The sequence below is a fragment of the Bacillus massilinigeriensis genome, assembly GCF_900111815.1.
Lineage (GTDB): Bacteria > Bacillota > Bacilli > Bacillales > Cytobacillaceae > Mesobacillus_C > Mesobacillus_C mediterraneensis.
On the sequence record NZ_LT630004.1, the window covers coordinates 494,068 to 551,738 of the forward strand.

Annotated in this window: 50 protein-coding genes, 10 tRNA genes, 1 rRNA gene, 1 riboswitch and 1 other annotated feature (1 of these 63 running past the window's edge); of the genes, 50 read left to right on the top strand and 11 right to left on the bottom strand. The window is 43.8% G+C overall.

Translation table 11 applies throughout. The features are described from left to right. Positions 1-855: a sequence feature (23S ribosomal RNA rRNA prediction is too short), on the top strand. A 168-nt stretch (positions 856-1,023) separates the two neighbouring features. From rrf to rocF, 12 genes are all read left to right on the top strand, one after another. Then, positions 1,024-1,139, top strand: a 5S ribosomal RNA gene (gene rrf, locus BQ5796_RS02575). A 14-nt stretch (positions 1,140-1,153) separates the two neighbouring features. Continuing rightward, positions 1,154-1,228: transfer RNA gene (locus BQ5796_RS02580), tRNA-Asn, on the top strand. Between the two features lie 28 nt (positions 1,229-1,256). Continuing rightward, positions 1,257-1,329: transfer RNA gene (locus BQ5796_RS02585), tRNA-Thr, on the top strand. A gap of 16 nt (positions 1,330-1,345) precedes the next feature. After that, positions 1,346-1,420: transfer RNA gene (locus BQ5796_RS02590), tRNA-Glu, on the top strand. 5 nt (positions 1,421-1,425) lie between these two features. Beyond that, positions 1,426-1,501, top strand: a tRNA-Val gene (locus BQ5796_RS02595). A gap of 31 nt (positions 1,502-1,532) precedes the next feature. Then, positions 1,533-1,605: transfer RNA gene (locus tag BQ5796_RS02600), tRNA-Thr, on the top strand. A gap of 6 nt (positions 1,606-1,611) precedes the next feature. Further along, positions 1,612-1,696, top strand: a tRNA-Tyr gene (locus tag BQ5796_RS02605). Between the two features lie 42 nt (positions 1,697-1,738). Then, positions 1,739-1,813: transfer RNA gene (locus BQ5796_RS02610), tRNA-Gln, on the top strand. A gap of 7 nt (positions 1,814-1,820) precedes the next feature. Then, positions 1,821-1,893: transfer RNA gene (locus tag BQ5796_RS02615), tRNA-Lys, on the top strand. Positions 1,894-1,901: 8 nt separating this feature from the next. After that, a tRNA-Gly gene (locus BQ5796_RS02620) sits at positions 1,902-1,973 on the top strand. Between the two features lie 7 nt (positions 1,974-1,980). Further along, positions 1,981-2,056 (top strand) — tRNA-Ala (locus BQ5796_RS02625). Between the two features lie 713 nt (positions 2,057-2,769). Further along, the gene (rocF, locus tag BQ5796_RS02630) at positions 2,770-3,666 is read left to right on the top strand and encodes an arginase (RefSeq protein WP_071458840.1); all 897 of its coding nucleotides are present in this window, start codon (positions 2,770-2,772) and stop codon (positions 3,664-3,666) included. 59 nt (positions 3,667-3,725) lie between these two features. Here rocF and BQ5796_RS17270 read toward each other — a convergent pair whose 3' ends face one another. Further along, positions 3,726-3,896 carry an aspartyl-phosphate phosphatase Spo0E family protein gene (locus tag BQ5796_RS17270; protein WP_099421381.1) on the bottom strand — a complete coding sequence of 57 codons (171 nt, stop codon included), beginning with the start codon at positions 3,894-3,896 and terminating at the stop codon, positions 3,726-3,728. Positions 3,897-4,049: 153 nt separating this feature from the next. Here BQ5796_RS17270 and sigW point away from each other — a divergent pair, with 153 nt between their 5' ends. From sigW to BQ5796_RS02700, 13 genes are all read left to right on the top strand, one after another. Next, the gene (gene sigW / locus BQ5796_RS02635; protein ID WP_071458841.1) at positions 4,050-4,613 is read left to right on the top strand and encodes an RNA polymerase sigma factor SigW; all 564 of its coding nucleotides are present in this window, start codon (positions 4,050-4,052) and stop codon (positions 4,611-4,613) included. A gap of 13 nt (positions 4,614-4,626) precedes the next feature. Next, positions 4,627-5,265: an anti-sigma factor family protein gene (locus tag BQ5796_RS02640; protein ID WP_071461115.1), complete on the top strand. Its 639-nt coding sequence runs from the start codon at positions 4,627-4,629 to the stop codon at positions 5,263-5,265. A gap of 147 nt (positions 5,266-5,412) precedes the next feature. Further along, on the top strand, positions 5,413-6,246 hold the full coding sequence (cdaA, locus tag BQ5796_RS02645; RefSeq protein WP_071458842.1) for a diadenylate cyclase CdaA: 834 nt from the start codon (positions 5,413-5,415) through the stop codon (positions 6,244-6,246). Then, complete coding sequence (locus BQ5796_RS02650) at positions 6,239-7,522, top strand: CdaR family protein (RefSeq protein WP_071458843.1); 1,284 nt, start codon at positions 6,239-6,241, stop codon at positions 7,520-7,522. Before cdaA ends, BQ5796_RS02650 begins: the two co-directional genes overlap by 8 nt. A 36-nt stretch (positions 7,523-7,558) precedes the next feature. Then, a complete protein-coding gene (gene glmM, locus BQ5796_RS02655) occupies positions 7,559-8,908 on the top strand; it encodes a phosphoglucosamine mutase (protein WP_071458844.1) in 1,350 nt (449 codons plus the stop codon). A 486-nt stretch (positions 8,909-9,394) separates the two neighbouring features. After that, positions 9,395-11,197: a glutamine--fructose-6-phosphate transaminase (isomerizing) gene (glmS, locus tag BQ5796_RS02660; protein ID WP_071458845.1), complete on the top strand. Its 1,803-nt coding sequence runs from the start codon at positions 9,395-9,397 to the stop codon at positions 11,195-11,197. Positions 11,198-11,709: 512 nt separating this feature from the next. Then, positions 11,710-11,925, top strand: coding sequence for a helix-turn-helix transcriptional regulator (locus BQ5796_RS02670; protein ID WP_071461116.1), 216 nt, complete (start codon positions 11,710-11,712; stop codon positions 11,923-11,925). Further along, positions 11,918-12,310: a DUF2178 domain-containing protein gene (locus BQ5796_RS02675; RefSeq protein WP_071458847.1), complete on the top strand. Its 393-nt coding sequence runs from the start codon at positions 11,918-11,920 to the stop codon at positions 12,308-12,310. The genes BQ5796_RS02670 and BQ5796_RS02675 overlap by 8 nt, the downstream gene beginning before the upstream one ends. 299 nt (positions 12,311-12,609) lie before the next feature. Continuing rightward, on the top strand, positions 12,610-16,293 hold the full coding sequence (locus BQ5796_RS02680) for a nitrate reductase subunit alpha (protein ID WP_074033880.1): 3,684 nt from the start codon (positions 12,610-12,612) through the stop codon (positions 16,291-16,293). After that, positions 16,283-17,830: a nitrate reductase subunit beta gene (gene narH, locus BQ5796_RS02685; RefSeq protein WP_071458848.1), complete on the top strand. Its 1,548-nt coding sequence runs from the start codon at positions 16,283-16,285 to the stop codon at positions 17,828-17,830. The genes BQ5796_RS02680 and narH overlap by 11 nt, the downstream gene beginning before the upstream one ends. After that, positions 17,805-18,362: a nitrate reductase molybdenum cofactor assembly chaperone gene (narJ, locus tag BQ5796_RS02690; RefSeq protein ID WP_071458849.1), complete on the top strand. Its 558-nt coding sequence runs from the start codon at positions 17,805-17,807 to the stop codon at positions 18,360-18,362. Before narH ends, narJ begins: the two co-directional genes overlap by 26 nt. Further along, positions 18,359-19,072 (top strand): respiratory nitrate reductase subunit gamma, encoded by a 714-nt coding sequence (narI, locus tag BQ5796_RS02695; protein WP_071458850.1) that lies wholly within the window; start codon positions 18,359-18,361, stop codon positions 19,070-19,072. The genes narJ and narI overlap by 4 nt, the downstream gene beginning before the upstream one ends. A gap of 53 nt (positions 19,073-19,125) precedes the next feature. Next, on the top strand, positions 19,126-19,611 hold the full coding sequence (locus BQ5796_RS02700) for a hemerythrin domain-containing protein (protein ID WP_071458851.1): 486 nt from the start codon (positions 19,126-19,128) through the stop codon (positions 19,609-19,611). Positions 19,612-19,666: 55 nt separating this feature from the next. On the opposite strand, the gene BQ5796_RS02705 is transcribed toward BQ5796_RS02700, so the two are convergent. Then, entirely contained in the window at positions 19,667-21,160 is a 1,494-nt protein-coding gene (locus BQ5796_RS02705; RefSeq protein WP_071458852.1) for a nitrate/nitrite transporter, read from the bottom strand. Between the two features lie 206 nt (positions 21,161-21,366). On the opposite strand from BQ5796_RS02705, the gene BQ5796_RS02710 reads away from it, so the two are divergent. The 8 genes from BQ5796_RS02710 (at position 21,367) to BQ5796_RS02740 (ending at position 27,022) form a co-directional block, all read left to right on the top strand. Then, positions 21,367-21,954 (top strand): DUF3986 family protein, encoded by a 588-nt coding sequence (locus BQ5796_RS02710; protein WP_071458853.1) that lies wholly within the window; start codon positions 21,367-21,369, stop codon positions 21,952-21,954. 182 nt (positions 21,955-22,136) lie between these two features. Continuing rightward, positions 22,137-22,457, top strand: coding sequence for a PadR family transcriptional regulator (locus BQ5796_RS02715; protein WP_071461118.1), 321 nt, complete (start codon positions 22,137-22,139; stop codon positions 22,455-22,457). Next, entirely contained in the window at positions 22,454-23,008 is a 555-nt protein-coding gene (locus tag BQ5796_RS02720; RefSeq protein WP_071458854.1) for an HAAS signaling domain-containing protein, read from the top strand. The genes BQ5796_RS02715 and BQ5796_RS02720 overlap by 4 nt, the downstream gene beginning before the upstream one ends. Further along, the gene (locus BQ5796_RS02725; protein WP_071458855.1) at positions 23,001-23,795 is read left to right on the top strand and encodes a DUF4097 family beta strand repeat-containing protein; all 795 of its coding nucleotides are present in this window, start codon (positions 23,001-23,003) and stop codon (positions 23,793-23,795) included. Before BQ5796_RS02720 ends, BQ5796_RS02725 begins: the two co-directional genes overlap by 8 nt. 325 nt (positions 23,796-24,120) lie before the next feature. Beyond that, entirely contained in the window at positions 24,121-24,846 is a 726-nt protein-coding gene (locus tag BQ5796_RS02730; protein ID WP_141769921.1) for a phosphatase PAP2 family protein, read from the top strand. 308 nt (positions 24,847-25,154) lie between these two features. Beyond that, the gene (locus tag BQ5796_RS18245; RefSeq protein WP_200792858.1) at positions 25,155-25,310 is read left to right on the top strand and encodes a hypothetical protein; all 156 of its coding nucleotides are present in this window, start codon (positions 25,155-25,157) and stop codon (positions 25,308-25,310) included. A 435-nt stretch (positions 25,311-25,745) separates the two neighbouring features. After that, positions 25,746-26,405: a hypothetical protein gene (locus tag BQ5796_RS02735; protein ID WP_071458856.1), complete on the top strand. Its 660-nt coding sequence runs from the start codon at positions 25,746-25,748 to the stop codon at positions 26,403-26,405. A gap of 59 nt (positions 26,406-26,464) precedes the next feature. Then, positions 26,465-27,022, top strand: coding sequence for a hypothetical protein (locus BQ5796_RS02740; RefSeq protein ID WP_141769922.1), 558 nt, complete (start codon positions 26,465-26,467; stop codon positions 27,020-27,022). Positions 27,023-27,080: 58 nt separating this feature from the next. On the opposite strand, the gene BQ5796_RS02745 is transcribed toward BQ5796_RS02740, so the two are convergent. After that, on the bottom strand, positions 27,081-28,295 hold the full coding sequence (locus BQ5796_RS02745) for an MFS transporter (RefSeq protein WP_071458857.1): 1,215 nt from the start codon (positions 28,293-28,295) through the stop codon (positions 27,081-27,083). A 517-nt stretch (positions 28,296-28,812) separates the two neighbouring features. Here BQ5796_RS02745 and BQ5796_RS02750 point away from each other — a divergent pair. From BQ5796_RS02750 to BQ5796_RS02760, 4 genes are all read left to right on the top strand, one after another. After that, entirely contained in the window at positions 28,813-29,049 is a 237-nt protein-coding gene (locus BQ5796_RS02750) for an aspartyl-phosphate phosphatase Spo0E family protein (RefSeq protein ID WP_071458858.1), read from the top strand. 72 nt (positions 29,050-29,121) lie between these two features. Next, positions 29,122-29,265 (top strand): hypothetical protein, encoded by a 144-nt coding sequence (locus tag BQ5796_RS18020; protein ID WP_159430970.1) that lies wholly within the window; start codon positions 29,122-29,124, stop codon positions 29,263-29,265. Positions 29,266-29,354: 89 nt separating this feature from the next. Continuing rightward, entirely contained in the window at positions 29,355-29,903 is a 549-nt protein-coding gene (locus BQ5796_RS02755; RefSeq protein WP_071458859.1) for a short-chain dehydrogenase, read from the top strand. Positions 29,904-29,995: 92 nt separating this feature from the next. After that, on the top strand, positions 29,996-30,466 hold the full coding sequence (locus BQ5796_RS02760) for a DinB family protein (RefSeq protein ID WP_071458860.1): 471 nt from the start codon (positions 29,996-29,998) through the stop codon (positions 30,464-30,466). A gap of 173 nt (positions 30,467-30,639) precedes the next feature. On the opposite strand, the gene BQ5796_RS02765 is transcribed toward BQ5796_RS02760, so the two are convergent. From BQ5796_RS02765 to scfA, 4 genes are all read right to left on the bottom strand, one after another. Next, positions 30,640-31,992 (bottom strand): PepSY-associated TM helix domain-containing protein, encoded by a 1,353-nt coding sequence (locus BQ5796_RS02765; protein ID WP_071458861.1) that lies wholly within the window; start codon positions 31,990-31,992, stop codon positions 30,640-30,642. Positions 31,993-32,272: 280 nt separating this feature from the next. Next, positions 32,273-33,619, bottom strand: coding sequence for a sodium-dependent transporter (locus BQ5796_RS02770; protein WP_071461121.1), 1,347 nt, complete (start codon positions 33,617-33,619; stop codon positions 32,273-32,275). 129 nt (positions 33,620-33,748) lie between these two features. Then, positions 33,749-35,140, bottom strand: coding sequence for a thioether cross-link-forming SCIFF peptide maturase (scfB, locus tag BQ5796_RS02775; RefSeq protein ID WP_071461122.1), 1,392 nt, complete (start codon positions 35,138-35,140; stop codon positions 33,749-33,751). 65 nt (positions 35,141-35,205) lie between these two features. Then, positions 35,206-35,355 carry a six-cysteine ranthipeptide SCIFF gene (gene scfA, locus BQ5796_RS17275; protein ID WP_074033884.1) on the bottom strand — a complete coding sequence of 50 codons (150 nt, stop codon included), beginning with the start codon at positions 35,353-35,355 and terminating at the stop codon, positions 35,206-35,208. A gap of 246 nt (positions 35,356-35,601) precedes the next feature. Here scfA and BQ5796_RS02780 point away from each other — a divergent pair, with 246 nt between their 5' ends. From BQ5796_RS02780 to BQ5796_RS02810, 8 genes are all read left to right on the top strand, one after another. Continuing rightward, a complete protein-coding gene (locus BQ5796_RS02780) occupies positions 35,602-38,241 on the top strand; it encodes a cation-translocating P-type ATPase (RefSeq protein ID WP_071458862.1) in 2,640 nt (879 codons plus the stop codon). 723 nt (positions 38,242-38,964) lie between these two features. Then, the gene (locus BQ5796_RS02785) at positions 38,965-39,576 is read left to right on the top strand and encodes a DedA family protein (RefSeq protein ID WP_071458863.1); all 612 of its coding nucleotides are present in this window, start codon (positions 38,965-38,967) and stop codon (positions 39,574-39,576) included. Between the two features lie 132 nt (positions 39,577-39,708). Then, positions 39,709-39,819: riboswitch (SAM riboswitch) on the top strand. Positions 39,820-39,900: 81 nt separating this feature from the next. After that, positions 39,901-41,013, top strand: a complete 1,113-nt coding sequence (locus BQ5796_RS02790; RefSeq protein WP_071458864.1) for a methionine biosynthesis PLP-dependent protein — start codon at positions 39,901-39,903, stop codon at positions 41,011-41,013. Continuing rightward, entirely contained in the window at positions 41,010-42,200 is a 1,191-nt protein-coding gene (gene metC, locus BQ5796_RS02795) for a cystathionine beta-lyase (RefSeq protein WP_071458865.1), read from the top strand. The genes BQ5796_RS02790 and metC overlap by 4 nt, the downstream gene beginning before the upstream one ends. Then, on the top strand, positions 42,185-44,041 hold the full coding sequence (locus tag BQ5796_RS02800) for a bifunctional homocysteine S-methyltransferase/methylenetetrahydrofolate reductase (protein WP_071458866.1): 1,857 nt from the start codon (positions 42,185-42,187) through the stop codon (positions 44,039-44,041). Before metC ends, BQ5796_RS02800 begins: the two co-directional genes overlap by 16 nt. After that, positions 44,031-47,477 carry a methionine synthase gene (gene metH / locus BQ5796_RS02805; protein WP_071458867.1) on the top strand — a complete coding sequence of 1,149 codons (3,447 nt, stop codon included), beginning with the start codon at positions 44,031-44,033 and terminating at the stop codon, positions 47,475-47,477. Before BQ5796_RS02800 ends, metH begins: the two co-directional genes overlap by 11 nt. 50 nt (positions 47,478-47,527) lie before the next feature. Next, positions 47,528-47,683 carry a hypothetical protein gene (locus BQ5796_RS18025; RefSeq protein WP_159430971.1) on the top strand — a complete coding sequence of 52 codons (156 nt, stop codon included), beginning with the start codon at positions 47,528-47,530 and terminating at the stop codon, positions 47,681-47,683. 237 nt (positions 47,684-47,920) lie between these two features. Beyond that, positions 47,921-48,322, top strand: a complete 402-nt coding sequence (locus BQ5796_RS02810; RefSeq protein WP_071458868.1) for a cytidine deaminase — start codon at positions 47,921-47,923, stop codon at positions 48,320-48,322. A gap of 177 nt (positions 48,323-48,499) precedes the next feature. Here the strand turns inward: BQ5796_RS02810 and BQ5796_RS02815 are convergent, their stop codons facing one another. The 4 genes from BQ5796_RS02815 to BQ5796_RS02830 form a co-directional block, all read right to left on the bottom strand. Next, on the bottom strand, positions 48,500-48,784 hold the full coding sequence (locus tag BQ5796_RS02815; protein WP_071458869.1) for a hypothetical protein: 285 nt from the start codon (positions 48,782-48,784) through the stop codon (positions 48,500-48,502). Between the two features lie 996 nt (positions 48,785-49,780). Then, positions 49,781-50,269, bottom strand: a complete 489-nt coding sequence (locus tag BQ5796_RS02820; RefSeq protein ID WP_071458870.1) for a DUF1648 domain-containing protein — start codon at positions 50,267-50,269, stop codon at positions 49,781-49,783. A gap of 16 nt (positions 50,270-50,285) precedes the next feature. Next, positions 50,286-52,022 carry a sensor histidine kinase gene (locus BQ5796_RS02825; RefSeq protein ID WP_071458871.1) on the bottom strand — a complete coding sequence of 579 codons (1,737 nt, stop codon included), beginning with the start codon at positions 52,020-52,022 and terminating at the stop codon, positions 50,286-50,288. Beyond that, complete coding sequence (locus BQ5796_RS02830; protein ID WP_071458872.1) at positions 52,009-52,725, bottom strand: response regulator transcription factor; 717 nt, start codon at positions 52,723-52,725, stop codon at positions 52,009-52,011. Before BQ5796_RS02830 ends, BQ5796_RS02825 begins: the two co-directional genes overlap by 14 nt. Positions 52,726-52,882: 157 nt before the next feature. On the opposite strand from BQ5796_RS02830, the gene BQ5796_RS02835 reads away from it, so the two are divergent. The 5 genes in view from BQ5796_RS02835 to BQ5796_RS02855 are tightly spaced (at most 43 nt apart) and all read left to right on the top strand, a layout consistent with a single transcriptional unit that may run on beyond the window. Then, the gene (locus BQ5796_RS02835) at positions 52,883-53,566 is read left to right on the top strand and encodes an ABC transporter permease (protein WP_071458873.1); all 684 of its coding nucleotides are present in this window, start codon (positions 52,883-52,885) and stop codon (positions 53,564-53,566) included. Further along, positions 53,566-54,471 (top strand): ABC transporter ATP-binding protein, encoded by a 906-nt coding sequence (locus tag BQ5796_RS02840; protein WP_071458874.1) that lies wholly within the window; start codon positions 53,566-53,568, stop codon positions 54,469-54,471. Before BQ5796_RS02835 ends, BQ5796_RS02840 begins: the two co-directional genes overlap by 1 nt. Before the next feature lie 43 nt (positions 54,472-54,514). Next, complete coding sequence (locus tag BQ5796_RS02845) at positions 54,515-55,009, top strand: PH domain-containing protein (protein ID WP_071458875.1); 495 nt, start codon at positions 54,515-54,517, stop codon at positions 55,007-55,009. Further along, positions 55,006-56,508, top strand: a complete 1,503-nt coding sequence (locus BQ5796_RS02850) for a PH domain-containing protein (protein ID WP_071458876.1) — start codon at positions 55,006-55,008, stop codon at positions 56,506-56,508. The genes BQ5796_RS02845 and BQ5796_RS02850 overlap by 4 nt, the downstream gene beginning before the upstream one ends. A gap of 15 nt (positions 56,509-56,523) precedes the next feature. Beyond that, positions 56,524-57,671, top strand: the 5' portion of a protein-coding gene (locus BQ5796_RS02855; protein ID WP_071458877.1) for a hypothetical protein. Its footprint extends 112 nt past the window's final position; only the first 1,148 of its 1,260 coding nucleotides appear in the window; it begins with the start codon at positions 56,524-56,526; the stop codon falls past the right edge of the window.

The window sequence follows — 57,671 nt, forward strand, 5'->3', positions numbered from 1 at the left end:
ATGCAGGTTACCCGCGACAGGACGGAAAGACCCCGTGGAGCTTTACTGCAGCCTGATATTGAATTTTGGTACAGCTTGTACAGGATAGGTAGGAGCCTTGGAAACCGGAGCGCCAGCTTCGGTGGAGGCGTCGGTGGGATACTACCCTGGCTGTATTGAAATTCTAACCCGCGCCCCTTATCGGGGCGGGAGACAGTGTCAGGCGGGCAGTTTGACTGGGGCGGTCGCCTCCTAAAATGTAACGGAGGCGCCCAAAGGTTCCCTCAGAATGGTTGGAAATCATTCGCAGAGTGTAAAGGCACAAGGGAGCTTGACTGCGAGACCTACAAGTCGAGCAGGGACGAAAGTCGGGCTTAGTGATCCGGTGGTTCCGCATGGAAGGGCCATCGCTCAACGGATAAAAGCTACCCCGGGGATAACAGGCTTATCTCCCCCAAGAGTCCACATCGACGGGGAGGTTTGGCACCTCGATGTCGGCTCATCGCATCCTGGGGCTGTAGTCGGTCCCAAGGGTTGGGCTGTTCGCCCATTAAAGCGGTACGCGAGCTGGGTTCAGAACGTCGTGAGACAGTTCGGTCCCTATCCGTCGTGGGCGCAGGAAATTTGAGAGGAGCTGTCCTTAGTACGAGAGGACCGGGATGGACGCACCGCTGGTGTACCAGTTGTTCTGCCAAGAGCATCGCTGGGTAGCTATGTGCGGACGGGATAAGTGCTGAAAGCATCTAAGCATGAAGCCCCCCTCAAGATGAGATTTCCCATAGCGTAAGCTAGTAAGATCCCTGAAAGATGATCAGGTTGATAGGTCAGAGGTGGAAGCGCGGTGACGTGTGGAGCTGACTGATACTAATCGATCGAGGACTTAACCAAAAAAGAAAAGCGGAGGCGAAGAGCTGAAGCTGGACAATTAGGCATACTCATTCTTCTTTACCTTCTGAAACATACATTATCCAGTTTTGAGGGAATGAAAAATTTCTCTTGAAAAATTCATAAAAGACATTATAATAATAAATGTCTTTAAAAATGTCTGGCGGCGATAGCGAGAAGGTCACACCCGTTCCCATACCGAACACGGAAGTTAAGCTTCTCAGCGCCGATGGTAGTTGGGGGTTTCCCCCTGTGAGAGTAGGACGCTGCCAGGCTAATCACATATTATTCCGCAGTAGCTCAGTGGTAGAGCATTCGGCTGTTAACCGAACGGTCGTAGGTTCGAATCCTACCTGCGGAGCCATTTAATTTACACCTCGCAGGTTTGACATGCTTCCATAGCTCAGTAGGTAGAGCACTTCCATGGTAAGGAAGAGGTCAGCGGTTCGAGCCCGCTTGGAAGCTCTGTAAATTAATTATTGGCCCCTTGGTCAAGCGGTTAAGACACCGCCCTTTCACGGCGGTAACACGGGTTCGAATCCCGTAGGGGTCACCATTAACGGAGGATTAGCTCAGCTGGGAGAGCATCTGCCTTACAAGCAGAGGGTCGGCGGTTCGATCCCGTCATCCTCCACCATTTTTGGACAAACCAATATTATTCACACCATGCCGGTGTAGCTCAATTGGTAGAGCAACTGACTTGTAATCAGTAGGTTGAGGGTTCAAGTCCTTTCGCCGGCACTTTGTGGAGGGGTAGCGAAGTGGCTAAACGCGGCGGACTGTAAATCCGCTCCCTCCGGGTTCGGCGGTTCGAATCCGTCCCCCTCCACCACTAAAAAAACGGACATATTTGTCCTTTTTTGTATTTTATCAATGGGCTATAGCCAAGCGGTAAGGCAACGGACTTTGACTCCGTCATGCGTTGGTTCGAATCCAGCTAGCCCAGCCATTTTTGTGAGCCATTAGCTCAGTCGGTAGAGCATCTGACTTTTAATCAGAGGGTCGAAGGTTCGAGTCCTTCATGGCTCATTTTCTTTGCGGAAGTAGTTCAGTGGTAGAATACAACCTTGCCAAGGTTGGGGTCGCGGGTTCGAATCCCGTCTTCCGCTCTGTTACGGGGCCTTAGCTCAGCTGGGAGAGCGCCTGCTTTGCACGCAGGAGGTCAGCGGTTCGATCCCGCTAGGCTCCACCATCACACTACATATACTTATTCAGCCTTAAATCTAGCCGATTTAAGGCTTTTCTTTGTTTATTGGGCGTTTTTTGATATGCAGATGGACTCAGAAATGATGATAGGTGAGTAGAATAGCCATTGGTAGGCAGCAAGCTCATTAACAATCTTTAAAATCAACCAACTTTGAGTCAAAATCAACCACCTCACGAGATAAATCAACCATGATGAGCGGGAAATCAACCAACTATAATGAGAAATCAACCAACATGGCCTAGGAATCAACCAGAGGTAAAAAGCCAAACCCTAAATGACAATTTTAATGAAACCCGGTTTAGCAAATGAACCTAATCTGCGGCCATTCATCCAACCCCCTGAGCAATCAACCAGGCTTCGGCGGAAATCAACCAACTTTGAGTCAAAATCAACCACCTCACGAGTTAAATCAACCATGATGAGCGGGAAATCAACCAACTTTAATGAGAAATCAACCAACATGGCCTAGGAATCAACCAAAGGTAATGAGTTGAGACCAGAGAATAACAATTTTTAAACATCCTCGGACTGGATAAAGATCCTTCAATGGTCGATATAAAATAAGAACGCAGACAAACTTATAACGGCTTATACGAGCAACCTTGCTAGCCTCATGTATAGATATGCATGACTTTGTCGAGTTGAGTCATTGTCATGAAAGAAGTTACAATACATGATATAGGGGAGGTTGGTAAATAATGAGAAAGATTTCTGTTATTGGTATGCCTATGGATTTGGGGCAGATGCGCCGTGGTGTTGACATGGGTCCTAGTGCAATTCGGTACGCGGGAGTTGTGGAACGTTTGCAGGTGCTGTTTGACGAAATAGAAGACAAAGGGGATATTGCAGTAGGAAGGCCGGCAGTGAAAATTGACCCGGAATCTAAACTGCGTAATTTGGAACTAATTGCAGAAAAAAATGCCCTGCTCGCTTCCGAGGTAGAACACATTGTGAACGAAGGTTCTTTTCCGCTTGTACTTGGAGGAGATCATAGCATTGCAATCGGGACGCTCGCAGGGCTGGCTAAGAACTATCATAAGCTAGGAGTTATTTGGTATGATGCTCATGGCGACTTGAATACAGCAGAAACATCGCCTACAGGAAATATTCACGGTATGCCGCTTGCGGTCAGTCTAGGCAAGGGTCATCCAATGCTCACGGGCCTTGGAGGGGATGCTCCTAAGGTATTGCCGGAGAATATTGTGCTAATTGGTGCAAGAGACCTTGATGAAGGGGAGAAAGCATTGATTAAGGAACTTGGCATCAAGGTGTATACGATGCATGAAATTGACAGATTAGGAATGGCAAGAGTAATGGAAGAGACAATTGGATATCTGAAGGAACGTACGGACGGCGTTCACCTGTCCCTTGACCTTGATGGCCTTGATCCGGCAGATGCACCTGGAGTGGGTACGCCTGTAGCTGGCGGCATCAGCTACAGGGAAAGCCATTTGGCGATGGAGATGCTTGCAGAATCAGGCATCATTACGTCCGCAGAGTTTGTTGAAGTGAACCCAATCCTGGATGAGAAAAATAAAACAGCAATCGCTGCAGTTGCCCTGATGGCATCATTATTCGGTGATAAACTTCTATAATTAAATGCAAAAAAAGGCAGCAGTTTTTTACTAGCTGCTGCCCTTTATATAAAAGCATGTTAACATGCTTTTCCACCATTAAGTAATTGGTATTTATTTAAGAGTTGGTCAAGCTTTGTACTAACCGCGATGACCCTTTGATTGGAGAGGGAAGTGTTCGATGCAAGTCTTACCATTTCATTGCGGCAGTGTTCAATATCCTCAAGCAGCCTTTCCAGGCACATGGACATCCCATCCTCTACTTTCAATTTACTACAATAATTTTACCCAATAGCTAGCTTTTTAAACGAAAAGATAAGTTTTTTGTTAAAATAATGAGTGGAATGAAACTTTTTAAGTTACCAGACGTATTTAAAATAGCCGCAGCAGAGCGGAGGGGAAGAATGGAGACCATCGTAAAGAGAAGAATCAAGCAAATGATCAAAGGCGACCAGAACGCCTATGAGGAAATAGTTGAACTGTATAGAGACAAAGTCTTTCAGCTCTGCTACCGCATGCTTGGCGACCGATATGAGGCGGAAGATATCGCGCAGGAAGCTTTCATCCGCGCGTATATCAATATCAAGAGCTTCAACCAGAATTTGAAGTTCTCCTCATGGATATACAGGATTGCGACGAATCTTTGCATCGACCGGATCAGGAAGAAGAAGCCTGATTATTATCTTGATGCAGAAGTTCCCGGGACGGAAGGGCTCAACATGTATTCGCAGGTTTCAGCCGATACAGCACGTCCCGAGGTAGAGCTTGAAAGCCTAGAACTACGCGACGAAGTGCAAAAACAAATTGCAATGTTACCCGAAAAATACCGATCAGCTATCGTATTAAAGTATATTGAAGAGCTATCCTTGAACGAAATAAGTGAAATTCTCGATCTTCCGCTAGGGACGGTGAAAACAAGGATACACCGGGGAAGGGAAGCCCTCAGACAGCAATTGAAAAATGTATAGTGAGGTGAATGGAGTGAGTTGTCCAGATCGCATCGTTGATTACATGCATGATTATTTGGATGAAGAAATAACGGAAAGCAATAAGCAGGAACTCAAACAGCATCTTCAAGCCTGTCCTGATTGCGAACAGCATTTCAGGGAGCTGGAAAAAGCCATCGCTTTTGTGCAGAGCACCTCTCACATCAAGGCACCTGACGGGTTTACAGCAGGTGTCATGGCAAAGCTTCCGCAGGAGAAGAAAAGGCTCAAAATGGGCAGATGGTTTAAGAGGCACCCGCTGCTTTCCGCCGCTTCGTTATTCCTAATGTTGATGACGGGCAGCATTTTCTCCACATGGAACGAAGACCAGGAGTTTTCCGTTTCGAAGCAGCCGAACCTTGTAGTGGAAAATGGTACGGTAACAGTCCCAGAGGGAGAGGTTGTGAAAGGGGATGTGGTTGTTCGTAACGGCAAGCTTAATATCGAAGGTCAAGTTCAGGGTGATGTCACAGTCATTAATGGCGAGAAATACCTTGCGTCTGCCGGCCAGGTAACAGGAGAAATCGAGGAAGTAAACGAAGTATTCGAATGGATCTGGTACCATATCAAAGAGGCAGCCAGTAATGCTGCCAGCCTGTTTGAGGGAGAGGAAAAAGACCAGTCACTCCAGTAATGAAGGAGTGGCTGTTTCTTATTTCAGTGCTATAATTCGGTTATCATTCATATTTTAAACAAGTGATATGTTATAATAAGAAAAGTCTGGCTTGGAAGATTTTCATCTAGGACATACTTATAAGAAAAAAGTTTTGGAGGAAGGGCAATGTCGATCGCTGATTTTGATATTTTAAAATATCTTGCCAATATTGTTGACATTCTCCTAGTCTGGTTCGTCATATATAAGCTGATCACTGTCATCAGGGGTACAAAGGCTGTTCAGCTCCTGAAAGGGATCTTCATGATCCTGTTTGTCAAATTTATCAGTGATTACTTTGGGCTGAAGACGCTCAGTTGGATGATGGAGCAGGCGTTGACATGGGGATTCCTCGCGATTATCATCATCTTCCAGCCTGAGTTGAGAAGGGCACTCGAACAATTGGGACGCGGTCATTTGTTCTCAAGGACTGGCCTTCAGGAAGAAGAGGAAGAAGAAAGGATGCTTGAGTCGATCCTTAAAGCAACAGATTATATGGCAAAGCGCCGGATTGGTGCGCTGATGTCCGTTGAGAAAGAGACCGGCATGAGCGACTACATCGAGACAGGAATCCAGTTGAACTCAAGAATTTCTGCCGAGCTTCTGATCAACATCTTTATTCCGAATACGCCGCTTCACGACGGTGCGGTCATCATCCAGAAGAGTACCGTTGCTGCGGCAGCCTGTTATCTGCCTTTATCCGAAAGTCCTTTTATCTCTAAGGAACTGGGAACAAGACACAGGGCTGCACTAGGTGTCAGTGAAGTGACAGACAGTATCACAATCGTTGTTTCGGAAGAGACAGGGAGCGTTTCCCTAACGAAGAACGGGGAATTGTACCGGGATTTAAATAAAGATAAGCTGCGAGAGCTCTTGCAGAGCGATCTGGTAACCCCGTCAAAAACCAAGCAGGCTGGTTTTGGCCTTTGGAGTTGGAGGGGAAGGGGTAAGGAAAATGGATAAGTGGATTGATAACCCATGGTTCATGAAAGGTGTCGCTCTCGTTCTTGCCATGCTGCTGTTTGCCTCCGTTCCTAATGATAATAAACCGTTAGTTGTCAATGTGCCTTCAAGCACAGTATCGGAAACGCTGCAGGATGTCCAAGTGAAAAGCTATTACGATACGGAAAACCTTGTTGTAAGCGGTGTTCCTGAAACGGTCGATGTGACGATAAAAGGACCGAAGAATATTGTTCAGCAGACAAAAGGGCTGAGGGACTTTGAAATCTACACAGACCTTACCAAGCTTGAAATGGGTGAGCATCGGGTGACCATTATGGCGCGCAATATATCAGACCGCCTGAAGGTGACCATCAAACCTAAATATGCTGACGTTTCCATACAGGAAAAAATTTCCAAAGAGTTCAAAGTGGATGCCGAATTCAACCGCGACATGGTTGATGAAGGTTACTCTGCCGATGCGCCTGCCGTAACACCAGGAAAAGTAAAGATTACCGGTGCGAAAGATATCATTGAAAAAGTCAGCTACGTGAAAGCAACGGTGAATCTAAATGAACCGATTAAGGAAACGATAGAAAAAAATGCGGTTATTCAAGCATTTGACCGAAATATGAATAAGCTGGACGTTACCGTCGAGCCGAGGGTTGTCAAGGTGACAATTCCAGTAAAAAGTTCAAGCAAAAAAGTTCCAATAGAAATCCAGCAAAGCGGAGATCCCGCACCTGGCATTTCTATTCAGTCAATGGAATTAGATAAAAAAGAAGCAACGATTATTGCTCCTCCCGATGTCTTGAAAAGTGTTGAAAAGGTTCGGGTGGAAGTCGATATAAGCAAAATCACCGACGATACAGAACTTACACTTCCAGTCATCATTTCCAACGGTGTGGTCTCTGTAACGCCTGAAACTGCGGTGTTGAAAATCAATGTCACCAAAGCAGGCGACGCTCCTGAAGAAGAGGAAGATAACCAGGGAGTGAGTCAGGCAGCGAACGACCAAGAAAAAACCTTTTCCAATGTCCCGATAGGGGTGGAAGGAAAAGCCGATGATTATAATGTTTCTTTTATAAATCCTGAAAGCGGTCGCCTGAACCTGTCAGTATGGGGGCCAGGTGATGCTGTCGCCTCTGTGGGGCCGGGAGATTTCGGGCTTCGAATTAATGTTTCGGGCCTTCGGGAAGGCGAGCATAGTGTCGCTATTAAAGTATCAGGTCCTAACAATATCAATTGGAAGGTATCGGATACGACAGCAAACATAAAGGTTTCGAAAAAAGAAGTGTAAATCACAGCAATTTCCACACAAGGAGAGATTGAAAGAATGGGTAAATATTTCGGTACTGATGGAGTACGCGGAGTCGCAAACAGTGAATTGACTCCAGAGCTTGCGTTTAAGCTTGGTAGGTTTGGCGGGTATGTCCTGACAAAGGACAAAGACCGTCCGAAAGTCTTGATTGGACGCGACACCAGAATCTCCGGCCATATGCTTGAAGGAGCATTGGTTGCCGGCCTGCTTTCGATAGGTGCAGAAGTGATGAGACTTGGTGTGATTTCCACTCCTGGAGTAGCATATTTAACGAAAGCAATGGATGCAGAAGCAGGAGTTATGATTTCCGCTTCGCATAATCCCGTAGCGGATAACGGCATTAAGTTTTTTGGCCCTGACGGCTTCAAGCTTTCCGATGACCAAGAGGCAGAAATTGAGCAACTAATGGATTTAGATAAGGATGAGTTACCGCGCCCTGTGGGAGCCGATCTCGGGCTAGTAAATGATTATTTTGAAGGCGGACAGAAATATCTTCAATTCTTGAAGCAATCGGTTGATGAAGACTTCTCGGGTATACATATTGCCCTTGACTGCGCACACGGCGCTACATCTTCCTTGGCGATGCACTTATTCGCTGACTTAGATGCGGATATTTCAACGATGGGCGCCTCACCGAATGGCCTCAACATCAATGATGGAGTTGGCTCGACTCATCCGGAATCCCTTTCTGCCTTCCTGAAGGAAAAGGGAGCAGACATTGGGCTAGCATTTGATGGTGACGGAGACCGCCTTATCGCGATTGACGAGAATGGGGACATTGTGGACGGCGATCAGATTATGTTTATCTGCGGAAAGTATATGAAGGAAATGAAGCGACTCAAGCACAATACAGTTGTTTCCACTGTCATGAGTAATCTTGGTTTCTATAAAGCATTGGAAGCGAACGAAATCAACACAGCGCAGACAGCTGTAGGTGACCGCTATGTCGTGGAGGAAATGAAGAAAAGCGGATTCAATCTTGGCGGTGAGCAGTCAGGGCATATCATTTTCCTTGATTACAACACAACCGGCGACGGCCTCCTAACAGGACTTCAGCTTGTGAACATCATGAAGGTGACAAACAAGCGTCTTTCCGAGCTTGCAGCAGAAATGAAGAAATTCCCGCAGGTGCTTGTGAACGTCCGCGTGAAGGACAAATACCATGTAACCGATAATGAAAAAGTGAAGGAAGTTATCGAGGCGGTTGAAGGCGAAATGGGCGGGAATGGCCGCATCCTTGTTCGCCCTTCCGGTACAGAGCCGCTTGTCAGGGTGATGGCAGAAGCGCCTTCCGAAGAGCTATGCCGCTCCTACGTTAACAGAATTGTCTCTGTAGTGGAATCGGAAATGGGCCTTAAAGAATAGTGAAATGGATATATGCACGGGAGAACCCTTCGGTAATCCCGTGCATATTTTATATGGTGCGGGAGGTTTAACCATTTTTCACAGGGGAAAGGTAAGAAACGCTTTTCCAATTTCTTTTTTCAGTTGACGGAAGATAAAGATTCAGGTATGATTATCCTGTTTTTGTACCATCAAAAACGGAATATATTGTATGGAGGGAGGGCTAGGAAAGGAAGTAAAAACGAAAGCGCCAGGACTGGCTCTGAACGGAACGAGACCAGTTGACGAGGTGGAGGTTTATCGAAATTTCGGCGGATGCCTCCCGGCTGTAAGGCACAGCCGCGAATCCTTTCTTTAAAACACTAGGGCAACCTTGTGGACAAAGGGAAGGGAATGCCAAAGGCAGCCCCAAATTGGGCGGCCATAAATAAAAAAGCAACAGAGATAAGGGGGCAAGTCCCCCAAAAGGTTTCTTGCCCCCTGATCCGATTAGGAGGAAAAGAAAATATGTGTGGTATTGTTGGATATATTGGAAATAATGATTCAAAAGAAATATTGTTGAAGGGCCTTGAAAAGCTGGAGTACAGAGGCTACGACTCTGCTGGTATCGCAGTAGCAAATGGCGAGGGCGTGCATGTATTCAAAGAAAAGGGCCGTATTGCGGAATTACGAAAAGCTGTTGATGCTGATGTTTTCGCAGCAACTGGTATCGGACATACACGCTGGGCAACTCACGGTGTGCCAAGCAGGGAGAACTCCCATCCGCATCAAAGCCAATCAGGCCGCTTAACGCTTGTACACAATGGCGTTATCGAGAACTATGACATTCTAAAGCGCGAGTATTTGCAAAATGTTCCTTTCAAAAGTGAAACAGACACAGAGGTTATCGTACAGCTTGTAGAGCTGTTCGTGAACGAAGGAAACACTGTGGAAGAAGCTTTCCGCAGAACCCTGTCCCTTTTGCACGGATCATATGCGCTCGCCCTTATTGATGACAAGGACCCTGACACCATTTATGTAGCGAAAAACAAGAGTCCGCTACTTGTCGGCTTAGGCAAGGAATTCAACGTTGTTGCAAGTGATGCGATGGCAATGCTTCAAGTAACGAATGAATATGTTGAGCTGATGGATAAGGAAATGGTCATCGTAACAAAAGAGAAAGTGACCATCAAAAACCTTGACGGCGAAATAGTGGATAGAGGCTCTTATATTGCAGAGCTTGATGCGAGCGATATCGAAAAAGGCACTTACCCGCACTACATGCTGAAAGAAATCGACGAGCAGCCGCTTGTAATGAGAAAGATCATCCAGAACTACCAGGGTGGAGAAGGCGCGCTTGAAATCGATTCTGATATTGTAGCAGCAATGAAACAAGCGGATCGCATCTATATCATCGCAGCAGGTACTTCCTATCACGCTGGCCTTGTCGGCAAGCAGTTCATTGAAAGAATGGCGAAGCTTCCAGTTGAAGTTCATATCTCAAGTGAGTTTGGCTACAATATGCCTCTCCTTTCCGAGAAGCCGCTATTCATTTTCATTTCCCAGAGCGGAGAGACTGCAGACAGCCGCCAAGTACTAGTCCAAGTGAAGGAAATGGGTCACCCAGCGCTCACGATTACAAACGTTCCTGGTTCTACACTTTCCCGTGAAGCAGATTTCACGCTTCTATTGCACGCAGGCCCTGAGATTGCCGTTGCTTCAACAAAGGCATACACGGCGCAGTTGGCTGTACTGGCTATCCTTGCAGAAGTAACAGCAAAGAGCCGCGGATTCGATGTAGAATTCGACCTTGTGAAGGAGCTGGGAATCGTTGCAAGTGCAATGGAATCCTTGACTGACTCCAAGGAAGCTTTCGAAGACATCGCTCGCGAGTACTTGACTGTTACAAGGAACTGCTTCTTCATCGGCCGTGGAATCGACTTCTATGTTGGCCTAGAAGGTGCTTTGAAGCTGAAAGAAATCTCCTACATCCAGGCAGAAGGCTTCGCCGGCGGAGAACTCAAGCACGGCACTATCGCACTGATCGAAGAGGGAACACCAGTTATCGCCCTTGCGACTCAAGACTACGTCAACCTAAGCATCCGCGGAAATGTGAAAGAAGTAGCAGCGCGCGGAGCGTATCCTTGCATCATTTCGATGAAAGGCCTGGAAACAGACGGAGACCGCTTCGTCCTTCCAGAAGTGCATCACCTATTAACACCTCTTATCTCTGTAATCCCACTGCAGCTCATCTCCTACTACGCAGCGCTTCACCGCGACTGCGACGTCGACAAGCCAAGGAACTTGGCAAAGTCTGTTACAGTGGAGTAGGGTTAGGGAGTTTGTAGTTTAAAAAATGTGGATTTGAAATAAAGTTGCACCGTTTTTCGGGGCTGTCCAAAAAGTCAGTGAAAGTTGAACTTTTGGCGCCCCTTTTTTGCATTTTTCTCTCTAAAAAAATACAAAAAAATCATCCTTTTTAGTATTATGAAGTTGTATTCTTGCAGGTACCCAAAGTCTCCAGTCAATATCCCAATGAGAAGGCTGCCAGTTCCGAAGAACCATCCATATTTTTGGATTTTTTTAATTCGGTTTAGGAGCAGTACAACTAGAAGAGAACCCATGCCAATAGATCCGATCTTTCATTTTGTCAATTGCATCTCTTATATCTCCAGAAAGATTCAAGTAGAATTTCTTTCTAATAGATTCAAACTCTGAATCAAAAGATTTCAGCAAAAATGGAGGCCAAGGGGGTGTCAAATATGTTTGACACCCCCTTGGCCTTGTTTTATTATATAGGTGTAAAATTTCTTTTACAGCTTGTAAATGTGGAGGCATATGAATTGGACAATCGAATCAAGGAGTATAGAGAGAAAAACAGTCTTTCACAAGGAAAATTAGCAGAATTGTGTAATGTAAGCAGGCAAACGATTAATGCTATCGAGAATAACAAATATGATCCAAGTTTACAATTAGCATTTGATATTGCAAGAAATTTAAATGTTGTAATGGAGGATTTATTTATACAATCAGAAAATGGAGGAAAAGGGAATGGATAAATCTAGAAAAAATATTGTTGTTTTAGCCTTTATTATATTTGGTATATTATTGGGATTTGCATTATACAAATATTTACGGTTTGGAACTATTGATGGAGGAACAGTATTCTTTAGTTTTATTGCCCTATCATATTGTTTTAATTGGCTCAATTGGGGTAACCACGAAGGAGGTGGCAAGAAAGACGAATTAGACAAACATATTGAAACTCAAAGTGCTAAGATAGGATATTTTGTGTTAATGATTTTAGCTAGCTTAATTCTATTTATATCTGAAGGAGTAGCTAATTTAAATGATATCGATAATTATCCTTTACTCATTGTGGTTGGTCTTACTTTTGTTACACTTCCAATTACAGAATTCATATATTCAAAGAAGTTTAAATAATTTTATCCATCTTATGTCCACCGCTACCTGTGCTGGAATTTTAGTCCACTGCTGTCTAAATCTTCGTGAAGAATATGAACAAATTTGCTGCTGAAGTCTTCAGCAGTTTTTTTTTATTAGTTTCTCATACTTGGAGCACGTATAGTCTCATTCATTATAACTCTCATTTATAGGTTTAGTTACAGTGAACTGGGGTATTGGGCAAAGTAGGCCCTTTCCAAAATTTCCTTATGAGGGTTATTTTCAACGAATTTCGTGAAAGATGAGAGTAATAGTTAATGAAGGAAGGGATGAGATAGTTGGCTAAAAAATTGCCTCCATTCTTAAAAAAGCTCAGTTATTTCGGAAAATCGGAAAACATGACAGATCATGCGACAATCGCACCTGACGACCGAGATGCTGAAAAAGTATATCGACGGCGCTGGCAGCACGATAAGGTAGTCAGGACGACTCATGGTGTAAACTGTACGGGTTCCTGCAGCTGGAAGGTCCATGTAAAGGATGGAATCATCACTTGGGAAACGCAGCAGACAGATTACCCGACGACAGGGCCTGATATGCCAGAGTATGAACCGCGAGGCTGTCCAAGGGGTGCCACTTTTTCATGGTATACATACAGCCCAGTCAGGATCCGGTATCCGTATGTTAGAAGTGCACTAATCGAATTATGGAGAGAAGCATTCAAGGAACATAAGGATCCAGTTAATGCTTGGAAAAGCATTGTCAGCAATCCTGAAAAAGCAGAAAGGTACAAGGCTGCCCGCGGTAAAGGCGGATTTGTCCGCTCCAGTTGGGATGAACTGAACACATTGATCTCTGCTTCATTGATTCATACGATTCAAGAGTATGGTCCAGATCGGATTTTTGGATTCTCCCCAATTCCGGCCATGTCAATGGTTAGCTATGCGGGAGGTGCCAGGTTCTTGAATTTAATAGGTGCCCCTTTATTAAGCTTCTATGATTGGTATGCAGATTTGCCGCCGGCATCACCGCAAATCTGGGGAGAGCAGACAGATGTCCCTGAAAGCTCTGATTGGTACAACTCCTCCTATTTGATCGTATGGGGTTCAAATCTCCCGCAGACTAGGACACCGGACTCCCATTTTTATGTAGAGGCAAGGTACAGAGGGGCAAAGGTGGTCGCAGTAAGTCCGGATTATGCCGAATTCGTCAAGTTTGCTGATAAATGGCTGCCTGTTCAGGCTGGTATGGACGGAGCTATTGCAATGGCGATGACTCATGTCATTCTAAAGGAATTTTATGTTGATCAGCAAGTTGATTATTTTAATGATTATGTAAAAAAATACACGGATTTACCGTACCTGCTGCTTCTGAAAAAGAATGGAGATTTTTACCAAGGGGATAAGTTCCTGCGGGCTTCCGATATAGGCCGACAGACTGAAAACAGTGAATGGAAGACCGTTGTCCTTGATCAGTCATCAAATGATTTTGCTGTCCCTAATGGAAGCATTGGTCATCGCTGGGAAAATAACCAAAGCTGGAATCTCCATATGAAAGATACGGATAATCAGCTGGATGGGATTGAACCTGTTCTGACTCTCAAAGGGATGGAAGATGAAGTGGTGATGGCAGGCTTCCCATTTTTCGGTCCAGATAAGAAGGAAATCCTTAAAAGAGGCGTGCCGGTTAAGAAAATAACAAAAGACGGTGAAGAAATGTATGTGACGACCGTCTTCGATATGCTTCTTGCGAATTGCGGTGTGAATCGTGGGTTGGCAGGAGATTATCCGGAAGACTATGACGATTTACAGCCTTACACTCCGGCCTGGCAGGAATCCATTTCAGGAGTCAGCAGGCAGGACTGTGCTCAAATAGCGAGAGAGTTCGCACAAAATGCCATCGATTCGAAAGGAAGATCGATGATTATCATGGGATCAGGTATCAACCACTGGTATCATTCTGACATGATTTACCGGGCCATCCTGAATCTTGTATTGTTGACAGGCTGCCAGGGAGTAAACGGCGGTGGCTGGGCTCACTATGTCGGGCAGGAAAAAGTCCGCCCTCTCGAAGGCTGGCAGACAGTCGCCATGGCAAGAGACTGGGGAGGACCTCCAAGGCTGCAAAATGGAACATCATTCTTCTATTTTGCTTCCGAGCAATGGAGGTACGATAATCAAACATCGGATGAACTCATTTCACCATTGGTTGATAAGCCTACTTACCAACATCCAGGTGATTATAATGTGCTGTCAGCGAGACTAGGATGGCTGCCTTCTTACCCTCAGTTTAATGACAATTCAATCAAAATTGCCGAGAAGACTGGCAAAAGTGATAAAGATGCAATTATTAAGGATGTCGTTCAGCAGCTGAAAGAGGGGAAGCTGAAATTTGCCATAGAAAATCCAGAAGATCCAAAGAACTTCCCAAAGGTTCTGTTTGTATGGCGCGCAAATCTGATTGGCAGCTCAGCTAAAGGGCATGAATATTTTCTTAAACACCTGCTTGGCACACATCATGGCAATTTAAGTGAACAAAATGAAGAGGAACTAACAAAAGAGATCAGCTGGGTGCAGGATGTTCCGGAAGGTAAGCTTGATTTAATGATAGATTATGATTTCAGGATGTGTGGAACCGGGTTATACTCTGATATCATTCTTCCATCAGCGACGTGGTATGAAAAGTACGATGTATCGAGCACAGATATGCACCCTTTCATCCATCCGTTCAATCCCGCCATCACGCCGCCATGGGAGGCAAAGTCCGATTGGGATGCATTCAAGAATCTCGCCAAGACATTCTCTGAAATGGCAGAAAGATATTTTACTGAACCTGTGACTGACCTGGTTGCTACCCCTCTCTTGCATGATTCTAGAGATGAGATTTCTCAATCTTATGGAAAGATCCCAGACTGGAAAAATGGAGATATAAAACCACAACCGGGAGTGAATTTGCCTCGTCTCCACTTGGTCGAGCGTGATTTGACAAAGGTATACGACAAGTTCATCGCACTCGGTTCGAATGTGAAGGAATCAATCGGATCAAAAGGGATTGGGTGGGAAGCTGCCAAGGAATACGAAAAGCTGAAAGCTATAAATGGTACTGCATCACAAACAAAGGACTATAAGGATTTGCCAAGCCTGTATACAGACAGAAATGCCGCGGAGACGATTCTTACGTTATCCAGTACCACTAATGGTTCCCTGGCAATGAAAGCATGGGATGCATTGGAAAAGAAAACGGGCCTTGAGTTGAAGGATCTTGCTGAAGAACGGGCTGAGGAGCACATGTCATTTGCAGAAATTACAGCGCAGCCGCGGAAGGTTATTTCATCGCCAGTCTTCAGCGGGTCAGAAACTGGGAACCGCCGCTATAACCCTTTTACCACGAATGTGGAACGGCTAGTGCCATGGCGAACTTTGACAGGGCGGCAGCATTTCTATATGGATCATGACCTGATGATTGAATTCGGTGAGGAGCTTCCTAACTTCAAGGCTCCGCTTCATAAGCTGGCTTTTTACCGAGGTGATCATGAGCCCGCTGCAAAAGGGAATGAGATAACCCTTAGCTACCTGACGCCTCATTATAAATGGTCCTATCATAGTACGTATGGAGATACCCTGCCGATGTTGACTTTATTCCGCGGAGGTCCTCATGTATGGCTGAATAATGAGGATGCTGCTTCTGTTGGCATAGAGGATAATGATTGGATTGAAATGTATAACCGGAACGGTGTGGTTGTTGCGAGAGCAGTAGTCAGCCATAGAATGCCAAAAGGAATTGTCTTCATGTATCACGTGCAGGAGCGCTACATCAACGTGCCGGGTTCTCCGATCACGAAACAGCGCGGCGGTACGTTCAACAGTCCGACACGTATCCATATCAAGCCGACCCAGATGATTGGCGGGTATGCGCAATTGAGCTATGGATTCAACTACTATGGACCAACCGGAAACCAGAGGGATGAGAAAGTAGTGATCCGGAAAATGAACAGGGATGAGGTGGAATGGCTTGAAGATTAAGGCACAGTTCGGAATGGTCATGAATCTCGATAAGTGCATTGGCTGCCATACTTGCAGTGTTACTTGCAAGAATACCTGGACGAACCGGCCTGGAGTGGAATATCAATGGTGGAACAATGTTGAGACGAAACCAGGAATTGGCTACCCGAAAGGATGGGAGAACCAGGAACTGCGAAAGGGAGGATGGGCCCTCAAGAACGGGAAGCTGGAACTAAAAGCCGGGGGCCGAGTCAATAAATTGCTGAATATATTCTATAATCCTGACCTGGCAGATATGGATGATTATTATGAGCCTTGGACGTATGACTATGAGAATTTGATACAAAGCCCTGAGAAGAAGCATCAACCCGTGGCAAGGCCAAAGTCACAAGTAACAGGCGAGTACATGGACATCAAATGGGGTCCAAACTGGGAGGATGATCTTGCAGGGGTGCATGTAACGGGGAAGAAGGACCCAAACATGGCAGGTCTTGATGAGCAGATTAAATTTGAATTTGAACAGGCATTCATGATGTACCTGCCAAGAATTTGCGAGCATTGCATGAATCCTTCCTGTGTTTCTTCCTGCCCGTCTGGTGCGATGTACAAGAGGGAAGAAGACGGAATTGTTCTTGTCGATCAGGATGCCTGCCGCAGCTGGAGATTTTGCATGACTGGCTGTCCTTACAAAAAAGTTTATTTTAACTGGAAAACACAAAAGGCTGAAAAATGCACTTTCTGTTACCCGCGAATTGAAGCAGGACTGCCAACCGTCTGTTCTGAAACTTGTGTGGGCAGGCTGAGATATATCGGGATCGTCCTCTATGATGCGGATAAAATCAAAGAGGTTGCATCCGTTCAGGACGACAAGGACCTGTATGAGGCTCAATTGGGTATGTTCCTTGACCCGCATGACCCCGAAGTGATCAAGGAAGCGAAAAAAGAAGGAATCCCTGATGACTGGATTGAAGCAGCCCAGAGGTCACCTGTCTATAAGCTGGCTGTTGAACAAAGGATTGCGCTTCCGCTTCACCCTGAATACCGGACGCTTCCTATGGTCTGGTATGTTCCGCCATTGAGCCCGTTCGTGAGCGTTTTTGGCGGTCAAATCGATGATCTTGATCCGAATATCATTTTTCCGACGATTAACCAGTTCCGTATTCCAATTGAATATCTGGCAAATCTCTTTACGGCTGGTGATACTGAAGTGATTAAGTCGGTACTTCAGAAGCTGGTGGCAATGCGTATATACATGCGCCAGGTGAATTTGGGTAAAGAACCGAACTTGGATGTTCTTGAAGCAGCAGGAATGACCGAGCAAGTAGCAAGGGATATGTATGAGCTTTCGGCCATCGCCAAGTATTCAGAACGCTATGTCATTCCACCTTCCCACAAGGAAAGAACAGGGGATATGCATTTTATGCAAGGAAACGCAGGCTTTGAAGACCTTGCTCAGGATTGTGAATCATGCAGCGTCGGATCTGAACGTGATCCCCTCTATTATTATGGTGAAGAATACTGGAGGGATTTGGATGAACCAAAGCCAAGTGGTTTATAAGTTGTCTTCCATTTCGCTGCACTACCCGGAAAAAGAGTGGAAAGAATACATCTCAGAGCTTTATGACGAAACAAGTTTGATTGATGACGTTCGTTTACGTGGAATGATCGGACATTTCCTGGACTACGTAGACAGGAGCAGCATGGAAAAATTGTGCCAGAACTATGTGTTGACGTTTGATTTCAATGAAAGGAGTACGCTCTACTTAACTTATTCTGTATTCAAGGATAACCGGGAGAGAGGTCCTGCACTAGTGAAGCTTAGGAATGAGTTCCTTGAGGCAGGAGCGAATCTGGAGAGTGATGAGTTGCCTGATTACCTTCCGCTGATTCTCGAGTTCGCTTCCATCACGGAGACAGAAAAATCAGCAAAGATTCTCAAACTGCACTACCGGGCGATTGAGCGGCTATGGCTAGAGCTGGAATCGATGAACAGTCCATACCATTATTTGCTGGGTGCATGTGTATTGTGTATCAAGCAGCTTAGAACGAATGAGCAGACCAGTAGAACAGATGAAAGGAGAATCATATGAGCAGCCTTGATCTCTTTCTATGGGTGATTTTTCCTTATATTTGTCTGACGGTCTTTGTGTTAGGACATATATACCGCTATCATACTGATCAGTTTGGCTGGTCGGCTAAATCGAGCCAATTTCTCGAGAAGAAGAAGCTAAAATGGGGAAGCATCCTTTTCCATTGGGGAATCATCTTCGTGTTCTTTGGCCATGTTGCCGGTGTGCTTGTTCCGAAGATCATTTATGACAAGATCGGGATAACAGACCACATGTACCATTTCGGAGCCGTATGGTTTGGCGGAGCAGCAGGAGTCATTTGCGTAGTCGGAGGAGCATTGCTTTTCATGAGAAGGGCGTCAGTCAAACGAATCAGAGTGAACAGTACTTTCAAGGATTGGTTATCACTAGTCCTGCTAGGCATTGTAGTCATTGTCGGATTTACCAATACAGTTGGATACACGGCATCAGGAGGAGACTTTGATTATCGGACAACGATTGGTCCCTGGTTCAGGGGAATCATGACCTTCAATCCGGAACCAGCTTATATGATTGGTGCGCCAATCGGTTTTCAGGCTCATATCCTTTTGGCTTTTGCTTTATTTGCGGTTTGGCCATTCACAAGGCTTGTCCATGTCTGGAGCTTGCCATTGGAATATCTTAAGAGGAGATACCTGGTTTATCGAAGGATGGGCCCGGTCCAAAATGTCTCCAAGAGAATTAAACCATAATAGAAAGGCTGAACGTCAGCATTCTTTGCTATTTAGTAAAGGAGGAGTCGAATATGTCAGGTCTTGCGTTGAAGAATCACTTTTCACATCAATCAATTCATGATGGTTATTATACAGAAGGACGAGATTTGACGGAATTGCTCGTAAAACTATTCAGAGAGGAACGTGCGGAGGATTGCGCCGTTGCAGCAGACGCCCTTGTGGAACACTGGGAAACGAGGACTATTGCTCATGCGGATTCTGAGGAAGAAGGCTTTTATAAGGAAGTCATAGAAAATCAGCCTGAAATGAGAGAGGATGTAATCAAACTCATTAGAGACCACGATCTAATTAGAATGATTGTGGCTGATGTCAAAGTTAGGCTGCCGATAGAAGGTGTAACAGAAGAAGTCATAGATCGCTTCAAAACCATTCTGCATCTGGTGGATATTCATAATCATGAGGAGGAAAGAGTCCTTTTCAAGCAGGATCATTCTCATCTTGAACAAATCCGCGAACAAGCTGAAAAACCAGCCTCAGGACAAGAAAAATGCAAATAGAATGAATATCGGAAAAGAGAAGCAGAGAATCCGCTAAATGGACTCTCTGCTTCTTTTAATAGGTCGATAGATCACTGAACATCGCTACTAACATTTTTGGCTGGCCAGCTTCATCTCTAATGGTGCTGATTGTCAGCCATTCAGGATAGATTTCTCCGTTTTTCTTTCTATTCCAAATTTCACCTTGCCAATATCCGTTATTATTGATCTTTTCCCACATCGATCTATAAAAATCTTTGTTATGCTTGCCTGAGTGCAGGATGGAAGGTGTTTTTCCGATTGCTTCCTCTGCCTTATAGCCGGTTACCTTTGTAAAAGCAGGATTGACTTTCCTGATGATTCCGTTCATGTCCGTCACCATCATCCCTGATTCAGTACTTTCAAGAACATTGGAGGCGAGTTTGAGCTGGTCTTGATAATATAGCCACACGACAAGAATCAGGCTGGCCAGCGCAAACTCAGAGAGAGCCATGAATCCAATTGCGTAATGCCCGGTCCAATTGAACAGGATGGTGAGGATCAATGGAGGAAAAAAGCCTCCCAGTCCGCCCATCGCAGCAACGATTCCATTCACAATCCCTGCCTGCTTTGAGAAATACATTGGAACGAGCTTAAAGATTGTCCCATTCCCAATTCCCGCCGAAATCGCCACTCCGATAACGCCGACTGTGTAAATCGGTAAGGAAGGAGTAAAGGAAAGGAGGAAACCGCTAAACGTCAGCCCCGTGAAAACAAACATCAGAATGATGAAGGAATTGAATTTGTCGCCAAGCCATCCGCCAACTGGCCGCAGGAATGTGGCAATGGTAATGAAGCCTGCTGTTCTAAGGCCAGCATCCACTTTGTTCAGATCAAAATGATTCACCAGGAAATTTGGCAAGTAAATGGTGAACGCGACAAACGAACCGAACGTAATAAAATAAAATAAGCTAAGCAGCCAAAGTTTTGGGTTTCGATACACACCTTTTATCTGTTCGCCCAGCGAAACCTTAACCTTTTTCTCTTGCCTGTCCCCGAGCAAAAAGTTTAAGGCTGCAATGATGATCAATAGGATTAGGTACATGTTAACTGTTGCCCGCCAGCCAAATTCATTTGCAATCACTGGAGCTAAAAATGCAGTAAAGGCAGTACCGATATTTCCGGCACCGTAAATTCCATTTACAAAACCATGTTTTTCCTTTGGATAATATTTAGGTAACGATGTTACACCGACAGAAAAAACAGCACCGCCAATACCAAGCAAGAGTCCACCTGTGATCAAAATTGTGATGGAGTCGGCAGAACTTATGATAAAGACGGGGAGCAAGAGGCTGATAAAACTAATGGTGAAAATCAGGCGAGCACCATACTTATTTGTCCAATACCCGATGGGGATCCTTAAAATGGAGCCGAGGATTACCGGAATAGCGGTAACGAAAGCCATTTCACTGGAAGTCAAATCAATATCAGCCGATATGTAAGGCATTAAGGAGGAAAGAACCACCCACACCATGAAACCAATCACAAGACTAGTGGTCTGAAGAACGAGTTGAAAGCTTCTTTTTTGCATACTTGTTCTCCTTTCTAGATTCTGCAACTCGATAGGCCCTCCTTTATTAAAGTACCCACATAGATAAAACTAAACCGGATTTTTTACATAATTTGTTGGTTGGTTTATAGTTAAAAAGATATGAATTTCGAAATTAAATGGAATCCTTTTTAAAAAAATTCACACCCGTAGTATAAACAAAAATTATTAATTAGGATGTGCAGGTAATGTTAGATTCCGAAAAATTAGTTTATCCAGCATTCATACGACAGGATGATGAAGGGGTATTTTGTGTGTATTTCCCTACAATCTTTCATGAATTCGGGTGGGAATACCCGTTGTCACGAGGAAAAACCAAACGTATAGCCATAAAAGAGGCACAAAAGGATTTAGCTTACTCTCTGGCAGGGATTTTATATGATAATGAAGAGCTTCCTGAATCTATCCCTATTCAAATCAATCATCTTTCCGAAGAGGCGGAGTTAATCGATATAGAAACTTCGTTTGAACCTTACGCAAAAGAGATACAGGAGCATTTAAAAGGTCGCCATTGGCATATTAATTATTATGTTGAAGAAAATGACGATTTTATAGAAGCTATTGGCTATAAAAATAATCAAGGAACATGGGATATTTTTTTAGAGAATTGTTCTGACGGTGAAATTGAAGTATTCGATTCCTTTTGCAAAAAGAATCCTGATTACCCTAATTATCCTTTCCTTTTTACAGTCAAATTAAGAAAGGAAGCTGAAGAAAAATTTAATCATTTTGTTGAAGAAGTGATTTTAAGGGGAAGGAAGCGTCTAATGGAATAATAATTTGGGTGTTTAGCTGTTAAGGATATAGAATGATAAGTTTAGAATATTAATAAGGAATTTTTACAGTACCTTGCAATAACCAGTAGTGTATGGTAAGTTATTTACAAGATGGTTATTAATTGTTATCCAGTACTGTTCAATAAACGGTACTGGATATTAAAAGAATGGGTGATGTTGTATTGAATGTACAATTTAAAAAAGGTGTATTGGAACTGTGCGTACTTGTGTTGTTGGATAAGCAAGACCGTTACGGCTATGAACTTGTTCAAAAGATTTCAGATCAAATTGAGATATCGGAAGGCTCGGTTTATCCACTGTTACGACGACTGACCAAGGAAGAGTACTTTACAACATATTTGCAAGAATCAACGGAAGGGCCACCACGTAAGTATTATAAGCTAACAGAGAAAGGCCGGGATTACCTTCAGAGATTGCTGACAGAATGGAATGAGTTTTCTAATGGAGTCAATCAATTAATTAAGGAAGGTGCGGAAAGATGAATAAAGAACAATTTTTGAAACAATTGAATGCTTCATTAGAAAGGCTTCCGCAAGATGAGCGGCAGGATATATTACAAGATTACGAAGAGTATTTCGCAATTGGATTGGAAAAAGGGAAAACGGAGCAGGAAATATCGGCATCCCTTGGAAACCCAAAGCAAATTTCCAGGGAGCTGACAGTATCTTACCGTCTTGATCAAGTCGAGCAAAAGACTACTGCTGGAAACGTAATGCGAGCAGTTTGGGCAGTTATTGGATTAGGATTTTTTAATTTAGTCATTGTATTAGCCCCTTTTGTTGCGCTGGTAGGAGTTATTATCGCAGGATGGGTGTCTGCTATATGCTTCATTCTTGCTCCTTTTAGCGTATTAATTAATCTTTTTTTAGGCACATTTCGATGGTTTGATTTGTTCTTCACAGTAGGTCTTTGTGGTATTGGTATTTTCCTTGCTATGGGGATGTTTTTCGCTACAAGTGCTATAAGTAAAGGGTTTATTCGTTATATGAAATTTAATGCCTCGCTTGTGAAAGGTGGTTTGAAACATGACTAGTATTAAAAAATTATCTATCCTTGCTCTTTTTCTGTTAGTAATTGGTGCGGTAGGTTGTTTGTTTACATTTTCTCAAGTGACGAATATGGGAGTGAATAAAGAGATAAAATCGATTGCAGATGAAGTAGCGGAAGTAGAAGTTATTTCGGACAATGCAGCTGTTGAAATCATCCCGACTGCTGATACTAAAACTAGTGTGGAGTTATTATCAAAAGGAGTAGATGTATCTCAGCTTAGTTTTTCTGCAGATGTGAAAGGAAAAAAGCTTAAAGTTATATTAAAAGATCAACGCTCCTTTCGCATTGGTTTACAAATTCAATCAATAGTTTTAAAAATGTACGTGCCCGAGAAACTTTATAAGTCGTTTTCAGTTAAAAATGATAATGGAAAAGTACAAATGGCTGAATTGGATATAAAGAGTTTGAACGTGCAATCACAAAATGGGCGAGTTGAATTAAACGATATAAAATCTGAAAAAGTAGAAGTGAAACTTGCTAATGGAGAGATAGATCTTAATAATGTAGAGGGAAATCTGATAGGGTCTTCAAATAACGGAAAAATCTCCCTCGTCACAAAAGACCTGGATCAGAATATACACTTGGAAAGTGACAATGGGAGAATTGCAATTAAGACGGATAGGGAACCAACCAATGCAACCTTTGATGTTCATGTTGACAACGGGAAAATCGATATTCTCAATAAATACAACGGAAATGCCGTGATTGGTAAAGGTGAAAACTTGGTTAAATTAGAAACCAACAACGGGAACATTAAGGTAACGAAATAGGAATAAAGTGAAAAAGCCCATTCCATTGGAATGGGCTTTTTCAGTTAGAATCTACTTAAGAGCTTATTATAAAAATAAACCATATATGTATAATACTAAATAGTTCTGAAAAATGTTTATTTGTGTAAAATAATAACTGCTAGAATGCTGGTGTAGTCAATATTATGGGGGAAGAGTGAGATGTTTTCCTTTTTTCATCAAAATAGTTCTTTGGTGGGATAATAAGTGGAGCAGTACAAAGACTATGTATTAGGGTTACCATTGCTATAAATACAGAGTATATTTAAGGATTGTTTTTCGTTCTTGCACTGGTCCTTTATATCGTTTGGAAGAGGAAAAATCAATTAAGGAGTGGGTGAAAGAAATGATATTCAAGGAGCTGACGTCACCTGCAAAAAGGTTTATTTTTTATGCTGTATCAGTTTTTGCGGCAGTTTGCTTTGTTTTTTGGGAATTCGCAGAGGAACTTATTGAGAAAGAATTACATACATTCGATATAACTATCATAAATTCGGTCCAATCATTTATTTCGTTTAAACATACAAAACTAATGATGTATATCACCTTTTTGGGCTCATTTAAAGCGGTTATTGGGATAGCAATCATCACAATGATTATCATGCTCTTCAATAAGAAAAGGTGGGAAGCATTATTTTTCTCTATAGCAGTGTTAGGTTCTGCCATCTTCAATTCGATACTAAAATGGATTTTTCAACGAACAAGACCTACGATTCATCCAATTATTCAAGAAACAGGATATAGCTTTCCTAGTGGGCACTCTATGGTTGCATTTGCGATGTATGGAATGTTAACGTATTTCATCGTGCTTTTTCTAAGGAAAAGGAGTGCAAAAATAATAACCATCGCATTCTTTTCCGTCTTAGTTTTATCTATAGGTCTAAGTAGAATTTATCTCGGTGTTCACTATCCTAGTGATGTTATTGCAGGTTTTTCAGCTGGCGGTGCGTGGCTGGTTATTTGCTTAATCTTTTTAAAAATCATTTTAGAGACTAGGACCAAGACGGGAAAAAGGGACATTAAAGACATATAGTATTGAGCATATCTAAAGGGTGTTTAGAGAACGTCGGCTCATTCGGCAATGAACAAGAGACTGACATTTATCCAAACAACCCATTGTAAGTTTCAACGTGTAACAGGTCTAATCCCAATGTAGGGGCATTTAAATCCAACAAGTTTCGCAATAGGAATTGAGTAAACCGACTATATACTTTTATTGCATATAACAAAGTTTAATAAAAAATCCTGCATTGATTTGCAGGATTTTTTTGTTCTAAAAATGGAACTGATTGAATATTTTACCTTTTCCGGGTATATTCAAATTAAGAATTATACTTAGGAATGAAGAGTTTTTATGCATTTATTATAAATGAAGACAATGATTTTTTTATTGAAACGATGGAAAGAGAAGAACTTTGCGAGTTTATTATAGTGGCAGCGAGGATAAGTGGATTGCAAACAGATGGGGATATAACAGAAGAGTGGAGAGAGTGGTGACAAGGTAAAAGGGGAGAAGGGCTATATTTCCCTAAGAGGACGGAGGAGAATAATGGGGAGATTTATAGATGATTTAGCTGGAGCGATTTATGATCTGTTCAAAAATATAATAAGAGGTTTTTGCTATCTTTTGGCTGGAATGCTAATAGTGGGGCTACCACTGTATCTCATTGCATGGATATTTGACAACGTGTATTGATTTGCGAAATTCACTTGGTAGAGGTTTCTAGGTTGAATGACAAGCTGAATATGAACGTTAAAAAATCGAGAGACGTTTTGTTCGGACAGACGTCTCTCGATTTTTTTTAGCATTAATCAAACGTTTGATTAAATTAACAAGTCAATTGGGATATTTTTAAAAATGTGAGACTATATCCCTTTATAATTCGTATATAAATAGAGTAGCCAATCTAAAATATATTGGAAGTGTGCTGTGTGATAAAAAATAAAAAACTGTTCTATATTTCCCTAGTGTTTTTCGTTGCATCTTTTGTTTTGAATTTTCCTTTTCCGCATGAGGGTCCGTATGGCGAGACTATTGCACTTGCTTTTAGTATCCCTATTTCTTCTGCCGATGGATTGCAGTATGTAGGCATTGTTTCCATTGTGTTATTGATTACAAGCCTAATTCTTCTTGCCAAATCGATCAAAAAATATCGCGGGGGCGTTATTTGGCTTGCCTTTGCTATCGCTGTTTTTGCCCCATCCATGATGGCCACTGCTTATCAACAGACTCTTGGAACGGATATTTATGCTATTACTTATGAACAAGATCAAAGTAATTGCGAATTCAAAATGACCAATGAAAAGACACTCCAGGGAGAGTGCAAGCTGCCTTTTGAAAACTATAGCAATAAAGCTGTCCAATTTACTGTTGGTTTTTATGAAAAATACTATTTTGAAGAGGATGTACCAATGATTTCACTCATGAACAATAATGCTCCTTATGTGGTGAAGTTAAAAGGAAATGAGAAAAAAACCGTGAAACTCAAGTCGAGCATAGATGTTTCTGAATTGAAAGAGCACATTGGGGATGGCAGTGCATCAGGCGTAAATATTTTTATTAAGTCAGGAGAAAAAGTAAGAAGACTATGAGACATCTAACACCTCTTAATTTAAAGGGAAATCCTAGTAAAGAAAAGGTGGGGAAACAGTTGGATCCAAAAGAGTTAAGCAATATGAGGTTGAAGCAAGTCGCTGTTACCAATGGGATTTTTTTAATAGCTTTTATCATCCTGTTTGTGGTTACTAGTGTTTTTACGATTACAACTTCACAATTCAACATTGTTCTAGGGGCAGTACTATTGCTTCAAAGTATTTATGGACTAATAAAAGGTGAAACTACAAAATCATTGATTCCGATTTTTGAAAGAGTAGCGAACTATGAAAAACAAAAAATGGGGAGAGAATGGAATAAACAACAAAAAGTAAATAACATTAGTCGCTTAATATTAAGTTTTTTCCTCTTTTTTCAAGCTTATAGTTTAACAGACAATATCTTTGAATTTGACTACATGATAATGTTCATCATGACTTTCTTCATTTTAGTATTGATCAATATTAGTTTGATTTATCATTTTAGAAAGGTGGATCGCTCCACCTCAGAAGCAGATTTGAAGGGATACACTCGGGATTCATACTTTTTTGGTATTGTTCTAGCAATAGTGTTCTTATTTCTAATGGTAGGCATGATTGTTTTTTATCTTTTTTAGGAGCGTGAGATTTATGAATAAAACGCATGCTGTGAGTTTTCCTAGCATGCGCTTTTTATTAACCGCTTTTTGAAAATAAAGGCTTACGGGCTTGAGTAAAGGAAAAAACGAAGTGAAATACTCCAGGTAAAACGATTATCATCCCAACGATAGCATATATTTGGCGAGCGCTTAAGTCTAGTGGCGGAGAGGATGCGAATAGTATTCCAATCGGCATGGTCACCCGGAGGAAAAGCAATCGAACTGAGCTTAACTGGGTCAAACGATCTTTAGGAGCTTCACGTTGAAAAATTGCTGCGCTTTGGGCATTAAAAAGCGGAAAGAACATGCCTCCAAGCAGTTCACACACCCATGCAATTGGAACTGATTGTACGAAAAACAAGCTTACGAAAGAAAGGCCGCCTCCAATCAAACCGAGGTACATCGTTTGGCAGGCTTTCGGCAGCTTTGTCAGCAGCACCATCCCGATAGCATAGCCGACTGGAAATGCCCCTGAAAAGATTGCATACTCCCAAGAGCGGCCATGAAGATCGCCGCGTATAAAAGGAACACTTAGCACCAGCGTTGCTCCTACAGCGAATTGAACTGTAGAAGAAAGAATCGTGAGTCGCAAAAGATGCGGATATTGAAAAAAGGTCCGATAGCCTTCCTTCATTTCTGTCCACCAGAATTTCTTTGTCCATGTAGCGATTTTCTTTGCGGTTGATGGAGGGATTCGTGAAAGTGCGAAAAAGCTAGCGAGGAACATAAGGGATGATAATCCGTATATGAAACGCAGAGGGATGACCAACAATAATAAGGCAACAGCACCCGGTGCGATAAAACTCATTAGTCGGATCGTTCCATCCAGCAGGCCATTTGCTTCAACAAGTTCTTTCTCTTTACATATATCAGGCAGAAGGGAAAAAGAGAGACTTGCGTAAATCGGCTGAAGCAAACCTAATATACACTGCAAGCCGAATAATCCTAATATCGGTCCTGTATCATTACCAGCTAAGTAGCCTGCCAGCGGTAATGTATAAGCTCCTGCACGAATCAATTGGATGTTTTGCAGCATTTTTTCCTTTCTAACATGGTTTAGAAACGGTGCGCTAATGCTTTGCAATAGGAGCGAAGGAATAAAGTAGATCAGCCAAAGTATGCCCATCAATTCCTTAGATCCTGTCAGTTCATAAAGCAGCAAGCCATTAATGATTCCCCCGGCAGCTCCGCCAAATTCTGAGACAATTTCGCCAAGCCAGAGTGCCTTGAACGATTTAGAGAGCTTTCTCACTCTGTAACCCCCAGGTACTGAGGAAGTTGGCATGGCGTTAAATTTTTCGAGTAGATTCTTTTATTCATAAATAAAGCCTCCAGAAGGGTATTAATATTATTCTAATTTTATTGAAGATACAATTCAATTTATTTTGAATATATTTATACTTTCTCTCATTATCTTCAACAGTGAATGAAAAAATTCATTAGTATGAAGGAAGAAAAGTATCCTGGTGGAAACGTATTTTGTTGGGAAAACATACAATTGCCACATTAGCTAGGGTGATTAATAACAAATAATGTTGATTTTAGATTAATAGCATACTATCATTGGTTTAACGTAGAAAAGGGACTTCAATTTAGGATGGACTATGGATAAAGAACGATATGACATAGTGGCGTCCAACTGAAATTCCGGGTAATTTAATTTGTAAAATTGGATTTTCAACATCAATACATATAATTTTGGCTTTTATTACCGATATAAGCTGTAGACGTTGTTAGGAATGAACAAATCGGAGTTTGGTGGGGATGTCATGTTTTTATCTAGTGTGTTTGGCGAGGTAAACTTGAGTGAGGCTATTGAAATGAAACGCAAACAATTATTGGATTGCATTCAAACATACGGGTTGAATCATAAAAAGACGATCGGTATAAGCACAGACTTAGATGAATTAATCCTTACACACCAAAGAATAAACTTTCAATCAAGCATGAGTAATAAGAGTAATCATTCCGTTTCGCACAGAGAAAAATATTATGCAGAAGAGTAAAAGTCTGTGGTAAGCAGGCTTTTTTATTTCAGTGAAACTGTTTAATTTTACTGATTTTCAATATCACGATGCATGAAGCATAATAAAAAAGATGAAAATGCCATTTCTCGAGCGGAGCTGACAAAGAAAGAAGAACAACTGCTGGAGGCTGTCGCCGGAAATGACGTTCTAGTTTTTGGTTTCACCGTAGATGCCGTCGGGGGATTTTTACATTGATCCAAAAGGAATTATGGAAGAGATATAGAACATCTAGATGCAATCTATCTCTTAAAGCGTAAATTTCTTAAATAAGGAGTTGGCTAGGAATGAAGCATGCTTTCGTCATCGGTGGGACTGGTATGTTGGCGGATGTATCGCTATGGTTGGTGGAAAGTGGCTATAAAGTTTCCGTCCTTGCGCGCAACTCTGAAAAAATGCAGCGTTTAATCGATGCTGCACCAAACAAAGATAATGTGATACCTGTGCTGGTTGACTATGAAAATGACCGTGAGTTGCGGGAATCATTAGAAAGTCTGATGACAGAGCATGGATCTGTAGACCTTGTTGTGGCTTGGGTGCATGCTGTAGCGCCTCAGGCTTTGCCTTCTGTTATTGATGTGGTTAAAAAAGCAGGAAGCAAATTGGACCTTTACCATGTCCTTGGGAGCAGCCAAAACTTATCGAAGGTCAGGCAAAGCCTGCACCTAAATGAAAACTGCCGCTACCATCAAATCCAGCTTGGTTTTATCCTTGAAGGAAATCGTTCGAGATGGCTTACAAACGAGGAAATTGCAGCAGGCGTCATACAGGGAGTATTAGAAAAGAAAAAAATCCATGTGGTAGGGCAATTGGAGCCAAAGGAAAGGATGCCGTGACTCTTGTTTAAGAGCAGGAATTAGTTTTTGCGCCCTTTGGAATAGAGAATCTAAAAAGCTTTTCTATTGAAATGTATAGGAGGGGAACAATCATGAGTTTCCGTACTGCGGCTGTTTTGCATCAAATAGAAGTTGCACTCAATAGCATAGGAGAAATGGTTATGCTGCTAGAGGAAGAGGATTTGAAGGTTAGGCCCCTGTCTGATAAGCGGTCGGTTGGTGAATTGCTGGCGCACATTGCGGAAATATGCGAAGCGGACTGGCGGATTGCGAATGGAGCAACGAAAGAAGAAATGGAAGAATACTATTCCAAGAGGGGAAACGTGGATAAAGGAAGTGTGATAAAGGCTATTGAGGCCAATTTCACAGCCCTGCAGGAAAGGTATACCATTTTTACAGAAGAGGAGCTTGCCCAGCAAATCACTGCTTATTGGGGAGTGACATATACCAGGTACGAGTGGCTGTTGGAGATATTGGCGCACCTCTACCATCACCGCGGCCAACTTCATGCCATGATACTGTATTGCTGCGGAAAGGAATGTCCTGTTAGGCTGTTTGATTGAGATTCCCACCCCTAAACTAACCCCTGATAGCCATATTTAATGTTAGAAAGCGATTTGGAGCCTTTCTAAGCTCTGCCCACTAAGAAACATGGGGCTGGGACAAGCACTAAAGAAAATGATAGGCTGCCATAATCATAAAGGATTGGACCCCAGGGTCCAATCCTTTTAAAACTTTAATGATTCGCTGTTATTTGTTTTCTTTTGGCAGCTGTAAGAATTCCTTCTAACAATAGGGCAATAATCAATGATATTCCGAATAATGGCATGATGATTCCGAGTACTGCCATGATTGCGATAAAGCTAATTGAAACTCTAGCAGTTGTTTTTGGCGGTGCGGAGAACAAACTGGCTTTTTTCCGCGTCAGCCATGTTTTCACACCCCAATACAGAACGAGAAGAAAGCCGAGGCAGACTGCTAGGTTGATGATTTTATTTGGCCAGCCAAATAAATGACCTTCGTGCAATGGAATTCCCCATGTGAACCACTTGGCAAGGATTCCGTATTCATCGTAGCCGACTTTGCCGAGAAGTTTTCCGCTATACTGGTCAAAGTATGCAGTGACTTCGGCGGCAGGGCTGACATCCAAGCCAGTGATGCCAGTATTGCTGCTTTTGGCGACAGTGTAGACTTCATCTTCCGCTTGGGGTAGCACGATGGAATACGGCTTTGCAATCTTCGCTTCTTGCGCTGATTTCATTAACTGTTCTACTTTTATCGTTTTGCTGTTAGCTGTTGTCATGCCATGGCCATTATGGTGAGCATGAGGGTCATCAGATGAAGGTGCTTCGTTTTTGCGGGTTGCCCAAGGAACTTCACTACTTTCCGACGTTGGCGGCTGCTGTGCCAATACTGGAAATCCAATCGAAGGATGTTCCTGCGAAGCAGAGTAAATGAAGTTGCCCATGAACGCGGACCAAGGTAATCCGGTAAAAATGATTGCGATCATCGGAATAGTGATAATTATGCCCGTAAGAGCGTGATACTTTTTGTTTCTCTGATTCTTCGTACTGTCCTGCTTTTTCCGCAGAGCATTTCCTTTTAGTGACATGTAAACACCAGAAATTAATAGAAAAATCGCCCAGCAGGCAGCAAGTTCCACGAGATAGTTGACCACCGTTCCACCCACAAACAAGGAACTGTGGAGATTTCGCATGATGTTCGAGAACGTGTATGCAGCATTTTGGTCGCCGACAATTTGGTTGTTCTCGTCTAAAAACAGGTACTTTTGGTCGCCTTCCTCATTGGAAAGAGTGAGGCGCTTATTGTAGGGATCGTCGAGTACGATTACTTTAGAAAGAGAGTATCCCTTGTTCTCCTCAACAGCCTTGGCAATTCCTTCGTCTATCGATAGCTTTTCTTCCACTTTGCTTTTTCCAAAGAAAACATCGTCATACAAATTGTCTTCCACATCATTATAAAATAAGTAACCGATTCCGCTGATCGTCAATGTGATCAATAGCGGCATCATAAAGAGTGCGGCATAAAAATGCCAACGCCAGAATCGATTGTATAACCCCTTTTTCACTTCACCTTATCCCCCTTGTGCAAATGTTGTTAATAGGACGCAATACCGCGCGGGTTATTGAAAAATCAACCTTTATTGCAGAATCAAGCAATATTTGCGGCTGTTTTATTTTAAAAGGTAATGGTGAAATTTAAGTGAAATAGCGGAAAATTTTTCGAATAAGTTGCAATTACTATTTCGCTGATTCAACCGAGAAATCGAGTTATTCTGCTAAAATACACAATCGTGGAATTAACATCGGATCCAAAACAAAAACCCCTCGCAATGAGGGGTTACAAGATCATCCTGCAAACCATGGCCATAGCATGATTACGAGGATGGCTGCCGGGCTGAGATAGCAGACGCTGAAGCGCCAGAGTGGAATCATTTTTTTTATAAATGAATTTGTTCCAAGCTCCTGCTCGACAATGGCGCGGTCCAGTCGGAATCCGGCGAAGATGGACATGAGCAGTGCGCCGATTGGCATGAGCACATTTGAAACAGTGTAATCGGCCAGATCAAAAAATGTTCTGTCCAGCATTTTAACATCGCCAAGTACGCCAAACGATAAAGCGGAAGGGATGCCGACAAGCGCGATGAAAAAGGTAGAGAGCATCGCTGTTTTCTGCTTTTGCTTCATTCCTGCGCCTGGCTTTGAATCCGTCAAAGCGGAGACAACAACTTCCAGCATTGCGATGGATGAGGTGATGGAAGCGAAGGCGAACAGCAGGAAGAATAACGTCAGAAAGATGCCGCCGAAGCTGATCTGGTCGAACACAGTTGGAAGGACGATGAACAATAGCGACGGTCCTTCAGCAGGGTCGAGTCCGGCAGCAAAAACTGCTGGGAAGATAGCAAATCCTGCAAGAAGAGAAACGATTACGTTCAAGGCAACAATCCAGCCTGCGGAGCGGTTGATTTGGCCGTGCTCCCTCATATAGGAAGCATAGGTGAGCATCGCCGAAACCCCGAGCGACAACGAGAAGAATGCTTGTCCGAGTGCACTAAGGACAGCATCGCTGCTAATGGCGCTGAAATCAGGTTTTAAGAAGAAGCGCACACCATCCATTGCCCCATCAAGCGTGACAGAGCGGATGACCAGCACCATGAAACATAGAAATAAGAGCGGCATCATGATTTTGCTGATTTTCTCGATACCCGATTGAACCCCGCGCAGCACGATGGCAAGCGTCAGTCCGAGGAAGAGCAATTGGCCTGAAATAGCGTACAGCGGATTTCCTGAAACGGCACCGAACAATTCTCCAAGTGCTTCTGTGCCAATCCCGCTGACTTTTCCGGCGAGGGATAATCCTGTGTAGACAAGCACCCACCCGCCAATGACACTATAGAACGATAGGAGCAGGAAGCATGCGGCAACTCCCAGCCCGCCGACGAAGGTCCATTTTTTGTGTCCAAGAGTGGAGAATGCACGGAGCGCTGTCTGCCCGCTAGTGCGCCCAATCAGAAATTCCGCGATCAGGACAGGCAAGCCGAGCATCAGTGTAAAAAGTAAAAATAAAAGCAAAAACGCGCCGCCCCCGTTTGTTCCCGTTGTATAAGGAAACTTCCAGATAGCGCCGAGACCGATGGCCGATCCAGCGGCGGCAAGAATGAAGCCGATTTTTGAAGCCCAAGCATTTCCCTTGATGGCACAACACCCTCTTTCGTAAAAATTATTTCTATTGTATAGCAATAAAGGGGAAGAGTCACTACTTTACAAAAAGGCCGGGCACCGTCCAAATTTTGGACGTGCTCCGGCCTTGGGATTGTTCTTTTTTTAGACAGGCGTACTTTCCTGTTCCATTACCCTGATGGATTCCGCCACTTTGACCATCATCGAGCATTCGACCCGCTTGCGAAAAACGTTGCAGCTGAAATCGTATGTTCCGTTGAGAGAGCCTGTGGCGTGCAAGGCATTGGCAGGGCAGCCGCCGCTGCAGTAAAGCTTTGCCCAGCAATCTTGGCATTCCGGTTTCGCGTAGCAATTGCTCTCTTTGAACTCGCATTGAATGCCTTGTTTCGTGATTCCGTCCCAGATGTTTCCCATGCTGTATTCCGTATCTCCAACGAACTGATGGCAAGGGAAGAGCTCACCCCATGGTGTAACTGCAAGATATTCTGTTCCTGAGCCGCAGCCGGAAATTCGTTTTTGAATGCACGGTCCTTCCGACAGGTCAAGCATGTAATGGTAAAAAGTAAAAGGACGGCCTTCTTCGCCGCGCTTCAGCATTTCCTCTGCAAGAATCTCGTACTGCCGGTAAATTTCCGATAGATCCTTTTCCGTCAAGGCATACGTCTCCTTAGGGTCGCAGATAACCGGCTCCATTGAAAGCTTATCAAAACCTAGGTCGGCAATATGGAAAATATCGTTCGTAAAATCGATATTGTGCTTTGTGTAAGTGCCGCGGACGTAGTACTCCTTGTCGCCGCGCTTTTCAATGAATCGTTGGAATTTCGGAACGATATGGTCATAGCTGCCTTTTCCGTTAGCAGTCTTGCGGAGCCTGTCGTGAACTTCTTTTCTGCCGTCAAGACTGAGGACAACATTGTACATTTCTTCGTTAAGGTAATCGGTAACCTCGTCGTTCAGCAGCATGCCGTTTGTTGTAAAAGTAAATCGGAAGTTTTTCTTCGCTTCCTTTTCTTTGCTTCTGGCGTAAGCAACGACTGCTTGCACCGTTTTCCAGGCCATCATCGGCTCGCCGCCGAAAAAGTCGATATCGAGATTTCGATGATGCCCGGAGTTTTCGATAAGGAAGTCGATGGCGCGCTTGCCGACTTCTTCGCTCATGACAGCGCGATCACCGCTGTATTTTCCTTGGCTCGCAAAACAATATTCGCACGAAAGATTACATGTATGCGCAACGTTTAGGCAAAGCGCTTTAATGTAGGTTTTCCGCTTTTTTAAATCGAGGGAGAGATCCTTGAACTCGTCATCCGTGAACAGCTGTCCGTCCTTCACAAGTTCTGCAACGTCAGCAATCGTTTCCCTTATTTCTGCTTCCGTAATACTAGGATGATGGTTGAGCATCATTGATGTCATTGTGTCTGCATCGTTATCTTCATAGAGAGCGATGATGTCGTAGGCCAGATCGTCCACGACATGGACTGAACCGCTGTAAGTGTCCATTACGATGTTATAGCCATTTAGTTTATATTGATGAATCATACTGAACTCCTTTTGATGATAAAAATGGCCGCCCACCTGGAATGCAGCTGGGCGGCAAGTGTTTCTTACCTGTTCCTTGCGTTTTCGCATTTTTGGTTGGCAACCCCGCAAGAAGTCTTGCATGCAGATTGGCAAGATGTTTGGCATGCGCCGCAGCCGCCATGCTTTGCAGTGTCGACAAGCTTGCGTGTGCTCAATGTAACGATTCTTTTCATGACGATACAACCTCTTTTATGTAGTTTTGTAACAGAATTGTGAATATTAGTGAATCTTTTCACAATTATTCCTTTCTTATTTTATCAACCTTAAGGGATAAGGGGTGATTTTGCCTGTAATTTTAAAAAAATCGACACATTCACGTTGTTGAAATATCGCATGCAAGTCACGAAAGTGGGAATAGGATTTATAGTATGACAAAATATACTTATATCAAGGCGGAAAATCGAGCGAGGAGACTTGACATGGAATTTTACCGGCATGGCAAAGATGAAGTAATGAGTGAGATTGATTCCAGGGAAAGTGGATTGACAAAGGAAGAGGCAGCATCACGGCTGGAGAGGGACGGCTATAACGAAATCGCGGATAGGGAAAAGGTACCGACGTGGAAGCTGTTTCTTGAAACGTTCAAAGATGCAATGGTGATTGTTCTTCTTGCCGCGGCTGCTGTACAGATCCTTCTCGGCGAGATGGTCGAATCGCTGATTATTTTTCTCGTGCTATTAATTAACTCGGTAATCAGCGTTGTACAGACAAGGAAAGCGGAAAGCTCACTTGAAGCGCTCAGGAATATGTCCGCACCCGAAGCAAAAGTAATCAGGGGTGGAACGAAGCAGACGATTCCTGCAAAGGAGCTTGTACAAGGAGATATTGTCTTCCTGGAAGCAGGCGACTATGTGCCTGCGGATGGACGGATACTCGAAAGCGGCTCACTGAAAGTGAATGAAGGGATGCTGACAGGAGAATCGGAAGCAGTAGAAAAGATAACAGATACAATAGCGGAGGAAGTGCCGCTTGGAGATAGGCTGAACATGGTGTTCTCAAGCTCGCTCGTCGTTCATGGACGCGGTACTTTTGTGGTAACAGGCACCGCTGAAAAGACGGAGGTCGGAAAGATTGCGGACATGCTTTCGACCGCGGAGCAAAAAGATACACCGCTTCAACGGAAGCTGAACGATTTTAGCAAAAAGCTAGGCATTGGCATCCTGTTGCTCTGTATCGCAATTTTTGCTGTCCAAGCATTGCGGATTTGGTTTGGCGGAAGCGAAGGCGATACGACAACAGCGTTGCTGCAGGCGCTTATGTTCTCTGTGGCCATTGCAGTTGCGGCGATTCCTGAGGCGCTGCAGTCGATTGTCACGATTGTTCTGTCTGTCGGAACAAATAAAATGGCAAAGCAGCATGCGATTATCCGGAAGCTTCCAGCGGTTGAAACGTTGGGCTCGACAAGAATCATTTGTACGGATAAGACTGGAACGCTGACGCAAAATAAAATGACGGTTACGGATCACTTTCTGCCATTCCAAACGAATGAGCGGCTTCCAGAAAATCACGAGGATTGGAGCGAGGCGGAGCGGCAGCTTGTTCGGATTGCGGTCCTGTGCAATGATTCCTACATAAATGAGGACGGCAAGGAAGTGGGCGATCCAACCGAAGTGGCGCTAATTCAATTTGCTGAAAAGCATGGGAGGAAATATGAAGAAATTCGTGCGAGCTACCGCAGGAAAGCGGAGCTGCCGTTTGATTCTGACCGGAAAAGAATGTCGACAATGCATGATATCAATGGGCAGAACTGTATGCTCGTAAAGGGTGGACCGGATGTCATGTTCCGCCAGGCGAGTGCTGTTTTTGTTGATGGGCAGGAGCAGCCGATGACGGATGATTTGCGAGCACGGTTTGAAGGCGCGAACGAAGAGTTCTCGAAACAAGCCTTAAGGGTGCTGGCGTATGGGTACAAGATTTTGCCTGACGGGAAAAAGACACTAAGTCTCGAAGACGAAACGGATCTCGTTCTCGTCGGATTGACTGCGATGATGGATCCGCCGAGGGAAGCGGTTTACGGTTCGATTGAAGAAGCGAAAAAGGCCGGCATCAGGACGATCATGATTACCGGTGACCATAAGACGACAGCACAGGCTATCGGCAGGGATATTGGGCTGATGGACAGCAATGATATCGCGGTTACCGGCCAGGAGCTTGATAGAATGTCGGAAGACGAGCTGGATCGTGAGCTAGAAAAGATTTCGGTCTATGCCCGCGTCTCTCCTGAGAACAAAATTCGCATCGTCCGCGCATGGCAGAAAAAAGGCGCGATTACTGCAATGACGGGAGATGGCGTCAATGACGCTCCTGCGTTGAAACAAGCGGATATCGGGATTGCAATGGGCAGCGGTACCGATGTGGCTAAAGACTCTGCCGCGATGATTCTGACGGACGATAACTTTGTATCGATTGTTAATGCTGTGCAAGTCGGCAGGACGGTGTTCGATAATATTAAAAAGGCGATTGCCTATTTGTTCGCAGGTAACCTTGGGGCAATCATCGCCATCCTATATGCTGTTATGCTGAACTTGCCGAATCCGTTTACTGCGCTGCAGCTGTTGTTTATCAACCTTGTGAATGACTCGCTGCCAGCCATTGCTCTTGGGATGGAAAAACCGGAACCGAATGTGATGAAACGCAAGCCGCGGGCGATGGACGAAGGAATTTTTGCAGGCGGAACGATGAAGGCAGTGCTGACTCGCGGTTTGCTCATTGGAGCGGCTGTTATCGTCTCCTTCTATATCGGACTAGAGCAATCGGATGAGATGGGCGTCGCCATGGCGTTCACCACCTTGATACTGTCTCGGACCCTTCAAACATTCGCTGCTCGTTCCAACACACAGACAGCGATTCGGACCGGGTTCTTTAGCAATAAATATGTCATCGGCGCAGTAGTGCTTGGATTCTTGCTCTACGGGGTTACCGTATTGCCGTTTGCGCGCGATGTTTTCAGCATTCCAGCGTCATTCGGTTTGAACGAATGGCTGATTGCGACAGGCATATCGGCTGGGGCTGTCATCCTCATGGAAATTGCCAAATTGCTGTTCCATCGTGAAGACTAAAAAAGCAGTCCCCTTAATGTTGTGGGGACTGCTTTCATTATTTTGCGGCAACCAGATGTGTAATAAATTCGACAACGCGTATGCCAGCGACATCTTTGATATGCTGCTGGATTGATTCATATGGATAAAGTTCAATAGAAAAGGCATGATTATAGTATGCAAATAAGCGCGTTTTAGAGCACGCCCCTTTTGCTTTTTAGCGTTTGTAATTGCTTTGACATTTATGGATTGTTAGGAGAGTATATTGGTTCCGGGAAATGGAGATTTTCGTAACGAACCAGCTTAGGTCATATCCACAGTACGCTATTTCGCCCGCAAACCATTAAAAATTGTCATTTTGATTTGTTTTTTTAGTTAACATGGGGAGTTTTTCGGGGAAAAGGGAAGCACTTTTGAAAAAGTCATACCTATAACCGGTTACAAAGGCGATAACTCCCTAGTGGGGATGCTTCAAGAAATAGGCTATCTACGGTAATCGGCCATTTATCAACGGTAATCGGGGATTTATCAACGGTAAACGTTCAGATATCAACGGTAAACCCTAATTTATCTACAGTAGATTCCAGATTATTCCTATAATCCGTGATTTCCAGCTATCAGGGAATACATAGAGATGAATCTTCGTTAAGATTTCCAACTTATATCATTTGGTATATTTGCTGCTTTGTAATAATATAAAGAACATATGGGCTGTACATTAAATAATGGAAATTGGAGTGTATTATGGAATCCTGGATACAAAGCTTAGTTGAACAGTATGGTTATTGGGGAATCTTTTTTCTCATTGCGCTGGAAAATGTATTTCCGCCAATCCCTTCAGAGGTAATTCTTACATTTGGCGGTTACATGACCACTCGATCGGATATCACGATTGTTGGCGTCATTATCGCATCGACGCTCGGTGCTGTTGTCGGAGCGGTTATTCTCTATTGCTTGGGTCTGCTTCTCGATGTGGAGCGGATGGAAAAAATTATCGACAGATACGGAAATGTCCTTCGACTCACAAAAGAGGATTTGTACAAGGCCGATTCTTGGTTTGACAAGTATGGTATATGGACGGTGCTGTTTTGCCGCCTCATCCCGCTTATCAGAAGCTTGATCTCAATACCAGCAGGGATGGCTAACATGAAATTCTCTTTGTTCCTGCTTTTTACGACAATTGGGACGCTAGTCTGGAACACGATCCTCGTGAACCTTGGTGCAAGCGTGGGAAAAAACTGGAATGATATCGTCTTGATTATGGACAAGTATTCGAATGCCGTCTATGTTCTTATTGCAGCCTCATTCGTGTTAGTTGTCATTTGGTACATGAAAAAAAGAAAAAAATCTGCATAGTAGAAATTGCACCAAGGCTGTCGGGAATTTCCGGCAGCCTTTTTTCAAGCAGATTAAACGGTTCCCTGAAAAAACCCATTGACAATCGTTACTTTAGCCTGTAACCTTTAAGGAAATTTAATATTTAGATTTTTCTTATCAAGAGAAGCGGAGGGTTCTGGCCCTGTGAAGCTTCAGCAACCTTCAACATCGCGTTGAAAAGGTGCTAATTCCAGCAAGTTTTCAGAACTTGGGAGATAAGAAGCGGACTATTCCTTTATATTAAAGTCTTCTTCTTATAGAAGGCTTTTTTTATTTTTTAAAAAAACAACTGGAGGTATCGTGATGGTAAAGATCGATACAGCGCTTGCGCAAATAGGCAATCGCAGTGAACATGCTACTGGTGCGGTTAGCGCACCGATTTATTTAACAACAGCGTACCGCCATGGAGGAATTGGCGAATCGAGCGGCTACGATTATGTCCGGACAGGAAATCCAACGCGGGAAGTGTTGGAAAAGGCGATTGCCGACCTAGAGGGAGGTGACAGGGGATTTGCCTGCAGTTCTGGCATGGCGGCGATTTGGACGGTGCTTTCGCTGTTTTCATCAGAAGATGAGCTGATTGTTTCAAAGGATTTATACGGCGGGACGTACCGGCTCATGGAACAAGGGTTTGCGAAATGGGGATTGCATAGCGTCTATGTTGATATGTCCGATGAGGAAGCTATCACTGCAGCCATTACACCCCGGACGAAAGCGCTGTTCGTCGAGACGCCGACAAATCCTCTGATGGAGCAGGCTGATATTGGGGCCATTGCGAAAATTGCCCAATCAAACGGACTCCTTTTTATTGTGGATAACACTTTTTACACTCCGCTGCTGCAAAAACCGTTAACCTTGGGGGCCGATATTGTGCTCCATAGCGCGACGAAGTATCTCGGCGGCCATAATGACGTGCTGGCAGGCCTGATTGTCGCAAAGGGACAAGAACTTTGTAATGAACTATTTCTCCACCATAATGGCGGCGGCGCCGTGCTTTCGCCGTTTGATTCATGGCTGCTGATCCGCGGCATGAAGACCCTCTCATTAAGAATGGAACGCCATGAAAGAAATGCAAAGAGCCTTGTTCAGTACTTAAAAACGCATGAAGCTGTTACAGATGTCCTCTATCCTGGCCGCGGCGGAATGCTATCTTTTCGGTTAAAAAATTCCTCCATGGTAAATCCTTTTTTACAAAGCTTGCAGACGATTACTTTTGCCGAAAGTCTAGGTGGTGTCGAAAGCTTGATTACTTATCCGACAACGCAGACCCATGCCGATATCCCAGAAGAAATCCGGGAAAAATCAGGTGTTTGCAAGAGGCTGCTTCGCTTTTCAGTCGGAATTGAAGATGCAGAGGATTTGGCCGAGGACCTAGGAAGAGCACTGGAAAAAGCAGCGCAGGAGGTCTGTATATGAAGAATGACTTTTCCATTGATACGGTTCTGCTCCACAATCAATATAAAACAGACCCAGTTACAGGCGCTGTCAGCGTGCCAATCCAGCATGCCTCGACGTATCATCAGCCTTCAGTGGACAGCTTCGGGAAATACGATTATAGCCGGAGCCTGAATCCGACGCGGGAGGCTGTGGAAAACATCATTGCCGAACTCGAAGGAGGCATACGGGGTTTCGCTTTTTCTTCAGGGATGGCAGCCATTTCAACAGCCTTCCTTCTGTTAAAGAAGGGTGACCATATTGTTCTGTCAGAAGACGTGTATGGCGGTACTTTCCGAATGGTCACAGAGGTTCTTTCCCGGTTTGGGATGGAGCATACATTCGTAGACATGACCGATTTGGAAGCAATAAAAGCTGCAATCCAACCGAATACAGCACTGCTCTACATCGAAACGCCATCAAACCCGCTGATGAAGGTAACCGATATTCGTGCGGTAAGTAAACTTGCAAAGGAGCATAGTGCCTACACTTTTGTCGATAACACGTTTATGACGCCATATCTCCAGCGCCCGCTTGAATTGGGCGCAGATCTCGTTCTTCATAGTGCGACGAAATTTCTGTCAGGACACAGTGATACTGTCGCAGGATTGGCGGTAGCGGGAACGGAGGAAATAGGAGAAAGATTGTATAGTTTGCAGAATGCATTTGGTGCAGTCCTTGGCGTCCAGGATGCTTGGCTTGTGATGCGGGGCATGAAAACATTGTCTGTCAGGCTGAAACAGTCACAGTCCTCTGCCTTAAAAATCGCTCACTATTTGCAGGATCATCGCCTCGTAAAAAAAGTGCATTACCCTGGACTAGAAAATCATCCCCAGCACATGATTCACAGACAGCAGGCTAGCGGTCCGGGTGCAGTGCTGTCGTTCGAGCTCGAGCATGAAGCGATGCTGAAGGAATTTGTCCGCCGGATGGAGATACCCGTTTTTGCCGTCAGCCTTGGAGGAGTGGAATCGATTTTATCCTACCCTGCGAAGATGTCCCATGCCGCCATGGGAAAGCAAGAGCGGGAAAAGCGCGGGATCAGCAATTGTCTTTTGCGCCTATCCGTGGGACTCGAAAGTGCGGATGACTTGATTAGAGATTTAGGGACAGCGCTGGAATCCAGCGTGAAAAATAGGAGGGAGGGTACAGGATGGATAGTTTCCTGAAACGATTAGAAAAGGAAATATTGATTGCCGACGGGGCGATGGGTACCCTCTTGTATTCTTTTGGCACAGGCAGCTGCTTTGAAGAGCTTAACGTTTCCCATCCTGAAGACATTGCCCGAATTCATGAGGCATACGTCGAAGCCGGCGCGGATATCATTCAAACAAATACGTATGCTGCCAACTATCTTAAGCTTGAGCGATACGGTTTAGAAGATCAGGTAAAAAGCATTAACAGTGCCGCTGTCCGGATTGCCCGCAAGGCGTCTGCCGGAAAAGCCCATCTCCTTGGAACAATTGGCGGCATCCGCGGAATTCGTCCCTCTGCGATTTCGCTTGGCGAAATTAAGCGGAGCTTTCGGGAACAGCTTTATTGTCTGTTACTCGAGGGAGTCGATGGCATTTTGCTCGAAACGTATGATGATTTTGAAGAACTGGAGAACATGCTCCGTATTGTAAAAAAAGAAACAGATCTTCCGGTTATTGCGCAAATATCCCTACAGGAAGTAGGCTTTATGGACAACGGCCTTTCTGTCGAAACTGCTTTTAACAGGCTTGAAGATCTTGGTGCTGATATCGTTGGGCTGAACTGCCGCCTCGGACCCCACCATATGATCGCAAGTCTGGAAAGCGCAGAGATTCCAAAGCGAGCATACCTTTCCGCTTATCCGAACGCAGGGCTTCCCGCTTATACGGATGGTCGGTTCCATTATGAAGGGAATCCGGAGTATTTCCGGAAATCAGCTTATAGCTTCCGCGAGCAGGGAGTCCGGCTGCTTGGAGGCTGCTGTGGGACGACGCCTGAGCATATTGCCGCGTTTGCAGACGAACTGAAAGGAAAGGCACCTGTCACTAGCAAAAAAACGGCACAAAGGAAAGATAGAGTGATTGTTACTTCGACGAAGGTCATCCGAAGAGAGAGGCCGCTGCAGGAAATCGTGAAGGAACGGCCATCCGTCATCGTGGAACTGGATTCACCGCGGAAACTCGATACGACTCGATTTTTCCAAGGAGCGGAAGCGTTGAAAGCAGCAGGAGTAGATGCGTTGACGCTTGCCGATAATTCGCTCGCTTCCCCAAGGATATGCAACAAGGCGATCGGCCATCTTGTCAGGGAAAAGACAGGTCTCCGCCCGCTTGTTCACCTTACATGCCGCGACCGCAATCTTATTGGCCTGCAATCGCATCTAATGGGACTCCATACCCTTGGTATCCACGATCTTCTCACAGTGACGGGAGATCCGGCAAGAGTAGGAGACTTTCCTGGCGCATCATCTGTGTTTGATGTTTCTTCGTTCCAACTGATTGAAATGATCCAGCAATTTAACGAAGGCTACTCTTATTCCGGCAAAGATCTTGGCCAAAAAGGCGCTTTTTCCATTGCCGCTGCGTTCAATCCGCATGTCCGCTCTCTGGAAAAAGCCGTCGCACGGATGGAGAAGAAGCAGAAGTGCGGTGCGGATTATTTTATCACCCAACCCGTCTATTCGGAAAAACTGCTTCTTGAAGTATACGAAGCAACAAAGATGATTGATGCGCCTGTCTATATTGGACTTATGCCGCTGACGAGCAGCAGAAATGCAGAATTTCTTCACAATGAAGTGCCGGGAATTAAGATTTCTCATGATATTCTGGAGGCAATGGCGAGAGTCGGTAATGATCCGGTTCGCTCGAAACAGGAAGGAATCGCGATTACAAAATCGCTGATTGAAGCAGCCGCAGAGCTATTCAATGGAATATACCTCATCACTCCTTTCATGAACTATGAAATGAGCGTGGAGCTCGCAAACTATGCAAGGGAATATAGCAGTCTTGTTTCAAGGAGGAAGCAGCATGTCAACTAAGCTAACTGAATTGGTGAAAAAGAAAATCTTAATGATGGATGGTGCGATGGGGACGATGCTCCAAAATGCTGATTTGACGGCAGCTGATTTTGGTGGGGAAGAGTTTGAAGGGTGCAACGAATATTTGAATCTCACTTCGCCGAGAGTCATCGAAGAGATTCACCGTCAGTATTTCGAAGCCGGCGCTGATATTGTGGAGACGAATACGTTCGGTGCTACGAGTATAGTGCTGGACGAATACGGCATTGGGGACAAAGCATATGAAATTAATCGGGAGGCAGCTCTGCTAGCAAGGAAAGCAGCGAATGAGGCATCTTCTTCTGAGTGGCCGAGATTTGTTGCTGGTTCGATGGGACCGACAACGAAAACTTTAAGCGTTACAGGTGGAGCCACCTTTGAATCTTTGGCGGATGCCTATGAAGAGCAAACGCTAGGACTGATCGATGGCGGTGTTGATTTGCTTTTGCTTGAAACGAGCCAGGATCTTTTGAATGTGAAAGCTGCATTCACAGGAATCCAGCGGGCTTTCAGTCTCCGGGAAAAAGAGCTGCCGCTCATGATTTCTGCGACCATAGAACCGATGGGAACAACGCTTGCCGGTCAGTCGATCGAAGCTTTCTATATATCCGTCGCCCACATGAAGCCTTTCGCCATCGGGTTGAATTGCGCGACTGGACCGGAATTTATGCAGGAGCATCTCCGCTCGCTTTCTGACTTGGCGGGCTGCGCTGTCAGCTGCTATCCGAACGCAGGGTTGCCGGATGAAGAAGGCCAATACCATGAGACACCGGAAATCCTTGCCCGGAAGCTCGCCGGGTTTGCAGAGGAAGGCTGGCTGAATATTGTCGGCGGCTGCTGCGGAACGACTCCAGAACATATTAAAGCAATTTCTGATGCGATGGAAGGACGAGTGCCGCGAGTGGCAACAGAGAACAGCCAGCACATGATTTCCGGCATCGAGCCTTTCATTTATGATGATCCTTCGCTCCGGCCAATCATGGTTGGCGAAAGGACGAACGTGATTGGTTCACGGAAATTCCGGCGCTTGATTTCGGAAGGAAAGATGGAGGAGGCAGCAGAGGTTGCCAGGGCTCAGGTGAAAAATGGAGCCCATGTGATCGATATTTGCCTCGCAGATCCGGATCGCGAAGAGGTCACGGACATGGAGAATTTTATTCAAGAAGCGGTGAAGAAAGTCAAGGTGCCGCTCGTGATTGATTCAACGGATGATGAAGTGATCGAGAAAGCGTTGCGCTACTGTCAGGGAAAGTCGATCATCAACTCGGTCAACCTGGAGGACGGTGAAGAGCGGTTTGGGAATGTCGGGAGGCTTGTGAGCCAATATGGCGGGGCGGTGGTCGTCGGCACGATTGATGAAGAAGGAATGGGGGTTACCGCTGAGCGCAAGCTGGAAATCGCCGCTCGTTCGTATAAGCTGCTTGTGGAAAAGTACAAGGTTCCGCCGCAGGATCTCATTTTTGATGCGTTAGTTTTTCCGGTTGGAACGGGCGATGCGCAGTATATTGGTGCTGCGAAGGCAACCGTCGATGGCATTAGAAAAATTAAGGAAGCTTTCCCAGAAACTCAGACGATTCTTGGAATCAGCAATGTTTCCTTCGGCCTGCCTCCAGTAGGACGCGAAGTGCTGAATTCCGTATTCCTCTATCACTGTACGCAGGCGGGCCTCGACTATGCGATTGTCAACACGGAAAAACTGGAGCGGTTTGCTTCCATCAATCCTGAAGAAATCAAAATGGCGGAAGCATTGCTTTTCGAGACGACGGACGAGAATCTCGCCGCATTTACGGACTTTTATCGGGATAAAAAAAAGGAAGCGAAGAGCGCGCTTCCCGATATGACGCTTGAGGAGCGTCTCGCCTATTTTGTCCTCGAGGGAACGAAGGAAGGATTATTTCCGGCGCTGGAAGAAGCACTGCAATTGTATCCTGCACCGCTTGATATCATCAATGGACCGCTGATGGAAGGGATGAAAGAAGTCGGCAGGCTGTTTAACGATAACAGGCTCATCGTGGCGGAGGTGCTGCAAAGCGCGGAAGTCATGAAAGCAGCAGTATCGTATCTTGAGCCGCATATGGCAAAAAATGAATCATCCGCAGCAAAGGGAAAGGTCATTTTGGCAACAGTGAAAGGCGATGTACACGATATCGGCAAGAACCTTGTGGACATCATCCTCAGTAACAATGGCTACGAGGTTATTGATCTCGGAATCAAGGTGAATCCTGCTGCTTTAATTGATGCCGTGAAAAAAGAACAGCCAGATATTATCGGTCTATCAGGACTCTTGGTAAAATCCGCTCAGCAGATGGTCCTGACAGCAAGAGACATGAAGCAGGCGGGAATTGATACGCCAATCATGGTCGGCGGGGCGGCGCTATCGCGGAAATTTACAGATTCAAAAATCGCCGGAGAGTATGACGGACTTGTACTATACGCGAAGGATGCGATGAACGGCTTGTCGCTTGCCAACAAGCTTCGCGATCCGGAAGAACAGGAAAAGCTGGAGACTGAGACGAGAGAGAAACAGTTGAATGCCATCGTGAGGAGTGAAGCTGCCAAGGAAAGACCGTCTGCGGCAACAGCGGTGCTGGAGCGAGTGCGGAAGGTTGCGGTGGCGCCAGTTTTTACCCCGGAGGATAGGAAAAGGCATTTAGTGAAATCGCTCACCCTTGCGCATATTGAACCGTATATCAATATGCAGATGCTGATCGGCCACCATTTAGGCGTAAAAGGCAAAGTGGAAAGGCTGATTGCGGAAGGCGAAGAAAAAGCAGTGAAAATTTACGAGGCAGTCCAGACGCTTTTAATAGAAGCGAGAGAGAAAGAATGGATCAAGCCCGCTGCTGTATATCAATTTTTCCCGGCAGCTTCGGAAGGGAATAAACTCTTTATCTATGAGGATGAGAGCCGAAGCAGAATAGTGGAAACGTTCGACTTTCCGCGCCAGGAAGGGGCATCAGGCTTATGCCTAGCAGACTATGTAAGACCTGCCGCCGATGGGGTGACAGACTATGTCGGGATGTTTGCAGTCACAGCCGGAAAGGGAATCCGGCAAGCAGCGCAAGCTTGGAAGCAGGAAGGACGCTTTTTCGAGAGCCACGCCATCCAGGCGCTAGCCCTGGAATCCGCAGAAGGACTCGCAGAACTCATTCACAGACAAATGCGGGACCGCTGGGGATTCCCGGATCTGCCAAGCATGACAATGAAAGACCGCTTTGCAGCGAAATACCAAGGGCAACGATTCTCCTTCGGCTATCCAGCATGCCCGGAACTTGAAGATCAGAAAAAGCTATTCGGATTGCTGAAACCAGAAGAAATCGGCATCGAGCTCACAGAAGGCTGCATGATGGAACCAGAAGCATCCGTAACAGCAATCGTATTCTCTCATCCTGAGGCAAGGTATTTTAATGTGCTGTGAGGCGAGTGCGTTCGCGCTAATTGTAGGTAAGTAGGGGTAACTGGAAGGGAGTGAAGGGTGTCACGAAAGGTGAAGTTCGTATTACCGTAGATAAATGGTGGATTACCGTAGATAAAATAGCATTTACCGTAGATAAATTGCTGTTTACCGTAGATAAATTGCCAGTTACCGTAGATAACAGCCAAAATCACCCATCCCTCCCATGAAAAAAGCCGTGATTGCAGGCATACAGGCCAAAAAACTTGGGAAAACCTTAAAAAAGACCCCAAAACTCTAAAAAAATGTTAAATTGGGGAATATGTAAGCTGTATTTTGGTAATGATATAACTACCAAGTGTTTATCCCCCTTACTTTGGCCCTCCTAAATGGAGGGCTCTTTTTAATTATTGGTTTGAAAATTATGTTAAATTAGTAATAACGATAAATGATTATGGGGGAGAATCATGGACATTGAACAAAGATTGTATGAGGCTGCTACTGAATTGATTAAACAGAGATACCCTTCTGGATGGGGTGGTGCAGCAGCTATGTATACTGAAGATGGGAAGATACTTACAAGTGTTGCTCCAGAAGTTATCAATGCATCGACAGAATTGTGTATTGAAACGGGTGCAATCCTTGAGGCACATAAGCATAACACAAAAATTACTTATTCGATTTGTGTTGTAAGAGACGATGAAAGAGCTGAATTTAAAGTTTTAACTCCTTGTGGCGTATGTCAAGAAAGACTCTTTTATTGGGGCAGTGGTGTTAAAGCAGCTGTTACTAACCAAGATGGGAAACTTGTATATAAAACATTGAAGGAAATCCAACCATATCATTGGTATAGAGCTTATACAGATTAATATTCTTAAATATTGGTTGCCAAAGTCTTAGTGTGAAACACTTTAAGTAGTTTTAAAAAAGGTTGAACAATAAATGATAGTAAATAAACTCGTACAGAAGGGTTGCCCAACTCTGTACGAGTTTTTAGTTGTAGGCTTATATCCAATTAATAACGTGGATAAAAGCCAGATAGCCTTTTACCCAGTGATTACATATCCATCCAAATACCCAAGAACTAGCACTGCCAAGATAAATCCTAAGATGGAAAGCCCAATTTTATTCTTTAAACTTACAGAGGAAAAACGAGCATAGATTTTCATGTTGATTTTAAAAAGAGTAATATAAGTCAACATGCTTAAAAGGATGACTACCAGATCAACAACTGTAAAAGGACTGCCTAAATAAGGATCTGATACATAGTTGATAAGAATAATGATGGCAAAAAATAAAGACTGCGAGAAAGCGAATGTTATGTTTTTCATAGGGTGTCCTCTTTATTTCAATTTCCTTTGCCGATGAAGGGTTTTAGCAATTCCTATTGCAATCAACTGAGGAATGAGATTTAAGATGGTTACTAGGTTTAGAAATCCTGTGGTGGAAAATGGTTTGAAGTAATACCCCTGATCCTCCATGTTGGATGTTTTTATAAAATAGTACGAAACCAAGACGGATAGGATATTGCCAATGATAATGCTGCATAACTTTCCGATTTTGATTATGGTTAGTCCGCCTCTAAGTTACATATAACTGAAATGCCCGTTTCTTATTCGTCTTTTTTATCCGGGATAATTAGAAAAATATAAAATAAATTCCTTATACAAATATTTGAATGACGAATGAGGAAATGAAAACGAGACTGTTGATTGTTAGAAAATTTTCATATTAACACCTGACTCATTACATTAAACAAAAAGCTTCCGAAAAAAAATTCTCTTCATTAACTTTTCTTCACCCCTTAGATTATTGATAAGATTCTTCAGAATACGAATAGAAAGCTTCTATCACTTTTTCGTCGGTGGAACCTGTTGCTTATTGAAATGTTTATCTCATAAAAAACCCAAAACCCACCAACATGTAATTTTTGAATATAATTGAAAGAAATCAGGACAAAATCATCCTGATTTCTATTCAATTTATTGAATTCTACTTAGTTCATTATACTCCTCAAAAATTTCATATATTCCGTAATTCCTTCTGCCGTATTCAGTTGCAGCATCATTGGTTCCGTTATATCTAGCAATTACAGCTTTAGTCTGTTCAACTGTATAGTTAAGGTAACCCTTTGATTTTACACGGAGAAACTTCACTTTTCACTGCATTTTCATATTGACTGTCGAGAGCTACATCAAAAGTCAGCGAGGAAGGTTGTACTGCATCTTCTCCAAGGTCTCTTCCTGATTTTATGTTGTTGTCGATTGTAATTCCTCCAGCCCCACTTCCGATAGTGATAGTTGAAAATCCTTGTATGAGTTGGTTAACTATTCTTTTTGCAGTTTGAACATCCGAATCGAACCAAACAGAGCGGTGCCGAAAATAATCGCGAGAATCAGAGGCAATCCCAAGCCCCCAAGAAGGCTGCCTTTTCCCGTTGAAACAGCAATATCATTCAGCATACCAAAAGCAAAAACCATCAGTATTTCATTTTTGATGACATTCAACATTAGACTTGAATGTCGATAAAGCCTTTCCCGGTTCTCTTCGGTCAAATTACTATAGTTATGCCATTGTGGGCGCTTTTCGAGGAAACCCAGTACAATCCAAAGAAGAAAGCCAATGGATGGAGGAATAAAAATGCGATTTCTCACTCCCCACTTGTCGGGTTCTCCAGCTGCATTGTAGTGTGTCGGCACTTGATCTGGAAGGGATGGAAACTTGATGAGCAGGTAAACTAAGGCGGCGCTGAAGGCAAGAAGGCTTATAGCATTGAGCACCTTTCCAACAAGCGGTGATTTAAATTTTGGTTCCATGTGAATATCCCTCTTTTCACGTAATCTCCGATTTGTTTCCTTCTGCGGGAAGAATAATCCGGAATACGGTACCTTCCCTCGGTTTGCTTTTCACGTTAATAGAACCTTCATGTATTTCCACTAATTGTTTTGTGATGGCCATGCCAAGACCCGTTCCAGCACCTGATTCGCTTGTATTAGTACCTCGGTAGTAACGCTGGAACAGTTTATTGACCGTCTCAGTGTCCATCCCTATGCCGTCATCCTCGATTTTAATCACAATGAGGTGCTGCTCTACTTGTGTAAGAGAAATGGTGATTTTAGTGCCGTCTGGATTGTATTTCACCGCATTGTTGATGAGGTTATCGATAATTCTTTGGAACCATTTCGGATCGATATATGCAAATATCGGTACTTCAGCTGGTTGAAATAAAAACTCTTTCCCGCTGTTGGCAGGGTCATTGATGAAGGTGATAATAGACCGGCGCATAAATTCGTTCAAGTCCACTCTTTCCTTGCAAATCGGTAATGCATGGTTGCTTAGTCGGTATGTTAAAGTCAAATCCTCAAGCAACTCCATCATATAGGAAGATTTTTCAGCAATAATTTCAGCAAATTCTTTACGCTCGTCTTCTGTCCATGAATAGTTATCTGATTCTAGCATTTGGGCAAAGCCTGATATGGAGGAAAGCGGTGTTTTTAGGTCATGAGAAAGGCCGCTAATCCATTCCTCCCGGGTTTTAGCAATCTTTTTCTGCTCCTTTTCGTTCTGCTGCAATGTTTCTGTCAGTGCAGTAAGTTTTGCAATTAGATCTTTATATAGACGGTATTTTCTTTTTAAGTTCCCATTTTTATTTTGTAAAAGTGATTGATTCTGATGGTCTACCGGCTGCTCGTATATACCGCTCCCCAGGTTTTGAATCCATTTCATCATTGTAATTAACGGAATTCCGAACTTACGTGCATACCAGAAAGTACCCATCAATAAAAATAAAAACAATAATGCTAAGGCAATGAAAAAACTAGTTTTTAATGTGTCTATCATTTTAGCATCTATTCTAGAGGATAAAGTGGGACCATTTATCCCTGTCATAACGGTAAGCTTTGTTTCAGCATGAAAGTAGGCTGTTGAACCATTTTGCTTCAAAGCTAACCATTCTTTATTGGAATATTTCCCCTTCTTTTTCCCGTAAGAATCTAGCACCCTGCCATTTGGGGCGATAAGGTGAACCCAACCGCCTTTTTCTTGAATAAGCTGTTGGGTAGCGGGGGAAAGGCTGAGACGGTGATTTACCCAATCCACATGCGGTTTGATTATCTCCATTAATCGTAACGGTTCATTTACCTTTCCTAGAACAGCGAGCATCGGCTTCTGTCCATCGAAATCCAAATCCCAAAATGTATACTCTGTTGAGGAGGATCTTGGCTGAAGAGTTAAAGCCGCAAGTTCACTCTTCGAAAAATAAGAAGGTACTTCTTTAGGCGCATCAAATGAACCGATAACTTCCCCTTTTTCGTCTATGATAAGGAACCATGCTTGTTGGGTTCTAGCTGCTTGCTTTAACTCTTCGTCAAAGATTGCTTTATTGCTTTTTATAGTGATTTTATTTCTCAAATAATAGTCTTCTGCTAGAGATAAATCATTGGTCATTTCCTCTTCCGTAAGGGTGAAACCCATAAAAATCGCAAACAATAACAATAAAAAGAAAAAGAGTAAAAAGACTATGGTTAGTTGCAAGAAAAACTGAACGACGAATCGCTTATGAATGTTCATGTCTCGCTCCGTCAGGAACAAATTTATAACCTAATCCCCTTACTGTTACGATGCAAGCAGGTTTACTCGGATCCTTTTCGATTTTTTCGCGCAGCTTTCTGATGTGGACCATGATTGTATTATCCTCACCAAGAAATTCCTCTCCCCAAACCTTTTCATATAGCTGGCTTTTGCTAAACAGTTGATTTGGGTGCTGGCAAAAGAAAAGCAAAAGCTGATAGACCTGGGCTGGCAGCTCTATTTGCTTACCATCTACTATCACTTCGCCGCATTGTGGATTGACCTGAATTCTGCCATATTGGTAGATCGTTTGAACAGGAGTGGTACTTCGGTCTTTTTGCCGGCGTAAATGGGCTTTAATTCTTGCAACCACCTCTAGTGGATTAAACGGCTTTGTAATATAGTCGTCAGCTCCTAGAGCAAATCCTGAAAGTTTATCTAAATCCGTCGTTCTTGCAGTAAGAAAGAAGATAGGTGCTTCTGTCGTTTGACGTATTAAAGGACAGATTTCAAAACCACTTTGGCCAGGAAGCATCACATCTAATAGAACCAAGTCATACCTTTTGGATTGACAAAGGATTAGTGCCTCTTCGGCAGAAGTAGCTGTATCTATTTGATCAAAATCTTCCTTTTTCAAAATGGTTGTAAGCATGCGCAGAATGGCAAGTTCATCATCGACAATTAATATTTGTGATTTATACATTTGAAAAAACTCCCTACGATGTGTTATTCCACTAATATCATAACATGGAGATTGCTAAATTCTTCTATAAAATTAAGGTGGAATTAAGGTAAGCTTTCCAATGTATTAAGGTAAAAGAATTATAATGGTGCACAGAGATACAGGGAGGGATATATGTATGTATGAAATAGGAAAACGGGAGTTTATTAATCTGTTTAAAAGCTTCAAATCTATTACAATAGTTGTTCTTATCTTAACGGCTTCTTTTTATTCAGCAAAGTTTTCTCGTTTGTTCGAGGGAGAAGCTAAAGACTTTAATGGTACCGATATTCAATACCTTGGCTTACTTGTACTGATTGTACTATTTGGAACAATTTTTATCATGAGTCTTTCCCACGATACTATTAGCAGAGAGATTCATGAGCGCACGATTCGATTTCTCGTCACTAAGACTTCCAGAGCATCTATTATCCTTGGGAAGTTTTTTGGCATTTTGTTGTTTTGGGTCATTTGTCTTTTCACTTCTTTTATTCTCATTGGCATATTTACACAAAGGATAGATTGGTTTATTTTTTTCCAGACGATGAGCTCGTTAACATTTCAGATCGCTTTAACAATTTTGGTTTCGGTACTGGTTCCGAAGCCCATGGTCACCATGTTCCTGGGAACGCTTATTGGCATTCTATTTCCGATTCTTGGTTTTTGGTTAATGACAACGGAAAGAGTATGGGCGGTATGGATCAAGTACATCACCCCTTTTTATTATTTGGAACAACCTAATTTCTCCTTTTTAGTCATTTTCCTTTTCTCTGCAATACTGCTCTTGATCGCAAGCTTTATTCTAAACAGGAGGGACTGCTGATGAAAGCCATTGAAACAAAACAGTTGAGGAAGTCGTACGGAAAAACCGAGATTGTAAAAGGGATTAGTCTAACTGTTGAGCAAGGAGAGATTTTTGGTTTTTTAGGCAGGAACGGTGCGGGAAAGTCCACTTTCATTAATATGCTGACGGGTATTATCCACCCGACTTCAGGTTCGTTTTCCCTTCTCGGAATGGAAGGTGGAGATAATATGGCGAAAAAATACATCGGAGTGATGCCGGATTATGCTAACTTGTATGGTTCATTAACGGCTATGGCACATTTAAAATATTTTTCAGCGCTATCTGGAAAACCAGCTGCAAAGGCAGTTTGTATGGAAGTGCTCCAGCAAGTGGGCTTAGACGAGCATTACAATAAAAAAACAGCGAAATTCTCTTTTGGAATGAAGAAGAAGTTAGGAATAGCCCAAGCAATCATTCATGATCCTGAACTTGTTTTTTTAGATGAGCCTACTTCCGGATTAGATGCAGAGTCTGTCCTCCATATCCAGAGATTGATTCGGGACTTGCAAAAGAGAGGCAAGACGATCTTTATGACTTCTCACAATCTTAATGAAGTAGAGAAGCTATGCACGCGTATTGCCATTCTTAAAGAAGGCCGAATTGTACAGAGTGGTTCAATGGATGAGCTGAGAGCTGCGTTTAGATCCACCATCAATGTGAATATCAAACATTCTCCAATACCAGCTTCCCAACAGGAGAGTCTGCACCAATGGCTGGAGGAAGCCGGAAGTAACCTTGAATTAAATGATGGCGAGATTACGATAACAGTAGAGAGTGAGCAAAAAATCTCTGAAATGATCCGTGCTTTTCAGCAATGCAGGGTGGAGATTTATCGAGTGCATGTCAAAGAACCATCACTTGAAGATATTTTCCTAGAACTCTAAAATGGAAGACATAGGTAGAATATGAAGGAAAGTTGGAATAACGATGCTGGAAGAAATTGAATTACCAAAAAAGAAGCTTTCGGAAGATGCAGTGAAGGTTTGGTGGATTTGTGAAGTGATTGAAAATGTAATTGCCTTTATCATTCTTGCTGTCCTCTTCTACTTAGATTACAGGTTTTCGTGGAAAGAGTGGGTCGGCTGGATTCTCATTGGTCTTGCCGCCCTGTTTGTACCGGGTCTTGTATGGTCAGCGATTGAGCCAAAATGGAAATGGAAAGGCTGGCGCTACGATGTGTCGGAGGAATTCTTGATGCTGAAACAGGGTGTCTGGAAGGAGCAGCAACAGCTCATCCCGATGACGAAAATCCAATCTGTTGCAACAGAACAGGGGCCGATTCTTCGAAAGTATGGCTTGTATACGGTAAAGGTGGAGACGATGGCCTCCTTGCATACGATCCCGGCATTGCCGAGGAATGTTGCGTTCGGGCTTCGGAACGAAATCGCACAATACGCAAAGATTAAGGAAGTGGAAGGATGATAGAGGCCAAGCGATATCACCCGCTTCTATTGTTGTTGCGTCTTGCCCGGCTAATAAAAAACAATCTGATCATCGCATTTTTTCTGTTTATCGCGAAAGCAGGGTCAGATTCCACTTTTATCATGTTTGCGAAATACGCATTCATACTCTATTTCTGTCTTTCCTTTCTTTATAAAATCATTCAGTGGTTCACGGAGAAATACGAGCTGGACGATCGCTCTTTTCGGCTGTATAGCGGTGTATTCAGCAGGTCAGAACGAACGGTCCCTTTTTCAAAGGTACAGAATGTGAACCGCCATACCTCGGTATTCAACAGAGTGTTCAAAACAACATCGATTAGCTTCAATACGGGAAGCGCGGGGGATGACGCAGAAGTAAAGTTCGAGGTTATTTCACGGCCAGAGGCAGAGAAAATGGAAAGCTTTGTAGCGAATCGAGAAGTGAATACTGCGGTGGAAGAGGAAGCAGCAACGGAAAGAATCGAGAATATCGAGATCAATCTGCCGGAGCGCACGCTTCATTTTAAGCCTACGAACAAGGATCTATTCAAGGCATCTTTCACTTCCTTGAGCTTTCTTTTCCTTATTCCATTCCTTTTTTCTATTTACGGAAAAATCAATGAAATAGTTGATATGAGAGAAGAAAAGCTGGAAGAATCCTTCTCTGTCTTATTCGATTCACTATGGATGCTTGCGGCAATCGTCCTATTATTTATCATCGTATCTGTTGGCTTTGGTGTCACTAGAACTTTTTTGAAGTATGGAAAATATGAGATTTCCTCCGACAAGGAACGGATTTATATTTCAAAAGGATTAGTGGAAGAGAGCGCTTTTTCCATTTCGAAGGTGAAAGTTCAGGCTATCGAGATTACGCAATCGCCTTTGAAGCATTTGCTAGGCCTTGCGGAGGTCAAGCTGACAAGTGCCGGCGGTGTCGGAATCGTTGATGAAAAGCTTGAAGTGGATACGCTTTACCCGTTTTTGCCGAAAGCGCGGGCATATGAAATGATTACGGAAATTCTCCCCGATTACGCTGTGAAGGGTGAGAAGGAAATGACCCGCTTGCCAAAGCAATCTTTGTTGGTCCGCATGTTCACGCCGAGCTGGCTGTGGATGATTGCAACGGGGGCTCTGTACTATTTCCGTGAAAAACTTTTTTGGGACGAGATGTGGTGGGAAACTTCTCTGCTGCTATTGATCGTCATATATGGTGTCCGTCTCCTTGATTTTCTTCATACAAGGTATTTGCTTGACGAACAGTTCGTTCAGTTCAGGAAAGGCGGACTGATGACCACGATGTTTGTCACCAAGCGGGAAAAAGTAATTGAAGTAAGCGTCACGCGCAACAGGTTCCAACGGACTTTCGGCCTTGCTTCCGTCGAGACGGTAAACCGCGCAAAACCCGTCAGGCACGAAGGTATCAAGGATGTGCCTGTTGAATTGGCGGCCGCTTTTTACAACTGGTATAGAGGCCGGACGAAGGAAATAACCACGGAGTAAAGGGGTTGTTTAATAATGAATCCAAAACTAAAAGAACTTGTCTCTGGAGCGTGTGAAAGATTTGGTTTGGACGATTATCGACTTGGGAGGCATTCCGTGAGGAGAAACATAAACTCGTTGGAAGAGACTGTGTACCTTTTTAGCATGGAGTGGTTCCCTAGAGCAGTTGAAAGCTGGGAGGGTGAGGACGAAAACCCCGACGGGACTGTTTGCATTGAAATGAACATGAATAGTGGAAAGCTAGTGAGCCTGCATCTCCCTGAAGGCCATACTGTTCGCAAAGCATCACAATTCCCGTGCAATACGAATGCCGACATCATTGGCTGGCTCGAGCGGGAAACTGGGCTCGTATATGAAGAGCAATTTATGCTCCAAAGGGAAGAGGAAGGTGAGCTGGATTTCACAGGGTGCTTCAAAGGAATTGCTTCGGACGGTTATATGAGCGTTTCTTTTGTTGAGGAAGGTTTGCGTTCCTTTTCCATCGGTGGAAATTTTCCTTCGAAACAAACTGTTCGGGAGGAAAATTTCGACCTCACACTCAAAAAAATGGAAGCGTTGGCACAAGAACAATTGAAACTCATCCAATTTCCTTTAACGGAAAAGAAGAAAGTCGTACCATTTTATGCAGTCGAGGAAATCTACGTTAAAAATGACGGATACGCAACACTTCCTTTTAACGTAGTGGAGAAAACAGGGGCAAATGTGAAGCTGGATAAAACACTTTACTGGGAGTCACCGTTGCAGCAGGAGTTCGAGAGGCAATCTCTTTCATTAGGAATGGAAGCAACAATTGAGCAGGCACTATCAATTGAGCCGCACCCTGACTTACTGCCAATTACAAAAGAAGAGGAGGAATTATGTGCCGAGAGAGTAACTGATTTCCTCCGGAAGGTCTTTCCCGCTGATAGCGGTAAATGGATGTTGAGAACTCTTGAGCGTAAGTATGGATATCTATTGGCAGCTCTGCGGTCAGCACAACCTGACAACATGATATTCCAAAAAAAATTGGGAGTTTTTCTGGATAGAGATACAAAAGAAGTAGTGAATTATATGGATAATAGCTTCATGTTTGAGGAGTATGAGCATTATGAAAGCGAAGGGCCCGCCATTTTATCCCGAGAAGAGGCTTATGCTCTATTGAAAAAACATATCACCGTCACTCC

Coding starts and splice junctions, on each gene's coding strand:
- BQ5796_RS02820 (WP_071458870.1), bottom strand. CDS start 50,269: ATGGAACCAAAATTTAAATCACCGCTTGTTGGAAAGGTGCTCAATGCT.
- BQ5796_RS17270 (WP_099421381.1), bottom strand. CDS start 3,896: ATGTCCATGTGCCTGGAAAGGCTGCTTGAGGATATTGAACACTGCCGC.
- glmM (WP_071458844.1), top strand. CDS start 7,559: ATGGGTAAATATTTCGGTACTGATGGAGTACGCGGAGTCGCAAACAGT.
- BQ5796_RS02720 (WP_071458854.1), top strand. CDS start 22,454: ATGAATAAAGAACAATTTTTGAAACAATTGAATGCTTCATTAGAAAGG.
- glmS (WP_071458845.1), top strand. CDS start 9,395: ATGTGTGGTATTGTTGGATATATTGGAAATAATGATTCAAAAGAAATA.
- BQ5796_RS02760 (WP_071458860.1), top strand. CDS start 29,996: ATGAGTTTCCGTACTGCGGCTGTTTTGCATCAAATAGAAGTTGCACTC.
- BQ5796_RS02790 (WP_071458864.1), top strand. CDS start 39,901: ATGGTAAAGATCGATACAGCGCTTGCGCAAATAGGCAATCGCAGTGAA.
- BQ5796_RS02710 (WP_071458853.1), top strand. CDS start 21,367: ATGTTAGATTCCGAAAAATTAGTTTATCCAGCATTCATACGACAGGAT.
- sigW (WP_071458841.1), top strand. CDS start 4,050: ATGGAGACCATCGTAAAGAGAAGAATCAAGCAAATGATCAAAGGCGAC.
- narJ (WP_071458849.1), top strand. CDS start 17,805: ATGAACCAAAGCCAAGTGGTTTATAAGTTGTCTTCCATTTCGCTGCAC.
- BQ5796_RS02845 (WP_071458875.1), top strand. CDS start 54,515: ATGCTGGAAGAAATTGAATTACCAAAAAAGAAGCTTTCGGAAGATGCA.
- BQ5796_RS02725 (WP_071458855.1), top strand. CDS start 23,001: ATGACTAGTATTAAAAAATTATCTATCCTTGCTCTTTTTCTGTTAGTA.
- BQ5796_RS02675 (WP_071458847.1), top strand. CDS start 11,918: ATGGATAAATCTAGAAAAAATATTGTTGTTTTAGCCTTTATTATATTT.
- BQ5796_RS02785 (WP_071458863.1), top strand. CDS start 38,965: ATGGAATCCTGGATACAAAGCTTAGTTGAACAGTATGGTTATTGGGGA.
- BQ5796_RS18020 (WP_159430970.1), top strand. CDS start 29,122: ATGAAGCATAATAAAAAAGATGAAAATGCCATTTCTCGAGCGGAGCTG.
- BQ5796_RS02700 (WP_071458851.1), top strand. CDS start 19,126: ATGTCAGGTCTTGCGTTGAAGAATCACTTTTCACATCAATCAATTCAT.
- BQ5796_RS02830 (WP_071458872.1), bottom strand. CDS start 52,725: ATGTATAAATCACAAATATTAATTGTCGATGATGAACTTGCCATTCTG.
- cdaA (WP_071458842.1), top strand. CDS start 5,413: ATGTCGATCGCTGATTTTGATATTTTAAAATATCTTGCCAATATTGTT.
- BQ5796_RS02780 (WP_071458862.1), top strand. CDS start 35,602: ATGGAATTTTACCGGCATGGCAAAGATGAAGTAATGAGTGAGATTGAT.
- BQ5796_RS02825 (WP_071458871.1), bottom strand. CDS start 52,022: ATGAACATTCATAAGCGATTCGTCGTTCAGTTTTTCTTGCAACTAACC.
- BQ5796_RS02750 (WP_071458858.1), top strand. CDS start 28,813: ATGTTTTTATCTAGTGTGTTTGGCGAGGTAAACTTGAGTGAGGCTATT.
- BQ5796_RS02840 (WP_071458874.1), top strand. CDS start 53,566: ATGAAAGCCATTGAAACAAAACAGTTGAGGAAGTCGTACGGAAAAACC.
- BQ5796_RS02815 (WP_071458869.1), bottom strand. CDS start 48,784: ATGAAAAACATAACATTCGCTTTCTCGCAGTCTTTATTTTTTGCCATC.
- BQ5796_RS18245 (WP_200792858.1), top strand. CDS start 25,155: ATGAAGAGTTTTTATGCATTTATTATAAATGAAGACAATGATTTTTTT.
- narI (WP_071458850.1), top strand. CDS start 18,359: ATGAGCAGCCTTGATCTCTTTCTATGGGTGATTTTTCCTTATATTTGT.
- scfA (WP_074033884.1), bottom strand. CDS start 35,355: ATGAAAAGAATCGTTACATTGAGCACACGCAAGCTTGTCGACACTGCA.
- BQ5796_RS02835 (WP_071458873.1), top strand. CDS start 52,883: ATGTATGAAATAGGAAAACGGGAGTTTATTAATCTGTTTAAAAGCTTC.
- BQ5796_RS02705 (WP_071458852.1), bottom strand. CDS start 21,160: ATGCAAAAAAGAAGCTTTCAACTCGTTCTTCAGACCACTAGTCTTGTG.
- metC (WP_071458865.1), top strand. CDS start 41,010: ATGAAGAATGACTTTTCCATTGATACGGTTCTGCTCCACAATCAATAT.
- BQ5796_RS02810 (WP_071458868.1), top strand. CDS start 47,921: ATGGACATTGAACAAAGATTGTATGAGGCTGCTACTGAATTGATTAAA.
- BQ5796_RS02850 (WP_071458876.1), top strand. CDS start 55,006: ATGATAGAGGCCAAGCGATATCACCCGCTTCTATTGTTGTTGCGTCTT.
- BQ5796_RS02755 (WP_071458859.1), top strand. CDS start 29,355: ATGAAGCATGCTTTCGTCATCGGTGGGACTGGTATGTTGGCGGATGTA.
- BQ5796_RS02800 (WP_071458866.1), top strand. CDS start 42,185: ATGGATAGTTTCCTGAAACGATTAGAAAAGGAAATATTGATTGCCGAC.
- rocF (WP_071458840.1), top strand. CDS start 2,770: ATGAGAAAGATTTCTGTTATTGGTATGCCTATGGATTTGGGGCAGATG.
- scfB (WP_071461122.1), bottom strand. CDS start 35,140: ATGATTCATCAATATAAACTAAATGGCTATAACATCGTAATGGACACT.
- BQ5796_RS02650 (WP_071458843.1), top strand. CDS start 6,239: ATGGATAAGTGGATTGATAACCCATGGTTCATGAAAGGTGTCGCTCTC.
- metH (WP_071458867.1), top strand. CDS start 44,031: ATGTCAACTAAGCTAACTGAATTGGTGAAAAAGAAAATCTTAATGATG.